Annotated in this window: 50 protein-coding genes and 3 pseudogenes (2 of these 53 cut by a window edge); 21 read left to right on the top strand and 32 right to left on the bottom strand. The window is 70.3% G+C overall.

Translation table 11 applies throughout. The annotated features are described in order from the left end of the window. Positions 1-543, top strand: a pseudogene (gene xoxJ, locus M6G65_RS13765) (rare earth element methanol dehydrogenase accessory protein XoxJ) (it extends 317 nt beyond the left edge of the window). Between the two features lie 6 nt (positions 544-549). On the opposite strand, the gene folK reads toward xoxJ, so the two are convergent. The 16 genes from folK to M6G65_RS13685 all read right to left on the bottom strand — a co-directional run bounded on the left by folK (position 550) and on the right by M6G65_RS13685 (position 14,409). Continuing rightward, positions 550-1,020 (bottom strand): 2-amino-4-hydroxy-6-hydroxymethyldihydropteridine diphosphokinase, encoded by a 471-nt coding sequence (gene folK / locus M6G65_RS13760; RefSeq protein ID WP_238197938.1) that lies wholly within the window; start codon positions 1,018-1,020, stop codon positions 550-552. Further along, the gene (folB, locus tag M6G65_RS13755) at positions 1,017-1,394 is read right to left on the bottom strand and encodes a dihydroneopterin aldolase (RefSeq protein ID WP_238197940.1); all 378 of its coding nucleotides are present in this window, start codon (positions 1,392-1,394) and stop codon (positions 1,017-1,019) included. The genes folK and folB overlap by 4 nt, the downstream gene beginning before the upstream one ends. A 2-nt stretch (positions 1,395-1,396) precedes the next feature. Continuing rightward, on the bottom strand, positions 1,397-2,233 hold the full coding sequence (gene folP / locus M6G65_RS13750) for a dihydropteroate synthase (protein WP_250104061.1): 837 nt from the start codon (positions 2,231-2,233) through the stop codon (positions 1,397-1,399). A gap of 83 nt (positions 2,234-2,316) precedes the next feature. Then, on the bottom strand, positions 2,317-2,679 hold the full coding sequence (locus M6G65_RS13745) for a hypothetical protein (protein ID WP_192710810.1): 363 nt from the start codon (positions 2,677-2,679) through the stop codon (positions 2,317-2,319). Continuing rightward, on the bottom strand, positions 2,660-3,370 hold the full coding sequence (locus tag M6G65_RS13740) for a hypothetical protein (RefSeq protein WP_238197943.1): 711 nt from the start codon (positions 3,368-3,370) through the stop codon (positions 2,660-2,662). Before M6G65_RS13740 ends, M6G65_RS13745 begins: the two co-directional genes overlap by 20 nt. Then, entirely contained in the window at positions 3,367-4,512 is a 1,146-nt protein-coding gene (pqqE, locus tag M6G65_RS13735) for a pyrroloquinoline quinone biosynthesis protein PqqE (RefSeq protein ID WP_250104060.1), read from the bottom strand. Before pqqE ends, M6G65_RS13740 begins: the two co-directional genes overlap by 4 nt. Next, positions 4,509-5,591, bottom strand: coding sequence for a pyrroloquinoline-quinone synthase PqqC (gene pqqC, locus M6G65_RS13730; protein ID WP_238197947.1), 1,083 nt, complete (start codon positions 5,589-5,591; stop codon positions 4,509-4,511). The genes pqqE and pqqC overlap by 4 nt, the downstream gene beginning before the upstream one ends. Before the next feature lie 395 nt (positions 5,592-5,986). After that, positions 5,987-6,886, bottom strand: a complete 900-nt coding sequence (pqqB, locus tag M6G65_RS13725; protein WP_238197949.1) for a pyrroloquinoline quinone biosynthesis protein PqqB — start codon at positions 6,884-6,886, stop codon at positions 5,987-5,989. A gap of 33 nt (positions 6,887-6,919) precedes the next feature. Continuing rightward, positions 6,920-7,009, bottom strand: coding sequence for a pyrroloquinoline quinone precursor peptide PqqA (gene pqqA / locus M6G65_RS13720; protein ID WP_012317526.1), 90 nt, complete (start codon positions 7,007-7,009; stop codon positions 6,920-6,922). A 223-nt stretch (positions 7,010-7,232) separates the two neighbouring features. Continuing rightward, positions 7,233-7,937, bottom strand: a complete 705-nt coding sequence (locus M6G65_RS13715; RefSeq protein ID WP_250104059.1) for a response regulator transcription factor — start codon at positions 7,935-7,937, stop codon at positions 7,233-7,235. Then, positions 7,934-9,568, bottom strand: a complete 1,635-nt coding sequence (locus M6G65_RS13710) for a sensor histidine kinase (RefSeq protein WP_238197953.1) — start codon at positions 9,566-9,568, stop codon at positions 7,934-7,936. The genes M6G65_RS13715 and M6G65_RS13710 overlap by 4 nt, the downstream gene beginning before the upstream one ends. 66 nt (positions 9,569-9,634) lie before the next feature. Beyond that, a complete protein-coding gene (locus M6G65_RS13705) occupies positions 9,635-9,841 on the bottom strand; it encodes a hypothetical protein (protein WP_238197954.1) in 207 nt (68 codons plus the stop codon). Between the two features lie 84 nt (positions 9,842-9,925). Next, a complete protein-coding gene (locus M6G65_RS13700) occupies positions 9,926-10,720 on the bottom strand; it encodes a formylmethanofuran dehydrogenase subunit C (RefSeq protein WP_238197956.1) in 795 nt (264 codons plus the stop codon). Between the two features lie 3 nt (positions 10,721-10,723). Continuing rightward, on the bottom strand, positions 10,724-11,671 hold the full coding sequence (gene fhcD, locus M6G65_RS13695; RefSeq protein WP_250104058.1) for a formylmethanofuran--tetrahydromethanopterin N-formyltransferase: 948 nt from the start codon (positions 11,669-11,671) through the stop codon (positions 10,724-10,726). Between the two features lie 27 nt (positions 11,672-11,698). After that, positions 11,699-13,345 (bottom strand): formylmethanofuran dehydrogenase subunit A, encoded by a 1,647-nt coding sequence (locus M6G65_RS13690; RefSeq protein ID WP_238197960.1) that lies wholly within the window; start codon positions 13,343-13,345, stop codon positions 11,699-11,701. Next, the gene (locus M6G65_RS13685; protein ID WP_238197962.1) at positions 13,339-14,409 is read right to left on the bottom strand and encodes a molybdopterin-binding domain-containing protein; all 1,071 of its coding nucleotides are present in this window, start codon (positions 14,407-14,409) and stop codon (positions 13,339-13,341) included. Before M6G65_RS13685 ends, M6G65_RS13690 begins: the two co-directional genes overlap by 7 nt. 495 nt (positions 14,410-14,904) lie before the next feature. Between M6G65_RS13685 and M6G65_RS13680 the strand changes: the two genes are divergently transcribed. The 7 genes from M6G65_RS13680 (at position 14,905) to fae (ending at position 21,790) form a co-directional block, all read left to right on the top strand. Next, the gene (locus M6G65_RS13680) at positions 14,905-15,882 is read left to right on the top strand and encodes a beta-ribofuranosylaminobenzene 5'-phosphate synthase family protein (RefSeq protein WP_238197964.1); all 978 of its coding nucleotides are present in this window, start codon (positions 14,905-14,907) and stop codon (positions 15,880-15,882) included. Positions 15,883-15,968: 86 nt separating this feature from the next. Then, positions 15,969-16,862, top strand: coding sequence for an NAD(P)-dependent methylenetetrahydromethanopterin dehydrogenase (locus tag M6G65_RS13675; RefSeq protein ID WP_192710797.1), 894 nt, complete (start codon positions 15,969-15,971; stop codon positions 16,860-16,862). Between the two features lie 22 nt (positions 16,863-16,884). After that, positions 16,885-18,036, top strand: a complete 1,152-nt coding sequence (locus M6G65_RS13670) for an ATP-grasp domain-containing protein (RefSeq protein ID WP_238197966.1) — start codon at positions 16,885-16,887, stop codon at positions 18,034-18,036. Next, a complete protein-coding gene (mch, locus tag M6G65_RS13665) occupies positions 18,033-19,007 on the top strand; it encodes a methenyltetrahydromethanopterin cyclohydrolase (RefSeq protein ID WP_250104057.1) in 975 nt (324 codons plus the stop codon). The genes M6G65_RS13670 and mch overlap by 4 nt, the downstream gene beginning before the upstream one ends. 294 nt (positions 19,008-19,301) lie before the next feature. Continuing rightward, positions 19,302-20,210: an ATP-grasp domain-containing protein gene (locus tag M6G65_RS13660; RefSeq protein WP_250104056.1), complete on the top strand. Its 909-nt coding sequence runs from the start codon at positions 19,302-19,304 to the stop codon at positions 20,208-20,210. Next, a complete protein-coding gene (locus M6G65_RS13655; RefSeq protein WP_238197972.1) occupies positions 20,207-21,040 on the top strand; it encodes a triphosphoribosyl-dephospho-CoA synthase in 834 nt (277 codons plus the stop codon). The genes M6G65_RS13660 and M6G65_RS13655 overlap by 4 nt, the downstream gene beginning before the upstream one ends. A 237-nt stretch (positions 21,041-21,277) precedes the next feature. Further along, a complete protein-coding gene (fae, locus tag M6G65_RS13650) occupies positions 21,278-21,790 on the top strand; it encodes a 5,6,7,8-tetrahydromethanopterin hydro-lyase (protein WP_238197974.1) in 513 nt (170 codons plus the stop codon). A 737-nt stretch (positions 21,791-22,527) separates the two neighbouring features. Here the strand turns inward: fae and groL are convergent. Further along, positions 22,528-24,168 carry a chaperonin GroEL gene (gene groL / locus M6G65_RS13645; RefSeq protein ID WP_250104055.1) on the bottom strand — a complete coding sequence of 547 codons (1,641 nt, stop codon included), beginning with the start codon at positions 24,166-24,168 and terminating at the stop codon, positions 22,528-22,530. A gap of 74 nt (positions 24,169-24,242) precedes the next feature. Next, the gene (groES, locus tag M6G65_RS13640; RefSeq protein WP_091779337.1) at positions 24,243-24,533 is read right to left on the bottom strand and encodes a co-chaperone GroES; all 291 of its coding nucleotides are present in this window, start codon (positions 24,531-24,533) and stop codon (positions 24,243-24,245) included. Between the two features lie 212 nt (positions 24,534-24,745). On the opposite strand from groES, the gene M6G65_RS13635 reads away from it, so the two are divergent. Continuing rightward, positions 24,746-25,732: a CorA family divalent cation transporter gene (locus M6G65_RS13635; protein WP_238195361.1), complete on the top strand. Its 987-nt coding sequence runs from the start codon at positions 24,746-24,748 to the stop codon at positions 25,730-25,732. Between the two features lie 199 nt (positions 25,733-25,931). Further along, on the top strand, positions 25,932-27,392 hold the full coding sequence (locus tag M6G65_RS13630; protein WP_250104244.1) for a methyl-accepting chemotaxis protein: 1,461 nt from the start codon (positions 25,932-25,934) through the stop codon (positions 27,390-27,392). A 57-nt stretch (positions 27,393-27,449) separates the two neighbouring features. On the opposite strand, the gene pdeM is transcribed toward M6G65_RS13630, so the two are convergent. From pdeM to M6G65_RS13615, 3 genes and pseudogenes are all read right to left on the bottom strand, one after another. Further along, positions 27,450-28,163: a ligase-associated DNA damage response endonuclease PdeM gene (gene pdeM / locus M6G65_RS13625; protein ID WP_238195363.1), complete on the bottom strand. Its 714-nt coding sequence runs from the start codon at positions 28,161-28,163 to the stop codon at positions 27,450-27,452. Between the two features lie 41 nt (positions 28,164-28,204). Continuing rightward, a pseudogene (locus M6G65_RS13620) lies at positions 28,205-30,836 on the bottom strand (ligase-associated DNA damage response DEXH box helicase). Continuing rightward, positions 30,833-31,788, bottom strand: a pseudogene (locus tag M6G65_RS13615) (alpha/beta hydrolase). Before M6G65_RS13615 ends, M6G65_RS13620 begins: the two co-directional pseudogenes overlap by 4 nt. 281 nt (positions 31,789-32,069) lie before the next feature. On the opposite strand from M6G65_RS13615, the gene M6G65_RS13610 reads away from it, so the two are divergent. After that, positions 32,070-32,426: a DUF6460 domain-containing protein gene (locus tag M6G65_RS13610; protein WP_238195365.1), complete on the top strand. Its 357-nt coding sequence runs from the start codon at positions 32,070-32,072 to the stop codon at positions 32,424-32,426. Between the two features lie 252 nt (positions 32,427-32,678). Next, positions 32,679-34,043 (top strand): MATE family efflux transporter, encoded by a 1,365-nt coding sequence (locus tag M6G65_RS13605; protein ID WP_238195366.1) that lies wholly within the window; start codon positions 32,679-32,681, stop codon positions 34,041-34,043. Positions 34,044-34,055: 12 nt separating this feature from the next. On the opposite strand, the gene M6G65_RS13600 is transcribed toward M6G65_RS13605, so the two are convergent. After that, on the bottom strand, positions 34,056-34,400 hold the full coding sequence (locus M6G65_RS13600; protein WP_238195367.1) for a hypothetical protein: 345 nt from the start codon (positions 34,398-34,400) through the stop codon (positions 34,056-34,058). A 216-nt stretch (positions 34,401-34,616) separates the two neighbouring features. On the opposite strand from M6G65_RS13600, the gene M6G65_RS13595 reads away from it, so the two are divergent. Next, positions 34,617-35,510, top strand: a complete 894-nt coding sequence (locus M6G65_RS13595; protein WP_192709048.1) for an HpcH/HpaI aldolase/citrate lyase family protein — start codon at positions 34,617-34,619, stop codon at positions 35,508-35,510. Positions 35,511-35,531: 21 nt separating this feature from the next. Here M6G65_RS13595 and M6G65_RS13590 read toward each other — a convergent pair whose 3' ends face one another. The 4 genes from M6G65_RS13590 to M6G65_RS13575 form a co-directional block, all read right to left on the bottom strand. Further along, entirely contained in the window at positions 35,532-35,840 is a 309-nt protein-coding gene (locus tag M6G65_RS13590) for a hypothetical protein (RefSeq protein WP_238195368.1), read from the bottom strand. Continuing rightward, on the bottom strand, positions 35,837-38,134 hold the full coding sequence (locus M6G65_RS13585) for an FdhF/YdeP family oxidoreductase (RefSeq protein ID WP_238195369.1): 2,298 nt from the start codon (positions 38,132-38,134) through the stop codon (positions 35,837-35,839). Before M6G65_RS13585 ends, M6G65_RS13590 begins: the two co-directional genes overlap by 4 nt. Before the next feature lie 316 nt (positions 38,135-38,450). Beyond that, positions 38,451-39,527: a quinone-dependent dihydroorotate dehydrogenase gene (locus tag M6G65_RS13580; RefSeq protein WP_250104054.1), complete on the bottom strand. Its 1,077-nt coding sequence runs from the start codon at positions 39,525-39,527 to the stop codon at positions 38,451-38,453. Continuing rightward, entirely contained in the window at positions 39,524-39,874 is a 351-nt protein-coding gene (locus M6G65_RS13575; RefSeq protein WP_238195371.1) for a DUF952 domain-containing protein, read from the bottom strand. The genes M6G65_RS13580 and M6G65_RS13575 overlap by 4 nt, the downstream gene beginning before the upstream one ends. Positions 39,875-40,189: 315 nt before the next feature. Here M6G65_RS13575 and M6G65_RS13570 point away from each other — a divergent pair, with 315 nt between their 5' ends. From M6G65_RS13570 to M6G65_RS13560, 4 genes are all read left to right on the top strand, one after another. After that, positions 40,190-40,822, top strand: a complete 633-nt coding sequence (locus M6G65_RS13570; protein ID WP_192709043.1) for a S24 family peptidase — start codon at positions 40,190-40,192, stop codon at positions 40,820-40,822. Between the two features lie 107 nt (positions 40,823-40,929). Then, positions 40,930-41,223 carry a PAS domain-containing protein gene (locus M6G65_RS33980; protein ID WP_430929562.1) on the top strand — a complete coding sequence of 98 codons (294 nt, stop codon included), beginning with the start codon at positions 40,930-40,932 and terminating at the stop codon, positions 41,221-41,223. 5 nt (positions 41,224-41,228) lie between these two features. Then, positions 41,229-42,026 (top strand): ATP-binding protein, encoded by a 798-nt coding sequence (locus M6G65_RS13565; RefSeq protein WP_430929561.1) that lies wholly within the window; start codon positions 41,229-41,231, stop codon positions 42,024-42,026. Between the two features lie 109 nt (positions 42,027-42,135). After that, a complete protein-coding gene (locus M6G65_RS13560) occupies positions 42,136-43,107 on the top strand; it encodes a TIM44-like domain-containing protein (protein ID WP_250104053.1) in 972 nt (323 codons plus the stop codon). Positions 43,108-43,153: 46 nt separating this feature from the next. On the opposite strand, the gene rsmA is transcribed toward M6G65_RS13560, so the two are convergent. The 5 genes from rsmA to lptF all read right to left on the bottom strand — a co-directional run bounded on the left by rsmA (position 43,154) and on the right by lptF (position 50,221). Continuing rightward, complete coding sequence (rsmA, locus tag M6G65_RS13555; protein WP_250104052.1) at positions 43,154-44,032, bottom strand: 16S rRNA (adenine(1518)-N(6)/adenine(1519)-N(6))-dimethyltransferase RsmA; 879 nt, start codon at positions 44,030-44,032, stop codon at positions 43,154-43,156. A gap of 9 nt (positions 44,033-44,041) precedes the next feature. Next, the gene (pdxA, locus tag M6G65_RS13550) at positions 44,042-45,160 is read right to left on the bottom strand and encodes a 4-hydroxythreonine-4-phosphate dehydrogenase PdxA (RefSeq protein ID WP_238195375.1); all 1,119 of its coding nucleotides are present in this window, start codon (positions 45,158-45,160) and stop codon (positions 44,042-44,044) included. Between the two features lie 147 nt (positions 45,161-45,307). Beyond that, positions 45,308-47,887, bottom strand: coding sequence for an LPS-assembly protein LptD (locus M6G65_RS13545; RefSeq protein ID WP_250104051.1), 2,580 nt, complete (start codon positions 47,885-47,887; stop codon positions 45,308-45,310). A gap of 77 nt (positions 47,888-47,964) precedes the next feature. Further along, positions 47,965-49,053 (bottom strand): LPS export ABC transporter permease LptG, encoded by a 1,089-nt coding sequence (gene lptG, locus M6G65_RS13540; RefSeq protein ID WP_250104243.1) that lies wholly within the window; start codon positions 49,051-49,053, stop codon positions 47,965-47,967. Positions 49,054-49,060: 7 nt separating this feature from the next. Further along, the gene (lptF, locus tag M6G65_RS13535; RefSeq protein ID WP_238195377.1) at positions 49,061-50,221 is read right to left on the bottom strand and encodes an LPS export ABC transporter permease LptF; all 1,161 of its coding nucleotides are present in this window, start codon (positions 50,219-50,221) and stop codon (positions 49,061-49,063) included. A gap of 181 nt (positions 50,222-50,402) precedes the next feature. On the opposite strand from lptF, the gene M6G65_RS13530 reads away from it, so the two are divergent. The 4 genes from M6G65_RS13530 (at position 50,403) to msrP (ending at position 55,702) form a co-directional block, all read left to right on the top strand. Next, positions 50,403-51,914, top strand: coding sequence for a leucyl aminopeptidase (locus M6G65_RS13530; protein ID WP_250104050.1), 1,512 nt, complete (start codon positions 50,403-50,405; stop codon positions 51,912-51,914). Positions 51,915-52,011: 97 nt separating this feature from the next. Beyond that, on the top strand, positions 52,012-52,746 hold the full coding sequence (locus M6G65_RS13525; RefSeq protein ID WP_238195379.1) for a hypothetical protein: 735 nt from the start codon (positions 52,012-52,014) through the stop codon (positions 52,744-52,746). A 100-nt stretch (positions 52,747-52,846) separates the two neighbouring features. Then, positions 52,847-54,601 carry an AMP-binding protein gene (locus M6G65_RS13520; RefSeq protein WP_238195380.1) on the top strand — a complete coding sequence of 585 codons (1,755 nt, stop codon included), beginning with the start codon at positions 52,847-52,849 and terminating at the stop codon, positions 54,599-54,601. A gap of 150 nt (positions 54,602-54,751) precedes the next feature. Continuing rightward, positions 54,752-55,702 (top strand): protein-methionine-sulfoxide reductase catalytic subunit MsrP, encoded by a 951-nt coding sequence (msrP, locus tag M6G65_RS13515; RefSeq protein ID WP_250104049.1) that lies wholly within the window; start codon positions 54,752-54,754, stop codon positions 55,700-55,702. 181 nt (positions 55,703-55,883) lie between these two features. Here the strand turns inward: msrP and M6G65_RS13510 are convergent, their stop codons facing one another. Continuing rightward, a protein-coding gene (locus M6G65_RS13510) for a LysR family transcriptional regulator (protein ID WP_192709032.1) crosses the window boundary here: on the bottom strand, positions 55,884-56,737 show its 3' portion. It continues 37 nt past the right edge of the window; the window shows 854 of its 891 coding nt (coding positions 38-891); the start codon falls outside the window, past its right edge; it ends in the stop codon at positions 55,884-55,886.

Genomic DNA, 56,737 nt, shown 5'->3' with positions numbered 1-56,737 from the left:
GACCTCGTCCAGACCACCAATCCCTATTACCGGTCCGCCTACACGCTGGTCACCCGTGCCGGGGAATTCGACGGCGTGACCGGCCTCGATGACGCGCGCCTGAAGGGCAAGAGCATCGGTGTCATCGCGGGAACCCCGCCGGTGAACCGAATGGGCGAGTTGGGCCTCGTGTCCAGCATGAAGGCCTACGCGCCGTATCAGCTCGACCCCTCCCGCAAGCATCAGACGGTCGCAGCCGAGATCATCGCGGCCCTCGCCGCCAAGGAGATCGACGCCGCCGTGCTCTGGGGACCGGCCGCGGGCTGGCTCGCCAAGCAGTCTGGGACGGCCATGAGCGTGGTGCCGCTGCTCAAGGAGCCCGAGCGGCCGCCGATGGCCTATCGGATCGCCATGGGCGTCCGCCTCGGCGAGAACGATTGGAAGCGCACGCTGAACATGGTCCTGCGCAAGCGCAAGGCGGATATCGATCAGGTGCTGCGCGCGTACGACGTGCCGCTCCTCGGCGAGGAAGACAACAAGCTGGCCGAGCCCGGCGAGCGCTGAGCGGCCTCAGGCCGGCGCGATGCCGCTCCGGTCGAGCTTCGCCAGGGCGTCGACCACCCGCTCACCGCCGATGACGAGATCCGGAGCGATCTCGGCGAGCGGCACCAGCACGAAGGCGCGCTCGCGCACGTAGCGGTGCGGCAGCACGAGGCGCGCATCCTCGACGGCGGCCCCCTCGTAGGCCAGCACATCGATGTCGATGACCCGCGGCCCCCAGCGCTCCTCGCGCACGCGACCGAGATCGTGCTCCACCGACAGGCAGGCATCGAGCAGGCCATGCGGATCGAGGTCCGTGTCGATTGCCACGGCGCCGTTGAGGAACCAGGGCTGATCGGTCTTGCCCCAGGGCGGCGTGCGATAATCGGCCGAGCGCGCGACGATTGCGATGCCCGGCACGGCGGCGAGCCCCGCAACAGCCCGGTCCAGCATCGCGGCCATGTCACCGATATTGCTGCCGATGCCGAGATAGGCCCTCATGCGCGATCTCCGCGCTGGCGTGTGATCTCGATGCTGACGCCATCCAGGATCGCCGGGACCGGTGCGCTCGGCTTGTCGACGCGGACGGTGATCGCGTCGATGCGCGCGAAGCGCTCGAGGATGCTCGCCGCGATGGCCTCCGCCAGGGCTTCGATCAAGTTGAAGCGCTGCTCGGTGCTGATCGCGACGGCGATCTGCGTCAGGTCGGCGTAGCTCACCGTGCCGGCGACCGCGTCGGACCGTCCGGCCTCGCTGAGGTCGACGCGGGCCTCGAGAGAGATGTAGAAGCGTTGACCGAGCACGGCCTCCTCGGGCAACAGCCCGTGGCGCCCGAACACGGCGATGCGGGTGACGCGGATCAGATCGCCGCCCATGCTCACCGCTCCCCCGGCCGCATCACGGCGTCGGCGACGCGCATCGCATCGATATGGGCAGCCACGTCGTGCACGCGGACGATGTCGGCGCCCAGTGTCGCCGCCAGAGCGTGCGCGGCGAGGGAGCCGTACAGCCGATCCGCCGGCCGGGTCTCGCGATCATGCAGGCGTCCGAGGAGAGACTTGCGGGAAACGCCGACCAGAACCGGAAAGCCGAGGGCGCGGATCTCCGGGAGCCGCCGCAAGACCTCGAGATGCTGCGCCCAGGTCTTGCCGAAACCGACACCCGGATCGAGCACGATCTCGGAATCCGCGATGCCCGCACGATGGGCGATGCCGAGCGACCGCTCGAAGAAGGCCTGCATGTCGGCGACGATGTCGATCTCTGGATCGATCGACGCGCGGTTGTGCATGATGATGACCGGCGCGCCGTGCGCGGCCGCCACGGAGGCGATGTCGGGCTCGCGCTGGAGGCCCCAGACGTCGTTCACGATCCGCGCGCCGGCCTCGAGAGCGACGCGCGCCGTCGAAGCCTTGTAGGTGTCGATGGAGATCGGCACGGCCAGCCGCGGAGCAACCGCGCGGATCACCGGCAGGACCCGCGCCTGCTCGTCCTCGGCCGAGACGGGCACATGCCCGGGCCGGGTGGATTCGCCGCCGATGTCCAGGATCGCCGCCCCGTCCGCGACGAGGCGCTCCGCCTGCGCCACGGCCGCGGCGTCTCCGGCGAACAGGCCGCCGTCCGAGAAGGAATCGGGCGTGACGTTCAGGATGCCCATGACCAGCGTGCGCCCTCCGAGATCGGGCAGCAGGTCGGAAAGGCCGGAAGAGGGGGTCACGAAGAGGGTCCCGTCACGAGCGCGCTACGAGACCCCGTGTGCGCGAATCGCGAGGCCGGCGCAACGCCGGCCTCTCCGCACGATCAGCCGCGATAGCAGCGGATCTCGGCCTCGGCCTGGGCGCGCCGGAGTTCCGCGACCTTGTCGTCGAAGATCTTGGTCGACTTGAACTCGTTGGCGCGGTTGCCGATGCCCTGCCGCATCGACAGGACCGTGCTCGCCTGGACGTACTTGTCGTACGGCAGGATGGCGGCGAGCTGATCGAGCGAGCACGAGCACTTCTGCAGGCTTTCGCGGGTCTGGCCGTTGGCCGCCATGCAGCCGAACACGTAATCGACCCGCGCGTCGGTCGGGTAATCGTTCTCCTCGGCCGCGTAGCCGGCGAGGCCCGACAGGGTCAGGGCGAGGACGGCCAGCGCGCCGCGTTCAGCCAGCCTTCTGATCATAGTTCAGCTTCTCCTCAAGCAGCTCGCCGCCGTCCTTGTTCTTCGAGGATGCCTCGATCGAGACGATCTCACCCGGGACGGAGGGGGCGGTGACGAAGGTATAGGTCAGGTCATCGAGGCCGCGCATACGCTGCGTCATCGCATCGCCCTCGAAGGGCTTGGTCACCACGCGCCAGCCATCGACGCTGCGACCGTCGAACTCGACCTTCGTCGGCGTCACCGTCGCCTTCTCGCGCAGGCCCCGGCGGATCGCCAGCTTCAGATAGCGCGGGTTGGCTTCGAGCACCTTGGCCAGCGCCCGGAGGTGGTTCTCGAGAAACAGCGACACCACGGGATTGCCCGCCATGTCCTCGAACGGTCCGGCCGGCACGCGGTTCAGCCCGGAAAACATCGTGACGCGGATATCGCGCGCGTCGGGGCTTTTGCCCGGCTCGATCTTCAGCGCGACCGTGTCCTGGAGCGGGGCCCCGAACGGGCCGCCGGAGATGCCGGAGCGGCGCAGGTAATTGTACGTGATGGTCGATCCCGGCGCCGCGTTCTTCATCTGAGGCTGATCGAACAGCAGGTCGGCGGCCGAGGGCGGGGCGGCGGCGTTGGCCTGGGTGACGGTCGCGGGTTTCGCCGCGTCCTCGGCGAAAGCCGGCAGCGCGGCCAGAACGAGGGCCAGGGCCGTCGTAGCAAGAACTCTCACGAGTGCACTTCCTCCTTGAGCGGCGACCGGACGTTGCTGCCGATCGTCCGATAGACGTAATCCGGCGGGTTCTCGGCCGCCTCCTCCACCGCGAGGGCCCGCACCTTGGCATGGAGCGGGGAGAGCGAGCAGGCCGGATCCGTGGCCGCGGCGTCGCCGGCGAGGGCCAGCGCACGGCAACGGCAGCCGCCCCAATCCTTCTCGCGGCGGTCGCAGGAGCGGCACGGCTCCTTCATCCAGTCCGTCCCGCGATAGGCCGTGAAGGCTGGCGAGTCATGCCAGATCTCGCTGAGCGAATGGTCGGTGACGTTCCAGAATTCCAGCCCCGGAATCGTCTCGGCCGCGTGGCACGGCAAGACCTTGCCCTGGGGCGTCACGTTCATCAGCTTGCGGCCCCAGCCGCCCGCGCAGGCCTTGGGGTACTTCGCGTAATAGTCGGGCACGACGAGATCGATCACGAGCTGCCCCTTCAGGCGCTCGCGGGCCGCCTCGGCGATGCGGATCGACTCGTCCACTTGCGCCTTGTTGGGCATCAGGGCGGCGCGGTTGACGTAGGCCCAGCCGTAATACTGGGTGTGCGCCACTTCGAGGCGCTTGGCGCCCATCTTCACCGCGAGATCGATGAAGCCCGCCACCTCGTGGATGTTGCCGCGGTGGATGACGGAGTTAAGGGTCAGCGGCAGCCCGAGCTCCACGACCTTGGCGGCAAACTCGAATTTTTGCGGCTGGGCGTTCTTCAGGCCGCCGATCTTCTCGGCGTTCTGCGCGTCCACGCCCTGCACCGAGAGCTGCACGTGGTCGAGGCCGACATCGTAGAGCGCCTGGAGCTTCGACAAGGCTCCGCCGACCCCGGAGGTGATCAGGTTCGAGTACAGGCCGAGATCCGCGCAGGTCTTGGTGATATCGGCGATGTCGTTGCGCGCGGTCGGCTCGCCGCCGGACAGGTGCACGTGGAGCACGCCGAGCGCGGACGCCTCTTTGAGCACCCGCTGCCACGTCGCCGTGTCGAGCTCGCCGGAGCGGCGGTCGAGTTCCAGCGGGTTGGAACAATAGGGGCACCGCAGCGGGCAGCGGTGGGTCAGCTCAGCGAGCAGACCGACCGGGGCCGGCGCCGCGGGCCGGTTCGGCGTCAGCGCGTTCATCGCTCAAGAACCCGTTTCTCCGCGAGACCGTCGAGCATCACCAGGATGTCAGCCTCGATTGCACGCGGGTCGGCCGCGTAGGTTTTGCCCAATTCATCCGCGATGTCGGCGACGCTGCGCGTGCCGTCCACGAGCTTGAGCACCGCGACGGCGTTGTCGTCGAGGTCGAAGGTGCGCTCCGGGGCGAGTAGGACGTACTTGCCGCGCGTCTCGTCGTTGCGCAGCCGCACGCCGCGCGGCAGGCGCGGGCGGTCGCCGGGCGCGGTCTTCCTCCCGCCGGCCGCCTGGACCTGCGCCGGCTCGGCAACGAGACCCTCTCCGGCCTGCCAGGCATCCGGAGGGATCAGGCCGGGGGCCACGTAGGCGAAGTACAGGGCGTCGAGCTGCGTCCACAGGACGTTGCACTTGAAGGTCAGCGCAGCCATCGCCCGGCGCTGCAGCTCGGGCGTGGTCGCATGCTGCTTGACGTAATCCAGCGCGAAGTCGGCATCCCGCGGGGCCTGCGTCAGACGCTTGTCGAAATAGGCCAGCGTGTCCTTGGTGATGAAGTCGTAATTCTTCAGCATCCCGGCGACACGCTCCGAGATGATCGTCGGCGAGAACATCTCGGTGAGCGACGAGGCGATCGCCTCCAGCAGAGTCTTCTCGGAGACGAAATGGACGTAGGCCTCGACGGAGAACTTCGTCGCCGAGAGAATGCCGCGGGTCGACAGCACGTAGTCGCGGTCGAAGCCGACGCCCTCCGCCAGCTTGAGCCAGCGCTCGATGCCGCCGTCACCCTCGTGGTCGCCGTCGTGATCGACGATGCGCTGACGCCAGATCCGCCGCAGCGACGCGTCGGTCATCCGGGCGAGCACCGCGGCGTCCTTCACCGGGATCATCGCCTGGTAATAGTAGCGGTTCAGCGCCCAGGCCCGGACCTGATCCTTCGACAGCTTGCCGTCGTGCAGGAGGCGGTGAAACGGATGCAGGTTGTGGTAGCGGCGCGCGCCGATATCGCGCAGGGCCGCTTCCAGCTCGTCGGGAGTCAGGAGACGCTCGCTGTCGGCGGTGTCGGGGGTCGGGAAGACTGCGTTCATGGCGTTTCCGGCGTCCGTTCTCGGGTCGCGTTTCCTGTGCGGTCGTTCCGCCCTCGGCAGCGGGGCGAATATCTGAACTTGGACACGATATAGTGCCGCCGGGCTACGGACCCAACCTCCGGCCCCGTCCAGGTAACCCCGTTCAAGCCGCCAGAGCCTGCGGCACAGGGTACACTCGGATGACCGTCTCGGAGCTCCGCAAACCGCTCCATCACGATCGGGGCTCGTTCCTCAAAGGCGGGGCCGCTCCGCACGCAAATCCTGAGGTGCCGAAGTGCGGCGGCGATCTCAAAGGAGAGCTCGGAGATCCCGGCTCCTTCAAGCATCGCTGACGCGGGCAACTCAGGATGTAGGTGAGAACTGCCAGATCACACGCACTCCAAAGTCGTCGCAGCCTAAAGCGACAGGCTCAGCCCGTCATGGGCTACCGTCCACCCGGCCTTCTCGACATCCGCCCGCTCGGCCGAGTCTTCGACCAGCACCGGGTTGGTGTTGTTGATGTGGACGAAGATGCGGCGTCCGATCTCCACGCCCGCGAGGGCGTCGATCGAGCCGCCGTCGCCGCGCATGGGAACGTGCCCCATGCGCCAGCCGGTCTTCGTCCCGACCCCGGCGCGGATCATGTCGTCGTCATGCAGGACGGTCCCGTCGAAGAGCAGCGCGTCGACGCCGGCGATCCGCTCCCGCAACCCGTCGGTGACGCGGGCGCAACCCGGGATGTAGGCGAGGCGCCGGCCGCCGGCCTCGATCAGCGCGCCGACCGTCGTCTCGGTCTCGGCGCCGATCTCCATCGTCTCGTCCTCCAGCCAGAGCGGCACCTTGCCGGGGACGGGGAACAGGGTCACGGACAGGCCGGGAAGAGGCTCGAAGCGCTGATCCATGCCGATCGGCTGTCGGGCGACCACGCCGTCCGCCATCACGTCGAAAACGCGGTTGGCGTTGACCGAATCGAGAATGCCGCGGGTCGCGTAAAGTGTGTAGGGCTGACCTTCGCGGAGGGTCAGCAGGCCCGCCACGTGGTCGACGTCCCCGTTCGTCAGGAGCACGGCGCGGATCGGCGAATGGCGCAGGCCCTCGCGCGGGTGCATCTGGGGATTGTCGAAGAGCTGTTGCCGGATGTCCGGCGAGGCGTTGATCAGCAGCCAATCCGACCCGTCCGCGGAAACCGCGATGCTCGACTGGGTCCGGGGCCGCACCCGGTCCGGCTCGGACCGTGCCAGCGTGCAGATGGGGCAGCGGCAATTCCACTGAGGAAGGCCGCCGCCGGCCGCGGAACCGAGGATCACGACGCGCATGGTGCGGCTCCCGAGATCCCCGGCCCGTTAAACTCAGTTGAAGGTGTCGATCTCGGCCGACTCGTAGCTCGTCACTTCCATGCCGACGCAGATCTCGGACACGATCGGGGCAGCCCACTTCATGGTGTTTCTCCTTCGCGACATCTACACCGAGCGTCACGCGGTTCCTAAGAGGACCCTAAGACACTGATGGCGCTCTCATTTCCGGCGCGAGAGAGGTATCGGCGATTCAGCTGCGCGCTTCAAGCACTAACTTGCCGGATCCTCCCAAATTTTTCGTGAGAGACTTCCTAACCCTCCGGAAACCATCGAGAAATGCGCGCCCCTGCGACTTAAGTACAGTGGCTCACTGACGGAAGTCGGGTCCGCGCAACTCGAGCATGAACCCTTTGCCGCGCACCGTGACCAGACTTGGCCCGCCATAGCGGACGAAATCGGCCATCTTCGAGCGCAGATAGCCGATATAGACGTCGACCACGTTCAGGGAGAGGCCGCCCTGGCTCGCCCAGAGCCGGTCGAAAATGTCGGCCCGGGAAACCGGCTTGCCGATGCTCTCCATCAGCATGGCGAGGAGGTCGGCCTCGCGGGGTGTGAGGCGCGCGCTGGCCTCACCGCAGCTCGCCTGCCGGGTGTCGAGGTCGAGCATCAGCTTGCCGGCCGTGATGCGCGAGCGCGGCGCCTCCGCCTGTTCACGGCGCATGAGATGCGTGCGGAGCCTTGCCACCAGCTCGTCGAACTCGAACGGCTTGATGATGTAGTCGTCGGCACCGAGGGCCAGCCCCTCGGCCCGGTCGCGGATCTCGTCGCGGGCGGAGAGGAACAGGATCGCTCCGGGGAAGCCGCCCTCGCGCAGGGACCGGCACACGTCGTGGCCGGATCCGTCCGGCAGGTTGATATCGAGGAGCACGGCGCCGGGCGCGGGATCATGCGCGGCCTTGAGCGCCTCGTCCACGCAGGCCGCGGTCCCGACCTCGAACCCTTCGGCCTCCAATCCACGGGCCAGGAGCCCGCGGATGTCGACGTCGTCCTCGGCGATCAGAATCCGCGTCATGCGGCCGACTCCTTCACCTGCGCGCCGCCGGCGGCGTGTCCGGCGGCCTGCGCATCCCATGCCGGATCGAGCGCCGGAAGATCCAGGCTGACGCGAGCTCCGCGCCCGTCCGGCCCGGCGCCGAGCCGGATCGTGCCACCGTGCTGCTCGACGATCCAGCGCGCCAGGGCGAGGCCGATGCCAAAACCGGTCTCGTCCGGGCCGGCGCTCTTCCCCCGGCGGAACCGCTCGAACAGCTCGGCTTCCGAGGCGTCGAAGCCGGGTCCGTCATCCGTCACGGTGATCCGTCCGACCGGCCCGGGTTCTGCCGCCAGCGCGACCTCGACCCGGGACAAACCGGCGGCGTGGCGCAGCGCGTTGTCGATGAGGCTCTCGACGGTCTGGCGGATCCATTCCCGGTCGGCGAGGCACTCGACGTCGCGCGTGCCGGGATCCAGCGTCAGGCCGACCCGGCGGCGCGCGGCCTCGGACGCCATGTTGTCCACCGCCTCCGACAGGACGAGGGCGAGCCCGAGGGGACGCTTGTCGAACGCGATCTCGCCCGATTCCGACCGGGCGACGCGCAGCAGATCCTCGACGCGCAGCTTCAGCCGCTGCGCCCGCTTCTTGATGGTCGCGAAGACCGGTCCCGGGTCGCCCCCGCGGGACGTGCTCCGAAGGGCGAGATCGCACTCACCGAGGATCACCGTCAGGGGCGTGCGCAGCTCGTGGCTGACATCGGCGAAGAAGCGCCGCCGCGACTGATCGACGGCCTCCAGGCGGGCATTGGCGGCGCGCAGGTCGGCAGTACGCGCCGCCACGGTGTCTTCCAGCGCCGCCCGGTCGGCCGCGACCCGGGACTCGCGCCGCGCGAGGCGGGCGGCCATGCGGTTGACGTTGGTCATCAGCAGGCCGAGCTCGTCGCGAGTCGCCACGGACAGCCGCGTGTCGAGGGCGCCGCGGCCGATGGCGCTCGCCGCCCGGCGCACCTCCTCGATGCGCGCGAGCGTCGGACGGGTGACGCCACGGTAGAGAATCGCGAGCAGGACCAGGGCAGCCGCCACCGCCGAGGCCGCCGCGACCCGCAGGCGCTCAGAGAGCGCCCGGGCCTGCTCGGAGCCCAAGGCCATGCTGCGCCGCTCAGCCTCGATCAGGAACGAGAGCGGCTGGCCGGTCATGGCGCCGAACCCGTTGAGCGCCCCCTTGATCGCGTCCTGGCGCCGCTCCGGATCGGTCTGGCGGCTGATCAGCGCCACCTGCCGGTCGAGGACCGCGCGGGCGGCCCGCAGCTGCGCCATGGGGCGCGTGCGCGCCGCGTACTGCATCCGGTCGGCCGGATCATCGCTCGGCGGAAAACTCCTGGCCAGGGCTTCATCGACCGTGGCCAGGGCCCGGTCGGCATTGTCGCGGGCGATCGCCATCGCCTCCGGCTGGTTGTCGGGATTGCCCACGGTCTCCACGGCCGCGAGGCCGAACTGGGTGAGGCGGCCGGACAATTCGGCCAGCAGCTCCAAACGACGCTGCGCCTCGAGGGTCCGGTCGACTGTCCGCTCCGCGGCCCCGATCGCCGCCAATGCCGCAGCCGCGGCCAACACCACCACGATGGCCGTGCCACCGAGCAGCAGCGCGAAGCGGACCTTCAGCGAGCGCATGGTTTCCGTGCCGCACTCAGAGGAGAGGCGAGCATGTCACCGTCCGGCGGGAGAACCAAGGCGCCGTCACAGATCCTTCGGCACGCTGCCCTTGGCAGCGCAGCGCCAGCGCTCGACATGCCATTCGGGATGTGATGCCTGCCAAGTCGCCAGCGCACTCTGCGAATTGCGCAGGCACACGAAGGGGCTCGACTTCTCGAACGACATCTCGATCTGGTCCTCGCGGCAGGTCGAGGGCTGGGCGACGAGGCAGATCGACAGCAGCAGCAGCATGGGCGCGTCCCCGGTTTGCCGGCCTCGGACGGGCCGGCTTGCCGGGAAGCATAGGACGGCGTCACGCCCCTTGCCCAGGCGGCGTCAGGCCGCGACCCAGATCTCGCCCTTGGCGATGGTCGCGAGGTCGCCGGAGTAGCGACGCAGCGGCTTACCCAGGAGGTCGGCGTGCTCGGCGCTGACACCGCGCAGGGCCGTGGCCAGCAGGCGCAGGAACACGAGGTCGTGCGTTCCTGTCTCCACGAAGGTCGCAGCCATCCGCCCATGCGATCCCAGGACGAGCGTCCCGCGGCGCATGCCGAGACCCGGATGGTCGCCGACCGCGAGCGCCGCCAGCGTGCCGGCAATCATGCGCGAGCCCGCGAAGGCGCCGGCGCGCCCGGCCACGATGGTCCCGCGTCGCATCCGGTCGCCGAGATGCGCCCCGGCGCTGCCCCGGATGACCAGCGTGGCCCCGTCGAGCCCCGCCTTGGCGGCGTAGACCGCGCCGCCCGCGTAATCTCCGGCATCGCCCTCGATGGTGATCGTGCCGCCGGTGGCGCCGGAAGCCGCGTAGGGACCTGCGTTCCCGATGACAGTCAGGCTGCCACCGACCATTCCGGCGCCGAGGCGCTGCCCGACATCGCCGACGACGCGGATCGTGCCTTCCGACAGGGATGCGCCGACGCGGTCCAGACGTTCGTGGCCGCCGTCGATGGTCAGCGTTTTGGAGCCGTCGAGGGAGACGGCGAAACAGTCGCCGAGACGCACGCCCGTCCGGCTGGTTCCAACCTCCAGGCGTTCGGCCTCGCTCTGCGAGAGGCCGCTGAGCGCCAGCGGGTTGATGGCGAGGAAATCCAGCCGCTCGGGCGGGGCCGCGCGCAGGGTGAGGGTGCTCACGGCTCAGCCCTCCGGCTTGGCGTCGTCGCGCGCGATGAGGTCGCGCAGGTGGTAATGGTGGCGGCCGAGATTGCCGCCGTAATTGCCGGCCGTGACGGCGATCAGGCCGTGTTTGCCGCCGATCTCGGTGGCGGCGTGCAGGCCGGCGCGCATCGAGTCGGACACACCCTGCGAGGTGAGGGCGTCGATCACGATCTCCAGCACCACGCCGCATTCCGCCGGGAGCGCCGAGCCGGCGCGGCCCTTCAGGGTCGGGCAGTAGGCGTCGTTGGTCGAGGCCATCATGCCCTTGGTCCGGCCGCCGACCTTGGAGCCGGAGCGGACGATGCCGCCCGGGAACGGCAGGATCGCGCCCGGCACCGCCTTGGCGGCCTCCACGGCGATCTCGGCGACCTTCAGCGTCTCGGCGTGGTTCCGGCCGAGGAACAGCAGGTTGCCGCCGCCGACTGCGCCGTCGACGGCCCGAACCGAATCCTCGCAGAGGAACTCGCCGTCCATCACCGGGATGCGCCAGTAGCGCCGGGCCTTGCCGGTGGCGTCGGGCAGGCGCTTGGCCACCGCGAAGCCGTCGCCGAAGTAGCGGATCGCGCCGCCGAGCTTGATCTTTGTCGGCCCGTCCACGCCCGCGTAGCAGGCGGTGCCCGGGCAGGTCAGGATGCACTGGCCGACGCGCTTGATCAGCTGGTCCTTGAGGCCGTTCGGTTCGAAGCCGAAGAGCAGGATGCGCACGCCCGGCCGCCCGTCAGGCGTCTCCTCGGGCGACAGCTCGGCGTCGATCCCGGCCTCGGCGCCGCAGCCGATCACCGAGGTGGCGAAGCCCGTCATCGTGGTCGCGGCGATCATCGCCCACTTGGCGGTGTCGTTCGTGACGATGATGGCCGTACCGGCCACGTCGAACGCCTCCGCGAAGGTGTCGGCGACCGGGATGCCGTTGAGGGAGAGGTCAGACATCGTTGTTCCCGCGGCTCGCCCCGCTGATCACACCCGGCATGGCACCGCCTCGAAATTCTCCGTCCCCTCGCCGAAGGCCGCGTCGGGCACGGCGAAGCTGTCGAGACCCTCGCCGAAGCGTTCCGTGAGGTAGGTGTCGGCGCGCTTCGCCATGGCCTTGTCGGACTCCACGGTCAGCGACAGCGTGCGGCCCGCGCGCCACTCCACGACCTCGCCGTCCTCGACGATCGGCACGCCGTCCTTCAGGACGAGCTTGGCGGCGGTGAACATCGCGGTGCGGTTCGCGTCGTCGCGGTAGACGGCGACGTCGGCCCGGGCGCCGGCCCGCAGGTGGCCGCGGTCGGCGAGGCCGAGGAGCTTCGCGGGTCCGGACCGGGTCAGCTGCGCGATCTCCGAGAGCGTGTACTCGCGCTCCAGCCCCGGAAGGCTCGAGCGTTCGCCGACCACGCCCGGCAACGTCGCGATCTCGCGGTCGCGCTCCGACTTGTCCATCAGCAGGTGGATGATGCGCGGGTACTGGGTGAACGGGCCGCCGTTCGGGTGATCGGTGGTCAGGATCGTCCGCTCCGGATCGGTGGAGAGCAGCATGATCTCCAGGCCGATCGCCCATTGCAGCGAGCTGGTCGGACCCCGGGGCCGGTACAGGAACGGCACCACGCCGCCGCCCTCGGCGTCGCCCGCGTTCAGGACCCACTTCTTCGGCTTGGCGCCCTTCCGGCCGGCGAACTGGCGGAGGATGTCGAGCGACACGGTCACGGTCTGGCCGAACACGACCTGCCCGATATCGAGGGTGGCGTTCGGGTTGTCGGTGATCGCCTGCGCGATCCGCTCGGCGGCCGAGCGGAAGCCGCCGGTGCCGGGATTGGCCGGGTCGACCGCGCCGTAGGCGTAGAACTGCGCGTGGGCGAAGTGGATGCGCCGCCCCTCCGCCGCGTCCAGCGTCGCCATGAAGCTGTCGTCGGCCCCGGGCAGGCCGAGGTTGTTGCAGTGGACGTGCAGCGGGTGCGGAACGCCGATCTCCTCGACCGCGTCGAGGAGCGAGCCCATGATCTGCCGGGTCGAGAGCCCGTAACAGGGGATCTCGTCGTCGAGGGACAGGCGCAGGGCCCCGTCCTTGAAGGCGGAGGCGCCGCCGGCATTGATGCACTTCACCCCGAGCCCGCGCGACTGGGCGACCGACAGGGCGACGAGGTCGCGCACGGCGTTGCCGCCCTGGCGCTCGCGTAGCAGCTGCAGGAGTTGGTCGTCGTTGCCCATCACGGTCAGCGCGCCGCGGTCGAGCAGCGGGATGTCGGCGAGCTCGAGCTGGGTGCCCAGCGCGTGGGTCGGCGGCATCGCCGGCTCGACGGCCGTGGTGTAGCCCATCCGCGCGTAGGTCGAGCCGATCCAGGCCGCCGCCCCGCCCGCGTGGGCGAAGGGGTGGCCGTCGGGCGCCGCCTCACTGACGTAGAGGTCGGGCAGGAGCAGCCGCGAGGTGATCACGTTGCCGCCGGCGATGTGCGAGTGCACCTCGACGCCGCCCGCCATGACCACGCAGCCCGCGGCGTCGATCACCGCGTCGGGCTCGCGGCCCGGCGGATCGATGACGCGGCCGTCCTCGATCCAGACGTCGCCCATGGAATCGCGGGACGCGGTCGGATCGACGACGCGCCCGCCCCGGATCACGCTCAGCATGCGGGTTCACTCCTCGACGCGGCCGGGCCCGTGACCAGGCGCTCCTTGAGGGCGCCCAGCACCGACGCGGCCGACGGCAGATCCGACGGCGCTGAGGCCGGCCAGAAGGTCAGCGCGGCGCGCTGCTCGTTCCACAACACGCCGCCATGGTCGCGGCCGGGCTGGCCGACGGCGATCACCACCTCGGCGACCTGCGCCTCGCCGTCGGCGACCAGCGCGACGGCCGGGACGTTCGACAGCCAGTCCGGGCGCGAAACCGGGACGGCGCCGATCCAGAGGACGGCATCGACCTCGCCGGCGGCGACTTGGCGGGCGGCGTCGAAGCGCCAGGGATCATGCTCGGGCACGCGGCGCCCGAAGCCGCTGCGCGGCGCCTGCCCGGTGAGCCAGGCCGAGACCGGTACCACCGCGCGGTCCTGACCGGTGCCGCCGACCGCGAGGGTGAAGCAGCGCGTGGTCTCGCTGAGCTCCATGGCGAGGCCCTGCAGCATCTCGATGCCGGCCTCGCCGAGCTCGGCGGCGTCGTAGAGGAGGACGCCGTACTGGGCGGCGGCGAGCCGGGCGGCGATCTGGGCGGGGAGGTCATCACCGGCGAGGTGGCCGCGGGCGTGGGCGCGCAGCACGCCGACCGCCTCGGTCAGCCCGCCCTCGGCCGGCCAGGACAGCGACGCGGTGGCGTTGGCGCCGACGGCCAGCAGGGCGCGCTCCGATCCGGCGGCGCGACCGCGGCTGGGCTTGTCGTCGATCAAGCGCTTCAGGAGCGGCGCCTGCCAGGGGGCCGCGCCCACCACCAGCACCACGTCGGCGCGCCCGACTGCCTCGGCGGGCGTCGAGGTCAGCGCCCCGACCCGGCTCAGCGCTCCGAGTTCCGCGTAGGTGCCAGCCGAGCCGGCGGTGTCGACGGAGGCGCCGATGCGCCCCGCGAGATCGTAGGCCGCGCGGATCGCGGCCACGTCGGCGCTGAGGCCGGCGATCACCGGCGCGCGCGCTTTGGCGAGCAGGGATGCGGCCGCCTCGATGGCGGTGCCCGCGTCCGTCGCGCCGCCCTTCACCCAGGCTGCCATGCTCCCTCTCGCAACGTTCTTGCTTGGTTTCGGAGCGGGCGACGGCCGTAAGACCGGACGAAGCGGGTGCCCCTCAACCCCGAGGGTTCCCCACCGAATCGGAATGGCTCATCCGCCCGGCACATCCGGGCAGGCGGCAAACTCGGCACGCCGTCGCGGGCCTAGGTTTGCCTTCATCCGCGCACCGCGGCAAGGGGGTCTGGCGGCGATGCGCGTCGGGAAGTGGATTGCGCGGACCGGTTCGCCGCCTTGCGACCGTGTGTGGTGGATCCCGGATCGCACGCCACCAGTGCTGCATGCGGCTGGGGCCGAGATGGTTTTCACGTCACGGTCTTTTCAGGACCGACGCGGCGGCGGGGAGGACCAACCGGGCCCGCGGCCGGGAATTGCCGTGGCAGCGGCGCGATCCGCGCGTATCCACGTTGCCCGACCCGGAGCCACGTGTGAAAAGCGCCCCGCGCATGCGCCGGGCCTGCGGGATTCGAGGAACGTGTGTTGGGCGAGGTCCCCGAACGGAACGAGATGACGGCGGACGGCGCCGTGCGGGTCGAGGCGCCGGCACGGCTGCATTTCGGGTTCCTGGACCTGCATGGTGGGCTTGGCCGCCGCTTCGGCAGCATCGGCCTCGCCATCGACGCGCCGTCCCTGGCCCTGACTGCCCGCCGGGCGGCTCGGCCCACCGTCACGGGCCCCGAGGCTGACCGCGTGCGCGGCTACGTCGAGGCCGCAGCCGCCCATCTCGGGCGCGGCGGGGACATCGCCATCAATGTCGAGCGGGTGATCCCGGCCCATGCCGGGTTCGGCTCGGGCACGCAGCTCGCCCTCGCGGTGGCGGCCGCGATGGCGCGCCTGAACGGCGAGCCCTTCGCGGCGGATGCCTTCGCGGCGACTTTGGACCGGGGCAACCGCTCCGGTGTCGGCCTCTGCGCCTTCACGGAGGGCGGCCTGATCGTCGATGGCGGCCGCGGCGCGGATGGCGGCCCGCCGCCGGTCATCGCGCGCCTGCCCTATCCCGAAGCCTGGCGAGTCGTCCTGATCCTCGATCCGAGAATGGCCGGCGTGCACGGGACGCGCGAGGTCGAGGCGTTCCGCGACCTGCCGCGCTTCCCCGAGACGCAGGCGGCCGAGATCTGCCGGATCGCGCTGATGCAGATCCTGCCCGCCGTCGCCCTAGCGGAGCCGCAGGGCTTCGGCGCCGGCATCACCCGGATCCAGACGCTGATCGGCGACCATTTCGCGCCACATCAGGGCGGCCGCTACGCCAGCGCCGCGGTCGCGGAGGCGCTGGCCACCGTCGCGGCGCAGGGCATCGCGGGCTACGGCCAGTCCTCCTGGGGTCCGACCGGCTTCGCGCTGGTGCCCTCCGAGGCCGAGGCCCGCGCCCTGGTGGCCAGCCTCGACCGGGGCGGCCCCCTCCGGTTCGTCATCGCCCGTGGCCGCAACAATGGCGCTTCGGTAACCGGTCCGGCGTGAGCCGGTCGCCCCGGGCTTGACCCGGGGCGCCGCTCCGGGTTTGGACGGAGGGAAGGCGCCTCTGTCGCGCGCCGCACGAGGATTCCATGGCCCGCTCGATCCTCCACATGCTGACGCCGCTCCGGCACATGAGCCCGTTCGACGTGAACATGGCCGTGGATGCCGGCTTCGAGACGGTGGTGACCTACACCGAGGTCAGCCTCGCCGACGTGGTCTCGCTGACCCAGGATTCGATCTTCTCGCGGTCGCCGGCCGACGGGACGCGGACGGGCATCTTCATCGGCGGCAAGAACGCCGAGGACGCCCTCGACATGGTCGACCGCGCCAAGAAGGCCTTCGTGCCGCCCTTCGTGAACCACGTCTTCGCCGACCCGGCGGGCTCGTTCACCACCGGCGCCGCCATGGTGGCGCAGGTCTCCCGTGCCCTGCGGCAGAAGTTCAACACCGACCTCACGGGCAAGCGCATCGTGATCTTCGGCGGCGCAGGCGTCGTCGCCTACGTGGCCGCGGTGATCGGCGCCCTGCAGGGTGCCACCACTGTGCTGGTCGGCCATGATGGCGAGGAGCGCGTCTCGAAGATCGCCTTCACGATGAAGTGGCGCTTCGGCATCGAGGTCGGCGCCGTCGACGGCACGACGCCGGACGATCGCCGCGCCGCCATCCGCGACGCCGACGTCATCCTCTCCGCCGGGCCGGCGGGCATCCCGATCCTCACCGCGGCGGATCTGGAATCGGCGCCGAAACTCCTCGTCGCCTCGGACGTCAACGCCGTGCCGCCCGCCGGCATCGCGGGGATCGACGTCAATGCGGTCGACGTGGCCTTGCCGACCGGAAAGGGCGTCGGCATCGGCGCGCTGGCGGTCGGCAACGTGAAGTACCAGACGCAGCGGCGCCTGTTCGACCGGATGCTCGCCTCCGACACGCCGCTATGCCTCGACTTCCGCGACGCCTACGAACTCGCCGTGGAGATCGCCGGCTAGGCCGCTCCGGCACCGGCCTCCCATGGCGGATGCGGTCCTGATCGCCGCACAGGCCGGGCGCGCCCTGGCCGAGGCGGCGCGGCGCGCGGAACTGCGCCCCTACGTCGCCGACCTGTTCGGCGATTCCGACACCCGCATGCTGGCCGAGGCCTACCGGCCGCTGCCGGGCCGGTTCGGCACCGCCCCCGCCGCCGACGCCACTCTGGCGGCCCTCGACGACCTCGCCGCGCGGGCCGGGAATCCGGTCGGCCTGATCCTGGGCAGTGGCTTCGAGGACGCGCCCGAGCTGATCGCGCGCCTCGCCGCGCGGCACCGGCTGATCGGCGCCTCGGCCGAGACCGTCGCCGCCCTCAAGGATCCCCTGGCTTTCGCGGCCCTGTGCGCGCGGCTCGGCGTGCCGCATCCGGCCGTGGCGACGGAGCCGCCGCCGGATCCCGCGGCGTGGCTACTCAAGCGGACAGGAGGGTCCGGCGGCAGCCACATCCGGCCGGCCACCCGGTCGCCCGCACCGGCGGGCCACTATTTCCAGGCGCGCGTGACGGGGCGGCCGCACGCTCTGAACATCCTCGCCGACGGACGCACGATCCGCATCCTCGCGGTCACCGAGCAGTGGTGCGCGCCGTCGCCGATCCGCCCGTTCCGCTATGCCGGGGCGCTCGTCCGCGGCGCCGGAGAAGCCCCGGCGCTTCCCGCTTCGGTCGTTGAGGCCGTCGCCGCCAGCATCGAGCGGATCGTCGCCGCAACCAGTCTGTGCGGCCTCGCCAGCGCCGACCTGCTGGTCGACGGGACCGAGTGGTGGCTCACCGAGATCAACCCGAGGCCCGGCGCGACCCTCGACATCCTCGACCGGCGCGGGACGCCGCTGCTCGCGGCCCACATTGCCGCCTGCCTCGGCACGATGCCGGATCCCGGACCGCATCCGGCGGGTGCGGCGGCCGCGCAGATCTGTTACGCGGACCGTGAGCTTGCGCCTGTGCCGGCCCTCGACTGGCCGGACTGCGTGCGCGACCGACCGTGCTCCGGCTCGGTGGTCCGCCGCGACGCGCCGCTCTGCACGGTGCTGGCCGAAGGCGCGGACCGGGCGGAGGTGCTCGCCCTGTTGGAAACGCGGACGGCACACCTGCGGGCCGTCTGCGCGGCGAAGAAAACACACCCCGAGGAAGCCCCGTCATGAGTGCCAGCCAATCCTATCCCAGCATCAACGCGCTCTCAGGCCCCCTGGTCGAGCGGCTCGTGGCCGACGCCGGGACCCTGCGGCTGTCCGTGTCGCAGGCCGCCGGCGGCGCCCGCATGGTCGATGCCGGCGCGCAGGCGCGGGGCTCGATCGAGGCCGGGCGGCGCATCGCCGAGATCTGCCTCGGCGGCCTCGGCACCGTCACCATCGCGCCGAGCGGGCCGATCGCGTCCTGGCCCTACTCGGTGACGGTCCATTCCGCCGACCCGGTGCTCGCCTGCCTGGGCAGCCAGTACGCGGGCTGGAGCCTCGCGGACGAGACCGGTGATTCCGGCTTCTTCGCCCTCGGCTCGGGCCCGGGCCGCGCGGTGGCGGCAGTCGAGGATCTGTACCAGGAGCTCGGTTTCCGCGATTCCGCCACTAAGACCGCGCTCGTGCTGGAAGCGGCGGGCGGCCCGCCCGAGAGCGTCGTCGCGAAGGTCGCCGAGGCCTCCGGCCTCAAGCCCGAGGACCTGACCTTCATCTTCGCGCCGACCCAGAGCCTCGCCGGCTCCACCCAGGTGGTGGCCCGCGTCCTCGAGGTCGCCCTTCACAAGGCCCACACGGTCGGCTTCGACCTGCACGCCATCGTGGACGGGATCGGCTCGGCGCCGCTGTCACCGCCGCACCCGGACTTCATCAAGGCGATGGGCCGCACCAACGACGCGATCATCTACGGCGGGCGGGTCCAGCTCTTCGTGGATGCCGACGACGCGGACGCCAAGCAGCTCGCCGAGCAGCTGCCTTCGGCGACCTCGAGCGACCACGGCGCGCCCTTCGCCGAGATCTTCGCGCGGGTGAACGGCGACTTCTACAAGATCGACGGCGCCCTGTTCTCGCCGGCCGAGGCGATCGTCACGTCGGTGCGCTCCGGCGCCACCTATCGCGGCGGCCGCCTGGAGCCGACGCTGGTCGACGCGTCCTTCGTCTGAGGGGCGACGCACCGGCACCTCCCCGTCATCCCGGGGCCGCGCAGCGGAACTCGGGATCCAGACACGCCGAGGTGCCAAGCTCTGGCGCTGTTGGCAGTTCTGGGTTCCGGGCTCGCCAGCGGCGCCCCGGAAGGACGGCGCGGCTGGTCGCCCGAGAAGCGGCTCGCTCGCGCAAGACAAGGCTTCCCATCCGTGGACCTCGAGCGGGCGGGAGACCGACCCCGCCTCGGGCTTGCTCCCGGCCCTCGGGCCCTGCCGTGAAGGCGGCTCTCTTCCGTGACGATCAGGACCCCCATGCGCATCGGGCTCGCGGCCGATAACGGCACCTGGCACAAGAACCGCCTGCTTGCGGCCCTGCGCGCGAGCGGCGTCGAGCCGGTGCTGTTCTCGCTGGCCGACGTGGCCGTGGTGACCGGCGGCAACGAGCCCCTGCGCGTGCCGGGCTTCCCCGACGCCCTGCCGGACGGCGTCCTGATGCGGACCATCGCGGGCGGCACCTTTGAGGCGACGACGATGCGGCTCGGCGTGCTGCACGCCCTGGTCGCGGCGGGTGTCACGGTCTGGAACGCGCCGACCGCGATCGAGCGCTCGGTCGACAAGGCGGCGACCTCGCTGCTGATCGACCGGGCCGGCCTGCCCACGCCGGCAACCTGGGTGTTCTCGAAGCGCGACGCGGCCGCCGACTTGGTCGCCGCCGAGGCGCGACCGGGCGCGCCGCTGGTCCTGAAGCCGCTGTTCGGCTCGCAAGGGGAGGGGCTCGCCCTGATCGAGCGCCCGGAGGACCTGCCCGACGAGGAGGCCGTGGCGCGGGTCTACTACCTCCAGCGCTACGTGCCGCGCCGGGACGGCTTGTGGCGCGACTACCGGGTGTTCGTCTGCGATGGCCGGGCGATCGCCGGCATGATCCGCGAGGGCGATGGCTGGATCACCAACGTCCACCGAGGCGGCCGGCCGCTACCCTGGGCGATGCCGCGCGCCGCCGCCGAACTGGCCGAAGCGGCCGCCGCCGCGGTCGGAGTCGATTATTCCGGCGTCGATCTCGCCGAGGACGGGGAGGGCGGGTTCTCGGTCCTCGAGGTCAACTCCATGCCGGCCTGGTCGGGGCTCCAGACCGTGTGCGAGACCGACATCGCCGCCGCGGTGGTGCGCGGCTTCCTCGCCGCGACCCGCGGCGCCAGCCGCCCCCGGCTCGTGGTGGCATGACCGGGCTCGACCCAGCGCTGATCGGCACGCTCTACCGGGCCGCCTGCCTCGCCGAGCTCGACGCCCTCAAGCCCGGCAACGTCCACGCCTACGCGGCCGGCCACCGCATGGAGGTGGCGGATTTCGTCACGAGCGCCGACGTCTCAGCGGGCGCCCTTGCCGAACAGGGCGCGCATGTCGGCGCCCGGATCCGCGGCGGCGTCGCCGCCACGATGGCGGCGGTGGGCCAGAACACCAATCTCGGCATTCTCCTCCTCTGCGCCCCGCTGGCCGCCGCCGCCGAGCGGGGCCAGACCGTCGCGTCGGTGCTCGGCAACCTCGACCGCGCGGATTCGGAGGCGGTCTTCGCGGCGATCCGCCTCGCCAATCCCGGCGGGCTCGGCCGCGCCGGCCGGCACGACGTCTCCGCCGCGGCGCCCGGCTCGCTCCTGGACGCGATGGCGGAGGCCGCCGACCGGGACCGCATCGCCCGGGCCTACGTGACCGGCTTCGCGGACGTGCCGGCGATCGGCCTCGCGGCCCTGGCCGCGGCCCGCGCCGAGGGCCTCGATCCCGCCTGGTGCACGACCGCCATCCACCTGGCTTACCTTTGCGCGGTGCCCGACAGCCATATCGCCCGCAAGCACGGCCCGGCCTCGGCCGAGGGCGTCCGCCGGGAGGCCGAGGCGGCCCTCGCCGGGCTCGATCTCGCCGGGCGGCCGGTCGACGCGCTGCTCGCCCTTGATGCCTCGTTGAAGGCGCGCGGTCTCAACCCGGGCACGAGCGCCGATTTCACGGTGGCGACGCTGTTCTGGGACGCGCTCGCGGCCGCCGGTGCGGCTCTGGCCTGAACCGCGCGCACGATCCGGTGTTTCCCGAATGGACGACTTAGAAATTCCTTCATGTCAGGGCCTTGCGCGGGTTGTGAGCCGCAGGGCCCCGCTGTAGGGTCCGCCGCGCTGTCCGGCCCAACCGGCTCGGCCCATCCGGCTCGGCCGGCATGGTCGGGCGCCGATAACAAGGATGGCTTCCCGGCCGCGGCACCGCCCGGCGCGCGGCTTTTTTCGGAATCCAGGGAGAGACACCGAATGGCGAAGATCACCAAGGTTCAGGTCGGCGAAGCGCTCGTCGGCGAAGGCAACGAGGTCGCCCACATCGACCTGATCATCGGACCGCGCGGTTCGCCGGCCGAGTCGGCCTTCTGCAACGGCCTCGTGAACAACAAGCACGGCTTCACCAGCCTGCTCGCGGTCATCGCGCCGAACCTGCCGTGCAAGCCGAACACCCTGATGTTCAACAAGGTCACCATCAACGACGCCCGTCAGGCCGTCCAGATGTTCGGCCCGGCCCAGCACGGTGTTGCCAAGGCCGTGCAGGACGCGGTGGCCGAGGGCATCATCCCGGCGGACGAGGCCGACGACCTGTACATCCTGGTCGGCGTGTTCATCCACTGGGAGGCGGCCGACGACGCCAAGATCCAGAAGTACAACTACGAGGCGACCAAGCTGTCGATCCAGCGCGCCGTCAACGGCGAGCCGAAGGCTTCGACGGTCACCGAGCAGCGCAACTCCGCGCAGCACCCCTTCGCCGCCAACGCTTAGATCGGGGACGGTCCTGGGCAGAGCGCGCCTCCGCCCGCACCGCGGGGCCTGATCCAGCGACTGGCTTCGATCTTTCTTGGCCGATAGGTAGGTCCTTGAACGGGACGGCGCGAGCCGTCCCGTTTTTTTGTGCGTCGCGTTCCGGCCATCGCGCGGTGCAGGACGTCATTGCAGGCGCACGGCATTCCTGGCCTTCTGAATTCCGGGTCGCTTCGCTGCGCGCCGCGACAGGTCATCCAGCCCCCGATTCACGTCGACACGTGTCTTCGACCCGCCCCGTTATTCCGGGGCCGCGCAGCGGAACCCGGGATCCAGACACGCCGCCGCGGCAAGGTTGGGCACCGCCAGCGGGTCTGGATTCCGGGCTCGCCTTCGGCGCCGCGGAATGACGGCGCGGGGTACCGCAGCGCCGCGAGCCGCGGACACTGCCTCGCCTAAGCGCTATCGGCCCTACGTGCGGATCGCGCCGCCGGCATGGCCCCAACGCAACCTCAGTGACCACGCGCGACGTTGACGTCCTGTGTGACGTCGCCGGACGCGGACGCCTCCTGCTTGGATTGGATCACGCCAATCACGTTCCCGTACTGATGCCGCGGACCGCCGCGGCAGACGTCATGCGGGCCGGCCACAACGTCGTCTTGACCATCGCCCTGCCGCGGCGGCGGGGAGCAGAATCCAACAGAAAAGGGGCCGCCTTTCGGCGACCCCCTTCCTTCGTCTCGACGGGTGACGTGGACTTAGAAGTCCATGCCGCCCATGCCGCCGCCCGGCATCGCCGGAGCAGGGCTGTCCTTCTTCGGCGCGTCGGCGACCATCGCCTCGGTGGTCACCAGCAGGCCGGCCACGGAAGCCGCATCCTGCAGGGCGGTGCGCACGACCTTGGCCGGGTCGGCGATGCCGGCCTGGATCATGTCGACGTACTCCTCGGTCTGGGCGTTGAAGCCGAAGGTCTCCGAGCCCGTGTTGTCGGTGATCTTGCCGACCACGATCGAGCCTTCCACGCCCGCGTTCTGGGCGATCTGGCGCAGCGGGGCCTCAAGGGCCTTCAGCACGATCTTGATGCCGGCCTGGACGTCCGGGATCTCGGACTTCAGAGCGGCGACCGCCTTCTTGGCGCGCAGCAGCGCGGTGCCGCCGCCCGGGACGATGCCTTCCTCGACCGCCGCGCGGGTGGCGTTGAGGGCGTCGTCGACGCGGTCCTTCTTCTCCTTGACCTCGACCTCGGTCGCGCCGCCGACGCGGATCACCGCGACGCCGCCCGCGAGCTTGGCCAGACGCTCCTGCAGCTTCTCACGGTCGTAGTCCGAGGTGGTCTCCTCGATCTGCGCCTTGATCTGCGCGATGCGGCCCTCGATGTCGGACTTCTCGCCGACGCCGTCGATGATCGTGGTGTTCTCCTTCTCGATGCGCACGCGCTTGGCGCGGCCGAGCATGGGGAGCGTCACGTTCTCGAGCTTGATGCCGAGATCCTCGGCGATCATCTGGCCCTTGGTCAGGATCGCGATGTCCTCGAGCATCGCCTTGCGGCGGTCACCGAAGCCCGGCGCCTTGACGGCCGCGACCTTCAGGCCGCCGCGGAGCTTGTTGACGACCAGCGTGGCCAGGGCCTCGCCCTCGATGTCCTCGGCGATGATCAGGAGCGGCTTGCCGGTCTGAACAACGGCCTCGAGCACCGGCAGCATGGCCTGGAGCGAGGAGAGCTTCTTCTCGTGGATGAGGATGTAGGGATCCTCGAGCTCGGCGACCATCTTCTCCGCGTTCGTGATGAAGTACGGGGAGAGGTAGCCGCGGTCGAACTGCATGCCCTCGGCGACGTCGAGCTCGGTCTCGGCCGTCTTGGCCTCCTCGACCGTGATGACGCCCTCGTTGCCCACCTTCTGCATGGCGTGGGCGATCATCTCGCCGATCTCCTTGTCGCCGTTGGCGGAGATCGTGCCGACCTGGGCGACCTCGTCGGAGGTCGAGACCTTCTTGGCTCGCGAGGTGATGTCCTTCACGGCGGCCTGCGTGGCGAGGTCGATGCCGCGCTTCAGGTCCATCGGGTTGATGCCGGCGGCGACGTACTTGGCGCCCTCGCGGACGATGGCCTGGGCCAGCACGGTCGCGGTGGTCGTGCCGTCACCCGCGATGTCGTTGGTCTTCGAGGCCACTTCGCGCACCATCTGGGCGCCCATGTTCTCGAACTTGTCGGCGAGCTCGATCTCCTTGGCGACCGTCACACCGTCCTTGGTGATGCGCGGGGCGCCGAAGCTCTTCTCGATCACGACGTTGCGGCCCTTCGGGCCCAGCGTCACCTTCACCGCGTCGGCGAGGATGTCGACGCCGCGCAGCATCTTATCGCGGGCGTCGGCGGAGAAACGAACGTCTTTCGCTGCCATGGTTTGCCTCTTGTCTGGTTGGGTTCTGCCCCAAGGCCTCAGGCGGCCTCAAAGGGCGGGGACGGGTGATCCGATCAGGCGGCGACGACGCCCATGATGTCGGATTCCTTCATGATCAGGAGGTCCTGACCGTCGATCTTGACCTCGGTGCCGGACCACTTGCCGAACAGGACGCGGTCGCCGGCCTTGACGTCGAGCGCGTTGACACGGCCGGACTCGTCGCGGGCGCCGGGACCGACGGCGACGACCTCGCCCTCCTGCGGCTTCTCCTTGGCGGTGTCCGGGATGATGATGCCGCCCTTGGTCTTCTCTTCGCCTTCGATGCGACGGACGACCACGCGGTCGTGCAGCGGACGGAACTTCATGAGCTGCCCTCTTGCTTCAGGTCTGGAGTTGGCGTTGATGCGGCCGGCGGGACCGCTTGCGAACTCGACTGTTAGCACTCTGTCTCGGCGAGTGCCAAAGACGGCCGCGAGATAGGCCCGGCCCGGTTCCGAGTCAAGGCTGTCGCACCCCCGCGCGAAGGTGCGATGACGCGCCGGCGGCTCTCATCCTTCCACATGGATAATGCGCTCTCATGCTGAGCCTGCACGGACCCGAAGGCCCGGTGGCGCTGCAACCCGGCAGCCCGATCGCGCGCAACACCGTGTGGCTCGACCTGAACGACCCGACGCCAGAGGAAGCCAAGGCCGTCGAGACCGCGACCGGCCTGCGCGTTCCGTCCCGGGCAGCGCTCTCGGAGGTCGAGACGTCGAGCCGCCTACGGAGGGTGAAGGGCGGGCTCTCGCTGTCGACGCCGATGATCACCTTCGAGCAGAGCGCGTCGCAGCTGAAGCCGCTGGGTTTCCTGCTGACCAAGGACCATCTCGTCACGATCCGTTTCCACGACCTGCGCGCCTTCGATTCCTCCGCGAAGCGCATCGCGGACGGCGACGGCAGCACGACCCCGAGCGAGATCTTCCTCGTCGTCCTGGAGGAGCTGGTCGACAGCCTCGCGGACGCCCTTGAGGACATGGCGTCGGAACTCGATTCCCTCTCGACCCGGATCTTCGACTTCGACGTCCGCGGCGCAGACCGCCGCCGGCTGGAGAGCCCGCCGCCCCGCCGCCGCGACCTTGCCCTGCGCCGGATCCTGCGCGGCATCAGCAACCGCGGGAAGGTGCTGGGCAAGATCCGCGCGAGCCTCCTCGGGCTGGAGCGGATCGTCCCGTTCGTGTCGGCCGCCTGCGATGGGCTCGGCCTGCCCGAGGATGGGCGCTTCGATACGATCCGACGAGACATCGAGTCCCTGGACGAGTTCGAGACCCGGCTCGCCGAGAACGTGCAATTCCTTCTCGACGCGGCTTTGGGCCTGATCAACATCGAGCAGAACAACGTCTTCCGGGTGCTGACGGTCGTCTCGGTGGTCGGTGTCCCGCCGACGCTGATCGCCTCGATGTACGGCATGAACTTCAAGCACATGCCGGAGCTGGAATGGACCTACGGCTATCCCTACGCGCTCGGCCTGATCCTGCTCAGCGCGATCGCGCCGGTGATTTATTTCCGTCTCCGCGGCTGGTTCTGATATTGGCAAATTAATTATAGTTGATATCGGATATTTATATATCATAGTTCCGTTTTAAATCCGATGAATTCCTGAAGCCATTTCATTGGATCGTATCGTTCGAAGCATTCAGCGATGGCGATATCGCATTTGGACATCGATTAGCGCATTTTTAACCGAGCGGAAGCTATAGAGCCGTCCGGAGGAACCGATTGTGACCATGTTCAAGCGAGCAACGTACAGCGAGGCTCAGGCCAAGATCGAGGCGCTCGACCGGTCCTTGGCCATCATCGAGTTCGCGCTGGACGGCCGCGTGCTGCATGCGAACGAAAACTTCCTGAAGGTGATGAAGTACGCGCTCGATGATGTCGTCGGCAAGCATCACCGCATCTTCGTTGATGACGCCTATGCCGCAACGGCCGAATACGCGGCGTTCTGGGACAGGCTGAAGGCCGGCCACTACGTGACCGGGGAATTTCCCCGGATCGACAAGGACGGTACCACGATCTGGCTCGAGGCGACCTACAACCCGATCCTCGACGCGAAGGGCCAGCCGGTGAAGGTGGTCAAGTTCGCCTCCGACATCTCGGCGAAGAAGAAGGAGATCACCCGGCTCCTGACGATGATCGACAATGTGCCGGTCGCGGTCATGACCGCCGACATGACCGACGATTTCAAGATCGATTACCTGAACGCCACGTCGCGCAAGACCCTGTCGGCGATCGAGCAGCACCTGCCCATCAAGGTCGACGCGATGCTCGGCAGTTCGTTCGACGTCTTCCACAAGAACCCGCACCACCAGCGCACCATGCTGGCCGATGCCAGCCGGCTGCCGCACACCACCAAGATCAAGGTCGGGCCGGAGACGCTCAACCTGCAGGTCACGGCGGTGAACGACGAGAAGGGCCGCTACCTCGGGCCGATGCTGACCTGGGCCGTCGTCACCGCGCAGGTGAACATGGAGACCGAGGTCAAGCGGGTCGCCGAGGCGGTCGGATCCGCGATCCAAGAGATGCAGAGTTCCGCCGAGGGGCTGATGCAATCGGCCGAATCCGCACGGCACAAGGCGTCGTCGGTGGCCGCCAATTCCGAGCAGATGAACGGCGCGATTCAGGAGATCTCCGGGCAGGTCGGCCGGGTCTCGGAGCGCGCGCAACAGATCGCCGTCCAGGCCGAGACCACCGACGCGACGATGCGGCAGCTCGCCGACAACGCCCGCAAGGTCGACGCCGTCGTCGGCATGATCAAGTCGATCGCCGACCAGACCAACCTGCTGGCGCTCAACGCCACGATCGAGGCAGCCCGCGCCGGAGCGGCGGGCCGGGGCTTCGCGGTGGTGGCCTCGGAGGTGAAGGCGCTGGCCGAGCAGACCGCCAAGGCCACCGGCGAGATCACCCAGCAGGTCTCGGCGATCCAGAGCGCCACGGGCGAGGCGGTCGGCGCCATCGAGATGATCACCGCGGCCGTGGGCGAGCTCTCGAAGCTCACGCTGTCGATGGCGAGCGCCGTGGAGGAGCAGGCGGTCTCGACCCACGAGATGGCCGGAAATATCGGCGGCGTCTCCGAGGCCGCCAACGCCACCGGTCAGCTCGCGCAATCGGTCCAGGGCATCGCCGAGAGCCTCGCCGGCCATTCGGCGAGCCTGTCGGAGAGCGTGATCCGGTTCATGAGGACGGCGTGAGCCGACCCGAGCGCGTCCCACGCGGGGCGCGCCGTAGCCATCCAGCGCGACGTCCGCTCAGTCCCGAGCGAGCTGCGCCCGACCGATCGCGAAGACCCGCCCGTCGCCGAGGAGGTGGGCGGTAAAACCCTTCGGGAACAGCCCTTCGATCGCCTTGTCGCGGACGTTCAGGCCGCCGGCATAGGCCCCGAAGGCCGGCATCACGAGGCGCGACCCGTCGGTGACGAAACAGCGGCGGCGCACCGCCCGACCGCGCATGGCGACCTTGCCGCAGGGATGCAGATGGCCGGCGATCTCACCGGTCACGGGCTCCGGGCTCGGCTCGTGGCGCAGGACGAGGCCGCCGATCGTCAGCGCGTCGGCGTAGCGACCGCCAACGCCCTCGCTGACCGCCGCGTCGTGGTTTCCGGCGATCCAGACCCAGTCGCGGCCTTCCTGCAGCGCCGCCACCATGGCACGGTCGCCCGGCTCCATCCGCTCGGGCCCGCGGGCATCGTGGAAGGAATCGCCGAGCGCCACCACGCGGGCGGGGTCGTGGCGCACCACGGCCTCGTGCAGGCAGGCCAGGGTCTCGCGGGTGTCGTAGGGCGGCAGGAACTGACCCGAGCGCGCCGCGTAGGACGAGCCCTTCTCCAAGTGGAGGTCGGACACGATCAGCGTCCGATGCTCCGGCAGCCAGAGGCCGCCGCAGAGATCGAGCACCAGGGTCTCGCCTGCCAACTGCAGGGTGGGGTGCTTATGAGTCTTCTCGAGTCTCAGGCCGGCCGCCAAGATCGCATCCTCGGAATCGTCGGGGGAGGGCGGATCGACGGTCAGGACAGAGCCTCTTGGAGAAGCTCCGCCTCGGCCTCGGCCAGGATCTCGTCGGCCCCCTCGCCGTAGATCCGCTCGCGCCCGATCTCGAGCATCACGGATACGGAGAGCGGCGAGACCCGGTCGAGAGACCTGTGGATGATTCGCCCCTGGATGCGCTCTAGCATCATGCCGAGGCGCCTCACGTCGAGGAGTCCGGTTGCCGCATCCTGCCGCGCGGCCCGCAGCAGGAGGTGGTCGGGCTGGTGCTTGCGCAGCACCTCGTAGATCAGGTCGGTCGAGATCGTGACCTGCCGGCCGGATTTCTTCTGGCCCGGATGGTGGCGCTCGATCAGCCCGGCGATGACGGCGCATTGCCGGAAGGTGCGCTTCATCATGGCCGATTCATCGAGCCACGCCTCGAGGTCGTCGCCGAGCATGTCGACCGCGAACAGGTCGCCGATGAAGTCCGGGTCGAGGGCGGCGCGTTCGGAGACGTCGCGAGTCGTCCAGATCGCGATGCCGTAATCGTTGGCCGCGAAGCCCAGTGGCCGAAGGCCGTCGCGCTCCAGCCGGCGGGTGAGCAGCATCCCGAGCGTCTGGTGCGCGAGACGCCCCTCGAACGGGAAGGCGGTGAGATAGTAGCGCTTGCCGCGCGGAAAAGTCTCGACCAGCAGGTCGCGCTCGCCCGGCAGGACCGAGCGGCGGCGCTGCTGCAGCAGGTACTCGCCGATCTGCTTCGGCAGGCGATCCCACGCGAACGGGTCGGCGATCAGCGCCCGGACCCGCTCGGCCAGGAAGGTCGAAAGCGGGAACTTCGCGCCTGCGTAAGACGGGATTGCCGGGTCGGTCCCGGCCGGTGCGCGCGTCACGAGGCACTCGTCCTCGGCGAGCCCCTCGAAGCGCAGCGTTTCCCCGGCGAACAGGAACGTGTCGCCGACCGTCAGCGTCTCGGCGAACTCGTCTTCGATCTCGCCGAGCACTCGGCCGGTCTTCGGCAGGACGGTACCGGGCTTGCCGCGCAGGGTCCGGCCGAGCCGCACCCGCACCCGCGCCGCCTCGACGATGGTGCCGACATTCATCCGGTAGGCCTGGGCGGTGCGGGCGTCGCGCACGCGCCAGAGCCCATCCGGCCCGCGCAGGATCTTGGCAAAGCGCTCGTAGGCGCGCAGCGCGTAGCCGCCGGTGGCGACGTAGTCGACCACCTGCTCGAACGATTCCCAGGTCAGCCCGGCATAGGGCACCGCCGAGACGATCTCGTCGTAGAGATCGACCGGGTCGAAGGCGTCGGCGCAGGCCATGCCGAGCACGTGCTGGGCGAGCACGTCGAGGGCGCCCTGGCGGGCGTCGGGGGTATCCTGCGCGGCCTCCTCGACGGCGTCGAGCGCCGCCTCGGCACTCCAACATCTCGAAGCGGTTGCCCGGGACCAGATAGGCCTTCGAGGGCTCGTCCATCCGGTGGTTGGCCCGGCCGATCCGCTGCATGATCCGGCTTGCACCCTTCGGCGCGCCGACATTGATGACGAGGTCGACGTCGCCCCAGTCGATCCCGAGATCGAGGGTCGCGGTGCAGACAATCGCCCGCAGCTGGCCCGCCGCCATGGCGGCCTCGACCCGGCGGCGCTGCTGCGCGTCCAGCGAGCCGTGATGGATCGCGATCGGCAGCGCGTCCTCGTTGAGCCGCCACAGCTCCTGGAAGGTGTACTCGGCCTGGAGACGCGTGTTCACGAAGACCAGCGTGGTCCGGTGCTCCTTGATCAGCTCGTAGATCGCCGGCATCGAGTGCCAGGCGGTGTGGCCGGAGATCGGCAGGGCCCGGCCGAGGTCGAGCATGCGCAGATCCGCCTTCGCGCCGCCGGCGACGGTGACGAGATCGGCCATGGGCGGCGCGGTTTTCCCTCCCCCTTGTGGGGAGGGGTAGGGGTGGGGGTCGTGCAGGATTGAGCGTTCCGGTGCCTCCTGCACGACCCCCACCTCCAGCTCCTCCCCACAAGGGGGAGGAGAGAGGTGTGCGCTCGCAATTCGCTGCGGCACCAGGTACTTCCGCAACTCATCCGGCTCGCGGACCGTCGCCGACAGCCCGATCGCCGCGAGTCCCGGGCTCAGCCGGTGCAGCCGTGCCAGCGCCAGCGACAGCAGATCGCCGCGCTTCGAGGTCACCAGCGCGTGCAGTTCGTCGAGCACCACGCAGCGCAATCCCGAAAAGAACGCCTCCGCCTCGCGATGGGCGATCAGCAGCGCCAGCTGCTCGGGCGTGGTCAGCAGGATGTCGGGCGGCCGGCTGATCTGGCGGGTGCGCTTGTGGGCCGGCGTGTCGCCCGTGCGGGTCTCGACCCGCACGGGCAGAGCCATCTCGGCGATGGGCGCGTCGAGGTTGCGGGCGATGTCGACCGCCAGCGCCTTCAGCGGCGAGACGTAGAGGGTGTGGAGCCCGGTCGGCTTCAGCTTCTGCGGCCCACGCTCCGCGAGGGCGACGAGGCTCGGCAGGAAGCCCGCGAGCGTCTTGCCGGCGCCCGTCGGCGCCACCAGCAGGGCCGAGCGACCCGCCCCGGCGATCCGCAGGAGGTCGAGCTGGTGCGGCCGGGGCGCCCAGCCGCGCGCCGCGAACCAGGCCCGGAACGTCTCCGGCAGGATCTCGGACGGAACGCTCAGGCGAGCGCCATCAGGAAGCGGTCGATCAGCTCCAGGGCCCGCTCGCTCATCGGGCTCGGATAGCGGGCGAAGACGTGGCAGCCTCCGGGATAGATCGCCGTGTGGCCGCCATTGCCCGCCGCGGCCCAGCGCGCCGACATGTACAGCGTGTCGTCGAGGAGCGGATCGGCGGTGCCGATGGTGAACAGGGCAGGGGCAGGCCCTTCAGGTCGGCGTAGATCGGCGACACGTCCGGCCGGCGGCGGTCGATTCCCTCCCGGACGTAGCCGTCGGCGAATTTGGTGAGGTCGCGGGTGTTCACGACCAGACGCTCCTCGCCCCAGTTCCGTACCGACGGGGTCAGGCCCAGGTCGAAGAAGCCCGCGTTGAGGTTGGCGCCGCGGAAGGCCCGCGGCAGGTTGTGCTTGTCGCGCAGCCGCAGAAGCACCATCACGGCGAGGTGGGCGCCGACCGATTCGCCGCCGATCGTCAGGGCGTGGATGCCGAACTCGGCCTTGCCGGGGCCGGCGAGCCAGAGCGCCGCGGCCTCGCAGTCAAGCAGGGCCGCAGGGTAGGGGTGCTCGGGGGCGAGGCGGTAATCCACCGACAGGGCGACGAAGCCGCAGGCATCGGCGATCCGCTCCAGCCACGGATCCTGCTCGTCGGCCGAGCCCCAGACCCAGCCGCCGCGATGAATGTGCAGATAGGCGCCGCGCAGCTTCGTGCCCGGCTTCGGGTGGACCACGCGGAGCCGGAGCGGGCCGCCCGGACCGTCGATGGTCAGCCATTCCGCCCGGGCGCTGTGCGGCATCGCCGGCGCCGCCTTGGTGCCGGCGCGGCGGCGCTCGCGCACCTCGGCGATCGGCAGCGACCAGGGATCCGGCAGGGCGGCATGCGCCGCGACGATCTCGGCATTGATCCGGATCGTCTCGGGATCGATCGTCGCCGGGTCGAACAGGGCGTGGTCGATCATCGTGCGTTTGGTCCCGTCGGTGCTCGGAGCCTCTCACGAAACTCCCGAGCCTGGGGAGCGCTCTCCTGAGCCAACGCGGCGCAGCGAAAGTTTCGCGAGGTGCCTCATCCATCGCCTGTCCCGACATCTTGGCGGGACAGGCGCCGCTTGCCATCTGGGGTTCGCGGGAGAAACCCGCCAACGCTCGATCCGCGCTCGGGTTTCGCCGCGGTGTGGTGTGCCGGTCACGGTTCTGCCGGCTTCGTCGCCGATCCGGACGGCTCAAGGTTCACGAGGACGCAATGCTCGTCGATCACAACCGACGCCCGCAGGGCTTCGAGCAGGGTGCCCCGGGTCCGGACGGCGCCTACGGGGCAGCGCCCTATCGGACGCGCGAATCGGGGCTGCGCCGCTTCCTCGGCGGCTCGCCCGTCGGGGTGTTCGTGCGACTCCTGTTCCTGTCGGTGCTGGTCGGCGCCTTCATGTCGATGCTCGGCCTGACGCCCGGGCGCCTGTTCTGGCACCTGTACGATTCCGCCCGGGCGCTGATCGATATCGGGCTCGCCTCGCTGCACGATTTCGGCGGCTGGATCGTCGCCGGGGCGATCGTGGTCGTGCCGCTGTGGCTGATCGCACGGCTGTTCGCGGTCTCGCGCTGAGGCCGTGCCCGCGATCGCGCGAGCCGACGATGATCCGGAGCCGTTCAGACCGGCCCTCAGCCCGTCATTCCGGGGCCGCGCAGCGGAGCCCGGAATCCAGAGCCGCCGTCTTGGCCAGCCCCGGCATGCCGGTGTGTCTGGATTGCCCGCCGCCCGGCGTGCCCCTCCAGGTCCGAACTCGCCTGCCGAGCCCCGACATGTCGGCGCATAGCTGAGGGTGTTCGATCGCGCCGCGGTTGCTAAGCTTGCGGTATGACACATGCCCTGGTCAGTCCCGGCCGGCCGACGCACCGCCGCGTGCTGGCTCTGGCGCTCCCGATGACGCTGGCCAACGTCACGACGCCGATGCTCGGCTTCGTCGGCGCGGCGGTGATCGGCCGGCTCGGCGACGCGGCGCTCCTCGGCGCCGTGGCCCTCGGCGCCGTCATCTTCGACGCGATCTTCTGGTCCTTCGGCACCCTGCGCATGGCGACCGCGGGCCTGACCGCGCAGGCGGTGGGGGCCCGCGACAGCGCGGAGGTCGACCGCATCCTCGCCCGGACGCTGGCGGCGGGCGGTCTGATCGGGCTTGTCCTGGTGGCGCTGCAATGGCCGCTGGCGGCGGTCGCCTTCGCGATCAGCGGCGCGAGCGAGACCGTCGTCGCCGGCTTGGCGGTCTATTTCCACACCCGCATCCTCTCCGCCCCCTTCGTGCTGGCGAATTACGGCGTGCTCGGATCGGTGCTGGGCCGCGGGCGCACGGATCTCGGCCTGCTGCTGCAGGTGGTGATCAACCTGGCCAATATCGGGCTGACCCTGGTTCTCGTTCTAGGCCTCGGCCTCGGGCTGATGGGGGCGGCGTTGGCGACCGTCTGCGCCGAGGCGACCGGGCTCGGCCTCGGGCTGATCGTGCTGGCGCGCCTCGGGTCGCGGCCATTCCGGGTGCCGCTGCGCGACCTGCGCGATGCCGCAGCGCTCCGCCGGACCCTAAACGTCAACATCGACGTGATTCTGCGGACGCTGGCGCTGATCACCGGCATCGTGCTGTTCTCGGCCCTCGGGGCCCGGCAGGGCGACGTGGTGCTCGCCGCCAACTCGGTCCTGTGGAATCTCTTCCTGATCGGCGGCTTCTTCCTCGACGGCTTCGCCACGGCGGCCGAGACGCTCTGCGGTCAGGCGGTCGGCGCCCGGGATGCGGCGGCCTTCCGCGGCGCGGCGTCCCTGTGCCTGCGCTGGTGCCTCGGTTTCGGGCTCGCGGTCAGCCTGCTGTCGCTCGCGGGCGGCCACGGCTTCATCGATTTCGTCACCACCAGCGGGCCGGTGCGCGAGACCGCGCGGGCCTACCTGCTGTTCGCCGCGCTGGCCCCCCTCGCCGCCGCAGCGCCCTTTGCCTTCGACGGGATCTATATCGGCGCGACCTGGACGCGGGCGATGCGCAACCTGATGCTGTGCGCGCTCGCTGCCTACGGCGCGATCCTGGCGGTCGTCCAGGTTCTGGGCCTCGGCAATACCGGGCTCTGGCTCGCCTTCGTGGCGTTCCTCGGTGCCCGGGGCCTGGGCCAGGCGATTGCCTTTCCGGCCCTCGCGCGCAGGACCTTCGCGGAGAGAACCGTGCCGCCCCTCGAACGGGCAGCCTGAGCCGCGCGGGTCCTAGTGCGGATCCTTCCAGCCCGTGCGCGTCGGCGCGGGCGGTGCGGCGCGCGCGACGGCGCCTGTCGGGCGCGGCACCTCGGCTTCCGCGCGGCGCGGGTAGGACCGCCGCGCGCCCGCGTAGCCGTACCGGCGGCCGCGCCGGACATGACGGCGCCCCCGCTCCGTCGAATTGCCCACGAAGCCGCCGACCACCGCGCCCGCGACCGCGCCGATCGGCCCGCCGACAAGGGCGCCCGCGACGGCGCCCGAGCCGACGCCCATCGTGGTCCGGCTCTGCGCCCACGCCATGCCCGGCGTGGCGAGAGCGCCGACCAGTGCAAAGACAACCAAGGTCTTGTTCATGCCTGTAAGTCCGATGTCTCAGAACTGACTTTGGTCGGCCTTTAAACGTCGGAACGTGACCAAACCGCGGCTTCGTTCCGCGATGACCGGCACCGGTATCAAACCGTGTGCGAACTCACCGGTCCCGACCAATGGGGTGTGGAATGGCCGCGCGCGTGCTTTAGGGTGCACCGCAACGACGGCCGGCCGCCGGGCGGCCGCATGAGGGAGAAGCCCATGGCAACGACGACCGACCTGCGCCTGCGCCGGAGCGTGCTGTACATGCCCGGCTCCAACCAGCGGGCTCTCGACAAGGCGAAGTCGCTCCCAGTCGACAGCATCATCCTCGACCTTGAGGACGCGGTCGGTCCGGAGGAGAAGGAGATCGCCCGCGAGCAGGTCTGTGCCGCCGTCAAGAGCGGGGCCTATGGCAGCCGCGAGTTGGTCATCCGCGTCAACGCCCCCCAGACGCCCTGGGGCGAGGCCGATCTGCACGCGGCGATCGAGGCCAAGCCGGACGCGATCCTGATGCCGAAGGTGTCGTCCCCGGCCGTGCTGGAGAGCATCGCCGACCGGCTCGAGTCCCTCGACGCGCCGGAGGGCATCGCGATCTGGGCGATGATCGAGACCCCGGCCTCGATCCTGAACATCCAGGAGATCGCCCGCGCCAAACGCGATCCGCGCAATCGCCTGACCTGCCTCGTCCTCGGCACCAACGACCTCGCCAAGGACACCTGGGCGAAGATCGTCCCCGGCCGCGTGCCGATGCTGCCCTGGATGATGATGGCGCTGGCCGCGGCCCGGGCCGAGGGGTTGGCCATCCTCGACGGCGTCTACAACGACATCGCCGACACGGAGGGTTGCCGCGAGGAGTGCCGGCAGGCGCGCGATCTCGGCTTCGACGGCAAGACCCTGATCCACCCGACGCAGTTGGAGCCGGCCAACACCTCCTTCGCGCCGACCGAGGAGGAAGTGCGCCGGGCCAAGCTGGTGATCGAGGCGTTCGAGCGGCCGGAATACGCCAAGCGCGGCGCGATCAAGCTGGAGGGCCGGCTCTACGAGCGCCAGCATCTCGGCGTGAACCGCCGGGCGGTGACCTGGGCCGAGGCGATCAAGGCGAAGGGATTCTGAGTGCAGCTCCGGGTCTCTTCGCTACGCGCTTGATGACGGCGGAGCCGGCGGCACCGAAGGTCCCGGATCGGAGGTCGTGTAGCGCGTCCGCTGCGTGCGCCCGTCGCGCGCCGTGACGGCGACCAGCCCGGCCTCCTCAAGCCCGGCCACAGCTCGCAGCACGAGGGCGTGCTCCACCCCGAAGGTGCGGGCGAAGGCGCGGCTGTCGCCGGGCAGGCCGAGGTCGAGCGCGGCCAGGAGACCCGCCTCCAGGGACGACAGCCCGGGATGCGCGGCCGACATCCGGTCGAGGGCGGCGACGAACGCCGCCTCATCGGGCGTGTCGCTCACGCCGCCGCGCGCGCCTGTAGGGTGACCAGCACCGACTTGGAGGTCGGCGTGTCGCTCTTCTCGCCGAAGGTCGAGAGCGGCACCAGCACGTTGAGCTCCGGGTAATAGCCGGCCAGCGATCCCCGCGGCATGTCGAACGGCACGAGGCGGAAATCCTCGGCCCGCCGGGTGATGCCGTCATCGTGCGTGCCGACGATGTCGACCCGGTCGCCGAGCCGCCCGCGGATCTCCGCGAGATCGTCCGGATGGGCGAAGACGACACGGCGCTCGCCATAGACGCCCCGGTAACGATCATCCAGGCCGTAGATCGTGGTGTTGTACTGGTCGTGGCTGCGGAAGGTCTGCAGCACGTAGGTGTCGCGGGTCTTCTGGGCGGCTTGGTGCTCGGTCTCCGCCGGAAGGGCGTCCGCCGAGAAATTGGCTCGGCCCGTGGCGGTCTCGAACACCCGCTCGGCGGCGAGGTTGCGCAGCATGAAGCCGCGCGGCTTGCGCACCCGGGCGTTATAGCCGGTGAAGCCCGGTATTGTGGCGGCGATTGCCTCGCGGATCCGGTCGTAATCGGCGGCGAATCCCGCCCAATCGATGGATGACGACCCGACCGTCGCCTGGGCCATGCCGGCGATGATGGCGATCTCCGAGCGCAGCTCCTTCGAGGCCGGCTTGTTGATGCCGCCCGACCCGTGGACCATGCTCATCGAATCCTCGACGGTCACGATCTGGATCTTGCCCTGGTCGTTGCGGTCGATCTCCGTCCGGCCGAGGCAGGGCAGAAGGTAGCCGACCGCCCCGGGTACCAGATGGGCGTGGTTGAGCTTCGTGGCGATGTGCACCGTGAGCCGGCAGGAGGCGAGCGCCTGAGCCACCACCGGGGTGTCGGGCGTCGCCCGCAGGAAGTTGCCGCCGAGCCCGATGAAGGCCTTCGACGTGCCGTCCCGCATGGCGCGGATCGCCGCCAGCACGTTGTGGCCGTGCTGGCGCGGCATGGCGAGGCCGAAATGCTGCTCCAGGGACTCCAGGAAGGCGGCGGCCGGGCGCTCGTTGATGCCGACGGTCCGGTCGCCCTGGACGTTGGAATGGCCGCGCACCGGGCAGAGACCCGCGCCGGGCCGGCCGATATGGCCGCGCAGGAACAGGAGGTTGGCGATCTCCCGGATCGTCGCCACCGAGTGACGATGCTGGGTCACGCCCATGGCCCAGGTCGCGATGACCCGCTGCGCCCCGAGATAGACGTCCGCCATCGCGGCGATCTCGTCCATGGTCAGGCCGGACTGGTCGAGGATCGCGTCCCAGGAGGTCGCGTCGACCGCGGCCCGGTAGGCCTCGAAACCCGCGGTGTGGTGCTCTACAAACGCGCGATCCAGGAGCGAGGGCCGGCCGGCCGCCACGGCCTCGGCGTCGCGGGCGAACACCACCTTGGCGATGCCCCGGAAGGCCGCCATGTCGCCGCCCGAGCGCGGCTGGAGATAGTGGCTGGCGATTGGGCGGCTCGCACCGCGCAGCATCTCGACGGTGTTCTGCGGGTCGGCGAAGCGCTCGAGGCCGCGCTCGCGCACCGGGTTGAGCACCACGACCTTGGCGCCGCGCTCGGCCGCCCGGCGCAGGTCGCCGAGCATGCGCGGATGGTTGGTGCCGGGGTTCTGGCCGACGCAGAAGATCGCGTCCGCCTTCTCGAAATCCTCCAGCAGCACCGTGCCCTTGCCGATGCCGATCGCCTCGATCAGCGCGACGCCGCTGGCCTCGTGGCACATGTTCGAGCAGTCGGGGAAGTTGTTGGTCCCGTAGGCGCGGGCGAAGAGCTGGTACAGGTAGGCGGCCTCGTTCGAGGCGCGGCCCGAGGTGTAGAACTCGGCCTGATCCGGGTGATCGAGCCCGCGCAGGGTCGCGCCGATCTCCGCGAAGGCCTCGTCCCAGCTCACCGGCAGGTAGCGGTCGCTGGCCGCGTCGTAGCGCATCGGATGCGTGAGGCGGCCCTGGCCCTCGAGCGCGTAATCGCTCCAGCCCCGCAGTTCGGTCAGCGTGTGCTTGGCGAAGAAGGACGGCTTCGTGCGCTTGTCGGTGGCCTCCCAGGAGACCGCCTTCACGCCGTTCTCGCAGAATTCGAAGGACGAGCCGTGCTCCGGGTCGCCCCAGGCGCAGCCGGGGCAGTCGAACCCGTCGGGCTGATTGGCCTTGAGCAGGGCGCGGGCCCCGGTGAGCGGCGCGCGGCTGCCGAGCAGGTGCTTGCCGCAGCTCTTCAGAGCGCCCCAGCCGCCGGCAGCGGATGAGCGCTTGGAAGACCCTTCAGACTGGGCCATGAACCGTCCTGGATTGGGTGACGCGAGGTGTCTCGCAGACGCGAGATAAGCGTCTCCGCGCGGCCCTCACAATGGCGTGCGCGCGCAGGCCCCTCATGCACGGGACACAGGCTAAGCTCCCGCTCCGCAAAGCGTTTCTAAACTGTGCGGCGAAGCTGGGTCGCTAAGGTCGTGAGGTGTTCAGGTCCGAGGGCCCGCGCCGTCATCGCGAGCGCAGCGAAGCGACCCAGGGTGGCGAGTCACCGGCAGATGTGGCGCTGCTGGATTGCTTCGCTCCGCTCGCAAAGACGGCCGCGCTCTGCGACCGGGATCCGGATCACGCGCCGCGCGCGAGATCCGCGGCGTCGCGCCCGACGACCTGCCGGAGCGCGGTGATGCCTTCCTCGTCCATGCGCCGCACCAGCCCTGCCTTGATGCGTCCGACCAGCCCCGGTCCCTCGTAGACCAAAGCCGAGTAGAGCTGCACGAGGCTGGCGCCGGCGAGGATCTTGGTCCAGGCGGCCTCCGCGGAATCGACGCCGCCGACCCCCACCAGGGGCAGGCTGTCTCCGACCCGCAGGCGGGTCTGCGCCAGCATCCGGGTCGCCGGCCCGAACAGGGGGCGGCCGGACAGCCCTCCGGTCTCCCGGGCGAGGGCCTGCTCGACCAGGCCCGCGGGTCGCGCGACCGTCGTGTTCGAGACGACGAGGGCCTGCACGCCGCGCCTGAGCGCTGTCGCGCAGACCGCGTCGAGTGCGTCCAGCGCCATGTCGGGCGCGATCTTCAGGAGGATCGCCGCCGAGGCGCCGGCCGCTTCGCGGGCCGCGACGGTCCGGGCGAGCAGCTCGTCCAGGAAGGCCTCGCCCTGGAGGTCGCGCAGGCCCGGCGTGTTGGGCGAGGAGACATTCACGGTGACGAAATCGGCGAGCGGGGCCAGCACCGCCGTGCAGGCCGCGTAGTCGGCGAGGCGGTCGACCGAATCCTTGTTGGCGCCGATGTTGACGCCGACGATGCCCGGCCGTCCTGTCCGGGCGCGCAACCGGGCCGCCACGATATCGAGCCCTTCGCTGTTGAGGCCGTAGCGGTTGATCACCGCGCGGTCCGCCGCCAGGCGAAAGACCCGCGGCTGCGGGTTGCCCGGCTGCGGCCGCGGCACGACCCCGCCGACCTCGGCGAAGCCGAAGCCGAGGCCGAGCAGCGCGTCGGGCACACGGGCGCCCTTGTCGAAGCCGGCTGCGAGGCCGACCGGATTGGGAAAGCGGCGGCCGAGCAGATCGACCGCGAGGCGGGGATCGTCTTCGCGCCTCCGGCCGGACGGCAACAGGGCGAGCGCCCGCAGTGTCAGGTCATGGGCGCGCTCGGCATCGAGGCCGTGGAGCAGCGGCCGGACAAGGGGAAAGGCGACGTCGATCATGCCGGCAGAAGCCCGGCCGGAAAGACGTGGCGCCCATCCGCGCCGAGGGGGAGCGCATCGACCGATCGCACCGCCGTAAGCGGCAGCGCGCCGTAGAGATGCGGGAACAGATCGCCGCCGCGGGAAGGCTCGTAGCGCAGGTCATTCCCGAGTGCCCCAGGCTCGACGGCGACGAGGAGCAGATCATCCTGTCCGGCGAAGTGGCGGGCGGCGGTCTCGGCGACCTGGGCGGCCGTGGAAAAGTGGATGAAGCCGTCCTGCCGATCGACCGGTGCGCCGGTGAAACGGCCTGCGGCCTCCGCCTCGCGCCACAGCGCGCGCGGACAGATCTTGTAGATGAGCGGCATCGAAGCTCCCCGAAAACCGACGCGTCGATAGAGGCGCCGCGCATCCTCGGCAACTCCGGGGCTCCCGTCTGATTCGAGGAGCGATTGCATTCTGCTGGCCGTAGTTCTACTTTCCTACGACTAGGCTGACCGTCACAAAGCCGTGTCCGCGGCGGGAGACCCGTACCGGACCGAGAAATGTCTAGTATTTCGGCGCGTACCCGGCGGGTGCTGAGCGTACCTGGCGGAAAGATCGTCCCTTTGCCTCCGAGGCAGCCGAATCCCGGCTGCGAGACGGGGGCGCCAGCCCGCTCACGGTGAGCCTCCGAGCCCGCTATGCTGTCGCACGAGCAGATCTGGAACGCCATCGACAGGCTCGCCGAGCGGCACGGCTTCTCGGCCTCCGGGCTGGCCCGGCGGGCGGGCCTCGATGCCACGAGCTTCAACCGCTCGAAACGCGTGGGCGCCGACGGACGCAAGCGCTGGCCGTCGACCGAGTCGGTGTCGAAGGTGCTCGCCGCGACCGGATCCAGCCTGGACGAGTTCCTGCGGCTCATCGAGGCCCGGGAGATCCCGGCGCGCACGATGGTCCCCCTGATCGGCCTGACCCAGGCCGGCGCCGGCCGCCTCTTCACCGACGAGGGCATGCCCACCGGAGGCGCCGGCTGGGAGGAGATCGAGTTTCCGGATCTCGGTGAGGAACGGGCCTTCGCCCTGGAGATCCAGGGCGATTCCATGCTGCCGCTGTTCCGCGACGGGGACGTGCTGATCGTCTCGCCCACCGCGAGCGTGCGCAAGGGCGATCGCGTCGTGGTTCGCCTGCATGGCGGCGAGGTGCTCGCCAAGGAGTTGAAGCGGCGCACGGCCCGGACGGTGGAGCTGGCCTCGCTCAATCCGGAGCACGAGGATCGGCTGCTGAACCTCGGTGAGGTCGCCTGGATGGCCCGGGTGATGTGGGTGCGCCAGTAGCGGGCCGGTTCCGTGACCGGTCGCGCGCCGCGGCTTGGCCACGACACGGTTCGCCGCTATCGGTTGCCCGTCGCGGATCTTCCGCATCCGCTCAGCGCGAAGTGAGCATGGCGCAGCCGGGTACGGGTCATGGAGCAGGTCCGGGCGCACCGCTCACGGATGAGGCCCGCAGGCTGCTCGACGCCCTGCCGACGGCGAGCCTCCTCTTCGATGCGGAGGGCCGGATCCTTCACGTCAACCCGTCCGCAGAACGCCTGACCGGCTTCCCGGCGGCCGACCTCATCGCGCGCGGCCTCGACCTGATCCTGGCGCCGCGGGAAGCGCACCCGATCCGCTTCAGGACGGCGATCAGGAGTTTCCCGCCACCGGCGCGGACGGAACGAGCTTCTGGGCCTGCCTGACGACGGTGCCGCTGCCCGGCTCGGCCTGCCGCGTCGGGCAGATCCTGAACGTCACGGGCCGCCGCGAGGCGGAGGGCGCGCTCGCGCTGTCGCGCCAGCGCGAGGCGCTCGGCCTGCTGACCAACAGCGTGGCGCACGAGTTCAACAACTTCCTGCAGATTCTGATCGGCTACATCGACGGCCTGAAGCGCCGCCTCGGCGACCGCCAGGAGCCGTTCATCCAGCGGGCGATCTCCCGCTCCGCCGATGCGACCGAGCGGGCCGCGATCCTCACGCGCCAGCTGCTGGCCTATTCGCGACGCATCGCCCCGGAGGTGCGCGCGGTCGATCTCGACGCGATCGTGGCGGAACTCGCCGGGCGCCTCGCGCCCGACCTGCCGCCCGGGATCCGCCTCGTCGTGTCGGCGACGCCGGGCCTGCCGCGGGCAATCAGCAACCCGACGCAGATCGAGTTCGCGCTGCGGCATCTGGTCGCCAATGCCTGCGAGGCGATGCCGTCCGGCGGCACCCTGACCCTCTCGACCTTCCGGGTCGATCCCGGCGACCGGGCGATGCAGCAGCCCGACGAGGGCATCGTCGGGATCGCCGTTGCCGATACCGGCCAGGGGATGTCGCCGGAAATGCTCGCCCGGGCCCTGGCGCCGTTCCAGACGAGCCGCGAGGCCGGGCGCGGGGCGGGCCTCGCGATCGTGCACGGCCTGATGAAGCGCCAGAACGGGACCATCACCCTCGACAGCCGGCCGGCCGAGGGCACGCAGGTCCGGCTGTCGTTCCCGGCAGCGCCCGATCGCACGCTGCATTAAGCACGCTGCGCGCCGGAATCATCGCGCAGGACTAAAACCCGCGCTGAGCCGTTCCCATATCGTCACTGGCGCTCTGCGCCGTTCGGTTCTCGTCCCTAGAGGCGTGTACATGCTTACCCAGATTTCGCGCCGCCGGCGTGTGGCCGCCCTTCTGGCGCTGGCCACGGCGCTGACCGTCGCGGCGCCGGTCGCCGAAGCCCGTCCGGGCGGCGGCGGCTCATTCGGCTCCCGCGGCTCGCGCACCTACACGGCGCCGTCGGCGACGCCGACCGCGCCCGGCGGCGGCATGACGATGCAGCGCTCGCAGACCGCGCCGTCCCCCGGCATGGGCAGCCCCGGCATGCAGGCTCCGGCCGCGACCGGACGCCGATTCGGCGGCGGCTTCTTCGCGGGCCTGCTCGGCGCCGGCCTGATCGGCGCCCTGCTCGGCGGCGGCTTCTTCGGCGGCCTCGGCGGCCTGGCCTCGATGATCGGCCTGCTGTTCCAGGTCGGGCTCGTGGTGCTCGTCGTGATGATGGCCCTGCGGTTCTTCCGCCGCCGGAACGAGCCCGCCGGCGCCGGTGCGCCCTATGCCCGCTCGTCGCTCGACGATCAGCCGGGGGCCCGCGGGCCGATGGGCGGTGCTCAGGGCGGCCCCGCTTCCGGCATGTTCGGAGGCGGCCAGCGCCCGCCGCAGACACGCCCGGTGCAGATCGGCCCGGCCGATTACCAGGCGTTCGAGCGTCTGCTCGGCGACATCCAGGATGCCTATTCCCGCGAGGATCGCGTCACCCTCGGCAACCTCTCGACGCCCGAGATGGTGAGCTACTTCGACGAGGAGCTGCGCAACAACGCGGCCCGCGGCGTGGTGAACAAGATCTCGGACGTGAAGCTGCTCCAGGGCGACCTGGCGGAGGCCTGGGGCGAGGATCGCACCGACTACGCCACGGTGGCGATGCGCTACGCCCTCAAGGACGTGATGATCGAGCGGAACAGCGGCCGCGTCGTCCAGACCGACTCCTCCGAGGCGACGGAGCTCTGGACCTTCCTGCGCCAGCCCGGCCGCGGCTGGGTGCTCTCGGCGATCCAGCAGACGCGCTGAGCGCGACCGCGCTCCGGCCTCCGGGCCGGAGCCGCAACCGTCTCTTTCACGCCGGCGCCGTCACCGCGGTGCCGGCGTTTCTGTGTGCGTCCCACAGATTGGCGAGATCCACGAAGCCCGCGACCGGGACCTCCTCGGCCCGCGCCGTTTCGGACAGCCGGGCCGCGGCCAGCAGGGCGCCGGCATCGGGGGTCAGCGCCTTGAGGCTCTGGCGCAGCATCTTGCGGCGCTGGCCGAACGCTGCCCGGGTGACGGCTTCCAGCGCCTTGGCCCGGCAGGGCAGGGGCTGCGCACGCGGCACCAGCCGCACCACGCTCGACGTCACCTTCGGCGGCGGCACGAACGCCGAAGGGCTGACGTCGAACAGGATGTCGGCCTCGGTGCGCCAGCCGCAGAGGACGCCGAGCCGGCCGTAATCGGCCCGGGTCTCGGGCCCGGCGACGATGCGCTCGGCGACCTCGCGCTGGAACATCAGCACCGCCTGATCCCACCAGGGCGGCCAGACCTCGCCGTCGAGCCAGCCCGTGAGCAGCGCGGTGCCGACATTGTACGGCAGGTTGGCGACGATCCGGGCCGGACCCGAGCCCACGAGCTGCCGCGGATCGAAGGCCAGCGCGTCGGCATCGGCGACGTGAAGCCGGCCCGGATAATGGGCGGCGATCTCGGCGAGCGCCGGCAGGGCCCGCGGGTCGCGCTCGATCGCCACCACGCGCGCGGCGCCCTCGGCCAGGAGCGCGCGGGTCAGGCCGCCCGGCCCGGGGCCGACCTCCACCACCGTGACGCCCTCCAGCGGCCCGGCGGCCCGGGCGATCCGGCCGGTGAGGTTCAGATCGTAGAGGAAGTTCTGGCCGAGGGCCTTCTTGGGCTCCAGCCCGTGCCGGGCGACGACGTCGCGGAGCGGCGGCAGGCCGTCACTGGCGGTCACGGCGCGCGCTCACAGCTCATCCTCGGGGTCGAAGTGCCGGGCGCCGGCCGGCGCTGGTCGGCCGGCATAGACGCTGAACGGGATGACCTCGGCCCCGCCGGGCGTCGCCTCGGCGCGGCAGGCCTCGGTCGCCGCGAGCCTGTTGGCGAGACGCAGGGCCGCGATCAGGCTGTCGGGCCGCGCGACGCCCGTGCCGGCGATGTCGAACGCGGTGCCGTGATCCGGCGAGGTGCGCACGAACGGCAGCCCGAGGGTGACGTTCACGCCGTCGTCGAACGCGATGGTCTTGATCGGGATCAGGGCCTGATCGTGGGTCGGCGCCAGGGCGACGTCGTAGGTTTCCCGGGCGCGGGCGTGGAACAGCGTGTCGGCGGGCAGGGGCCCGCGGATGTCGATCCCCAGCGCCCGCAGCCTCGCCACCGCGGGGGCGAGCACGTCGCGATCCTCGTGGCCGATCGTGCCGGCCTCGCCGGCATGCGGGTTCAGACCCGCGAGCACGAGGCGCGGCTCGGGCAGGCCGAAGCGGTCCCGCAGATCCCGGGCCACGATGGTCGCGGTCTCCTCGACGAGTTCCTGCGTCAGGAGGCCCGGCACGTCCTTGAGCGGGACGTGGATCGTCACCGGCACCACGGAGAGCCCCGCGCTCCAGATCATCATCACCGGCCGGGGCGGCGTGCGGCCCGCGGGCACCGACAGGGCGGCCAGGAACTCGGTGTGGCCCGGATGGGCGAAACCGGTCCGGGTCAGCACGAACTTGGCGATCGGGTTGGTCACCACGGCGCTAGCGCGGCCGGCCTTCACGAAGCCCACCGCGGCCGTGATCGACTCGATGGTGGCGCCGGCGTTGACGGGATCCGGAACGCCGGGCGCGGCGGTCACGCTCGCGCCGCTCGGCAGCGGCACCACGGGAAAGGCGCGGGGAAACACCTCGGCCGCCGTCTCGGGATCGACCTCGGCCACGGGGACCGGCCGATCCAGACGGTGGGCGAGGCGCTCGATGAAGGCCGGATCCCCCACGAGGAAGAACGGCGGCAGCGGCGCGGCGCCGCCGCGCCCGAGCCAGGCGCTTAGCGCCAGTTCCGGACCGATCCCGGCGGGGTCTCCGAGGGTGAGGGCGAGGGGCGGCATGGACGGTCTATAGCGCCCGGGCGGCGCGGACGCATCCTCGGCGCGGGCAGTTCGTAAGGCACACGCGCGGTCGGTGCGCTGTCCTCCCGTCATCCCGGGCGCCGGCGTGGATTCAAGAAACCGGTCGCCGCAGCTTGCGGCGGGACCTCACCGCACCGAGGCGATACCGTCCGCCGTGGTGGCGGTGCCGACGTTCTGGCGCAGATCCGCCTCGCCCAGCGTCTTCAGCTCGACCCGCAGCAGCACGGTCTGGTTGCGCTCGCGCACGCCGGTGGCGGTGGCGATCGGCGAGTTGATGTAGTTCAGCGAGACGGTGGTGCACTCGTCCTGATAGCCGCCGCCGAAGCTCGCGCCCGACAGGTAGAACCGGCCCGGGTTCTGGTAGAGCGGCACGGTGCCGATCGGGTTCGCCAGGTAGGACGTCAGCGCGTCCGTGTAGGTGTTGCGCACGTCGAGGTAGTGCGTCAGGTCGACGAGCAGGGAGCCCGAGAGGAACCAGTTCGGCGTGATGTTGTAGGTCGCGGTGGCGGTGATGCCCTCGCGGTAGTGGCTGTAGCCGAGCAGCGGCTGCGCCTCGTAGTACGAGTAGAAGGCAGACACGGTCAGGGGCAGGAACGGGGCGAACCGCGCCGTGGCGCCGGTCTCGAACCGCGCGACGTGGAAGTCGGCCTGGTTGAACCGCGCCCGGGTGATGAACGTGATGTTCTGGTTCGGCGAGACCTGGAACCGGCCGACGAAGTCCGACCGCTGCGTCTCGAGGCCGGAATCGAGGCCGACATTGGCGATGTCGCCGCGCCGGAACGAGTTGACGCCAGCGAGCTGGATCGACTCGCCGAACAGCACGTTCGCGTACCAGCCGGATGGGGTCACGACGGAGTACTGGCCGCCGAGGTTGGTGCGCACGCCGCCTTCGACCCGGTCGTAGCCCGAGAACTTGTCCCACTCGAACAGCGACGTGTCGTCGAAGACGAGGCTCTGGGCATCCTCGTTCGGCAGGCGGCCGATCCGGGTCTCGGAGGGACGCGCGATGATCTGGCCGATCGGCTCCAGGGTGTGGACGCCCAGCGCCCCGAAATTGGCGACGAACGGATAGCGATAGTCGAGGCCGACCGCCGGCATGACCCGGCCGGCGAAGCCGTCGCCGATCTTGGCCACCTGCGGCGCGAGGTCGTTCTGGTAGCCCGAGAAGCTGGGATTGGTGAAGAACGCGTCGGTGCGCAGATACGCGAACGGCGTGAACTTCTGGCCGAGATCGTCGATGAAGCTCCGGCGCCAGGACAGTTCCGCGGAGGCGCGGGTGTTGGTGCCGGCGAGGCCCTGGATCGAGCAAAGCCCGCGCTGGAAGACCGTGCAGGTCTGGTAGAGCGGGAAGCTGACGCCGTTCACGCTCGGCGAGAACAGGTAGCTCGAGGTCCGCGGCAGGCCCTGGAACTGCGTGGTCTCGCGGGTCAGGCTGGTGATGTTGGATTGGAAGCGGACCTCGCCGCCGATCTCGGCGGGGCCGTTGACGCGCTTGTCGTAGTCGATGACCGGCGCGACGATCGGCTGCTGCTTCTGCCAGTCGAAGCTCGACAGGCCCTTAAAGTAGTAGCCCCGCGCCTCGAACCACGAGCGGTCGCCCTGGCCGATCAGGAAGGCGGTCGAGGTCGCCTCGCGGAAATAGTCCGTGGTGATGTTCTGGTTGCGGATCCGGTAATTGTCGAGGAACCACTTGTCGGTGACGCCGACGAGGTCCCAGCCTGTGCGCCAGCGCGGGTTGATGTAGAACCGGCCCTGCGATTCCACCGAGCCGCGGAAGTCGCGCTCGCCGGCACCCAGCGGGCTCGGCAGGAAGGCCGAGGGCGTCGTCTGCGAGATGCCGGACAGGCGGATGTTGTAGAAGCCGTTGTCGATCCGCTGGCGGAACTCGCCCTGGGCGAGCAGGCCCTGGCGACTGAGCAGGGTCGGCGTCAGCGTCAGGTCGTAGTTCGGCGCGAGGTTGATGAAGTACGGGAGCGACACGCCGCTGCCGAGGGCGGTTGTCGAAATGAAGCGCGGCGTCAGGAAGCCGGTCTTGCGCTTCACGGTCGGATCCGGCGCCTCGAAATACGGCAGGTAGGCGACCGGGATCCCGGCGAGTTCCAGGGTGGACTCGTCGAAGTAGACCGTGTGGGTCTCGTTGTCGTGGATGATCTTCTTCGCCTTGATCTGCCAGAGCGGCGGCGTCTCGGGGTTATCCTTGCAGGGCTCGCACGCGGTGTAGCTGCCGGACTCGAAGCTCGTCTGCTCGCCGTTCAGCCGCTCGGCCCGCGGCGCGGAGAACCGGGTGCGCACGGTCTCGAACTTGCGCTGGACAGTCTGCTGGCCGCGGAACGCGTCGACGAAGCCGGTCTTGAAGTCGTCGGTGAGCTCCATGCGCTCGCCGGTCACGACCCCGCCGTCGGCCTCCGTGAGGCGGACATTGCCCTCGGCGAAGACGCGGCCGGTGTTGCGGTCGTAGCGGACGCGGTCGGCCTGGAGCGTGCGCGGACCGTAATGCAGCTCGGCATTGCCGCGGGCCGTCACGGTGCTGCGGTCGTTGTCGTAGATCAGCTCGTCGGCCTCGGCGAGGAGCTTGTCGCCGGGCTTGCCGGCCTTCACGGCGGGCAGACCTTGGGCATGCGCGGACACTCCGCCGGCCAGGGGCACGGCGAGCGCCAGCGCGGCCAGGAGCCCGGCCTTCCGCAGGATGTCGGCGACCTTACGCAACGCGTGTCCCAACCCCTGTGACGTCCACCGCCACGAACCTCAACACCCGTCTCCCTGCCCGCGAAGGATCGCGGATGTCAGCCGTCTTCCTGGTACAGAAGCGTGAGCGTACCGAGAAGACTGCCTACCACGGCGGGGAACCAGGCCGCCACCGGTGCGGCGACGAGTCCGGACGCGCCCAGCCCCTCCATGACCTGTCGGATCACGTAGAGTGCGAAGCCGGCCGCGACGCCACCGAGGACGAGTTTGCCGACACCACCAAAGCGGAAGAACCGTAAGGAAACGGTTGCCGCGACGATAACCATGGCGACGAACAGCACCGGCCTTGCCCACAGGACATCGTACTGGAGGCGGTACCGGGTGGCGTCCAAACCGGCCCGCTCGGTGCGCGCGATGGTTGTGGGAAGTTGCCAGAAAGGCACAGATTCCGGCGGGGTGAAGCGCTGGCGCACCTGCCCGGGGTCCAGGTTCGAGGCGATCAGGTAGGTGTCGAACGACTCGGGCGGTGCGTCCGGTGTGAGAACGCGCACATCGGAGAGCTCCCAGTAGCCGTCGTGGAGCGTCGCGCGGGCCGCCACGAGCTGCTCGGCGAACTTCCCGGCCTCGCCGAAGGTGAAGACCGAGACGCCCGCGAGGGTCGTGCTGCCCTCGATCGCCGTCTCGGCGCGCAGGATCGCCTCGCCGTCCGATCCCCGCTGCCGGATCCACAGGTCCTTGCCCGAGCCGGCCTTGGTGGCCTTGGCGAAGATCTTCGCTTCGATCTCGGTCGAGCGCTGCTTCAGCATCGCGGAGACCGGGTTGTAGACCCCGACCGCCAGGGCGCCGAGCGCCAGCGCCACGAAGACGCCCGGCTGCAGGAACTGCCACGCGGAGATCCCGGCGGCCCGGGCGACCACCAGCTCCAGCTTGCGCGAGAGCTGCAGCAGGGCCGCCATCGACCCGAACAGGACCGCGAAGGGCAGCACGCCCTCGGCCACCGCGGGGGTCCGGTAGAGTGAGAGCTGCGCCATCAGCCCCGTGGAGGCGCCCTGGGTCTCGCCGGCCCGGCGCAGCAGCTCGACGAAATCCAGCGTGTAGACCAGCGCGAAGACGGTGACGAAGACGCCGAGCACCGTGCGGGCGAAGCGGGCGGCGAAGTACCGCCCGAGGGTCGGACCGATCAGCATCATCGGATCAGGCCGCCGGCGCGAGGCGCTGTCCGCGCATAAGGCCCCGGGTTCCCCGGACCAGGGCGGCGTTGAACGCGCGCACCCGCGGGCCGAAGAAGATCAGAAGGCAGGAGAGCGCGATGGCGAGCAGCGGCGCGCCGTAGACGGCCGCCACCGCAGCCGGGCTGCGCGCGGCGGCGCTCACCGCCGCGAAACCCGCGATGCGCAGGCCGACCACCGCGAGGATCGCTCCGGCGACCGCGAGCCCGCGCCCTTGGCGGGTCGTGCGGGGATCGCCCAGAGCCGCGAAGGCGATGAAGACGAGCGCCAGCGGGTACAGGCAGGCCGAGAGCCGGTCGTGCAGCTCGGCCCGGAAGCGGCCCTTCTGGAGCTTGTAGTAACCCTCGGTCGTATCGGGGAACAGGAGCTGCGCCGTCGAGCGCTCGCGCGGCTTGTAGATCGTGTCGGAATCGGGCGGCGCGAACGCCGCGAGATCGATCGTGTAGCGCTCGAAGGTCAGGATCGAGGAATCGCGCGAGTCCTTCTGCTGCTGGTGGACGCTGCCGTTCTCCAGGATCAGATAGCTCTGGCCGTCGATATCGACCGCGTTGCCCCGGTCGGCGAGGTAGACCTTGGTCTTCCCGGCCTCGCGCCGGTCCTGGATGAACAACCCCTTGAGGGTGCCGCCCGGCCCGCGCTCGCGGAAATGGAAGGTGATGCCGTTGTCGAGCTGGGTGAACTGCCCTTCCTTGACGACGTTGGCGATGAAGTCGCCGCGCACCCGGGTGATCACGTCGCGCAGCTCCTGGAAGCTCGCCGGCATGACGACCACCACGAGGAAGCCCGTCACGAAGCTGACGATCAGCGCCAGGGTCAGGAACGGCCGCAGCAGCGAGCGCGGCGGCATCCCGGCCGCCGACATGACGATCAGCTCGGAATCGCCGTTGAGCTTGTTCAGCGCGTAGATCGTGCCGATGAACAGGGCCACCGGGGCGATCACCACGAGCAGCGTCGGCAGCGACAGGCCCGTGACGAACAGGAAGACCAGCAGGGTCTGGCCCTTGGCGGTCACGAGGTCGAGCTCGCGCAGCGCCTGCGTCAGCCAGATCGTCCCGGTCAGCCCGACCAGGCAGGCGAGGGTGGCGCCCAGGGCGATCCGAAAGATGTAGCGTTCGATCTGCCTCATCGGCCCGGCAGCCCCGCTCGTCCTCTCGCGCCCTCGGGGCCGCAGGGACCCGACAAAAGGGGCGATTCCAGGGCTGTCGCGCCGCGTTGCGTTCTCCGCCTCAGCGGCTACACAGGGCGGATGACCTGTGCGGCGCGCAGGTGCGTAGTGCAGCTCCGGGATAACGGTCAGGGCGACGGGCATGGCGGACGGTATCGAGATCGGTTTCGGCCCCCTGGAGCAGAGCGGCCAGGGTCCCGGCGGATCGGGCGATCTCGTGGTTTTCGTCGGCGACGACCTCGTCCTCGGAGCGGCGGCCCGCGACGCCCTGGGCGCTTCCGGAGCCGATCTCGTCGCCCGCGCCGCGTCCTCCGAGAAGTTCAAGGGCCGCTCGCTGACGGCGCTCAGCCTCCCGGCCCCGGCGGGCGTCAAGGCCGACCGCCTCGTGGTCGTCGGCCTCGGCTCCGACAAGGACCGCGCCAAGACCGACTGGCCGGCGCTCGGCGGCTTCACCGCCAGCAAGGTGGCGGGACGGACCGCCCGGGTGGTGCTCGACTGGCCGGGCACGACGGTGACGGCGGCGCAGGCCGGCGAGTTCGCCCTCGGCGCGCGGCTGCGCAACTACACCTTCGACCGCTACAAGACCAAGAAGAAGCCAGATGCCGACGACAAGTCCAGCACGGCGCTGACTCTGCTGCTCGCCGACCAGAGCGCGGCGGCACGCGAGGGCGAGAACGCCCGGACGCTGTCGGACAGCGTGATCCTGGCGCGCGACCTCGTGAACGAGCCGCCGAACGTGCTCTTCCCGGAGGAGTTCGCCCGGCGCGCCTCGGACCTGTCGAAGCTCGGCGTCGAGATCGAGGTGCTGGAGCCCGCGCGGATGCGCGAGCTCGGCATGGGCGCGCTGCTGGCCGTGGCGCAGGGCTCCGTCCGCGAGCCGCGGCTCGTGATCATGCGCTGGAACGGGGGTCCCGCCGGCGAGGCGCCCGTGGCGCTGATCGGCAAGGGCGTGATCTTCGATTCCGGCGGCATCTCCATCAAGCCCGGCGGCGGCATGGAGGACATGAAGGGCGATATGGGCGGCGCGGCCGCCGTCGTGGGCGCGCTCCGCGCGCTCGCCGCCCGCAAGGCGCGCTGCAACGTGGTCGGCGCCATCGGCATCGCCGAGAACATGCCGGACGGCGGCTCGTACCGGCCCTCCGACATCGTGACCTCAATGTCGGGCCAGACCATCGAGGTGATCAACACCGACGCCGAGGGCCGCCTCGTGCTGGCCGACGTGATCACCCACATCGTCCGCAGCGCCAAGCCCAAGGCGATCGTCGACCTCGCGACGCTGACCGGCGCCATCATCGTGGCGCTCGGCCAGGACATCGCCGGGATGTTCTCGAACGACGACACGCTGGCGAGCAACATCAACGCCGCCGGCGAGGCGACGGGCGAGAAGGTCTGGCGGATGCCGCTGATCCCCGCCTACGACAAGGCGATCGATTCCAAGTTCGCCGACATGAAGAACACCGGGGGCCGTCACGGCGGCGCCGCCACCGCGGCCTCGTTCATCAAGCGCTACGTCGAGGACGTGCCGTGGGCGCATCTCGACATCGCCGGCGTGGCGATGTCGCCGAACGCGAGCGAGATCAACCGCAGCTGGGGCGCCGGCTGGGGCGTCCGCCTGCTCGACCGGCTGATCCGGGATCACTACGAGGCCCGGTAGGATCGCGCGGGCCGTCCGCGGGCGGACCGCCATTGGGCCCGCTCACGGAGCGGGCCGACCCCGCGTTTCGGACGCCGCGCCCGGCTCGGGACCCTGCATGATGCCTGCGCCCTCGCACGCCGCCTTCCAGCCGACCGCGACAGGCCTCGCGGCAGGCCAGCACCGGGGCGGCAAGCTCCTGCAGGCCTCGATCCCGATCCTGGCCATGCTGGTGGCCCTGGCGCTCGTGGCAGGGACCGGATTCAGCCAGCGCTCGGCAGTCCCGGAGGTCGCCGAGCCGTGGGTCTTCGGGTACTTCGCCGGGCGCTATCCGCTCTTCGCCTTCGCGCTGGTCTACGGCCTCGTGCACCTCGCGATGGCGGCGGCGGAGCCCGGTCCGGCCTCCGTCCCGCGCCGGGTCCTGTTCGGCCTCGCCGGCGCGGCATTCCTGCTGCTCGCCGGCCTCTACCCGACCTTCGGGGGTCTCGTCCTGCGCGCCGGCTTCGCGACGGGCGGGATGGCGTTCCTCACGCACCAGCCCCTCTGGCTGGCTTACGCGCTCGGCGCGGGCGTGGCGGCGGCGGTGTTCGGCGGCGTGCTCGGCCTCTTCGTAATCGCGGCGAACCGCGCCCTGAGGCCGCGGCTCCGCCGGATCGGCTCCGGCCTCCTGGCCTTCCTGGCCCTCTGGTTCGGCGCGGCCGTGATCGGTCTCGGCGGCAGCCTGGGTCTCGGCCCCTGGCCGCACCGCGCGCTGCGGCCCGACGAGGCCGGTCTGGCCGCGCTCCTCTTGGTCGCCGCCGCCCTGCCGCATGCCGCGCTGGCGACAGTGAGCCGGCATCGACGCGGCGCCTGAGGCCCGCGCCTTGCGGGCCGGCCTCCGTTCCCGCAGAGTTGCCGGGTTCTGCGTTGGGGGGACTCGGCCGTCCAGAGCCGTGCCCACGGGAGGCATCGCGATGCATGAGGCGAACGTGATCGTGCACGGCGCTGAAACGCCCAGGTCCGTACGGAGGCCGGCCCCGCCGGCCGATCTGGCGTCGGATCGCCCCTGGCTGGCCTCGTACCCGGCCGGTGTCCCGGCCGAGATCGACGTCGCGGGCCTCGGGACGCTCGTCGGCCTGTTCGAGACCAGCGTCGCCGCCTTCGCCGATCGGCCCGCGATGCTGTGCTTCGGCTCGACCATGACCTACGCCACCCTCGGGCAGCAGGCGCGCGACCTCGCGGCCTGGCTGCAGGGGCAGGGACTGGCGAAGGGCGACCGCGTCGCGATCATGCTGCCGAACGTGCCGGCCTACGCGGTGGCGATCTTCGGCGTCCTCCTCGCCGGCGGCACGGTGGTCAACACCAACCCGCTCTACACGCCCCGCGAATTCGCCCAGCAGATCAACGATTCGGGCGCACGGATCCTGATCGTGCTGGAAAATTTCGGCGCCACGGTCGCGGCGGCGCTGCCGGACGTGAAACTCGACCGGGTTGCCCTGGTCGGCCCGGGTGACGGGCTCGGGCTCAAGGGTCAGGTGATCAACCTCGCCAGCCGCCACGTGCGCAAGGCGGTGCCGCCGTTCCAGCTGCCGGAAGGTCTGGCCGTGCCGTTCACCAGCGTCCTGCGCCGGGGCCGCAGCCTGCCGCGGGCCTCGGCGCGGGTCGAGCCGGAGGATCTGGCGTTCCTGCAATATACCGGCGGCACCACCGGCATCGCCAAGGCGGCGATGCTCAGCCACCGCAACATCATGGCCAATGTCGAGCAGTCGCAGCTCTGGTTCAACTCGAAGGATCCGAGCATCCGGCGCTGCGCGGTGACGGCCCTGCCGCTCTACCACATCTTCGCGCTGACCGCGTGCTTCTTCCAGTTCATGCGCAACGGCGGATCGTGCCTGCTGATCCCGAACCCGCGCGACTGCGACGGCATGGTGAAGACGCTGAGCCGCACCCGCTTCACCCACCTGATGGGCGTGAACACGCTGTTCAACGTGCTGATCAACCATCCGAAGATCGGCACGATCGATTTCTCGCATCTCGACTTCGTGGTCGGCGGCGGCACGGCCGTGCAGCGGGCGGTGGCCGAGCGCTGGAAGGCGCTGACCGGCAACACGATCATCGAGGGCTACGGCCTGTCGGAGACCTCGCCGGTGGTCTGCGTCAACCCACGCGGGATGCGCGACTTCTCCGGCACGATCGGCTTCCCGCTTCCCTCAACCGAGGTCTCGATCCGCGACTTATCCGGACAGGTCGTGTCCGTCGGGCAGCCGGGGGAGATCTGCGTCCGCGGCCCGCAGGTGATGCGCGGCTACTGGAACCGCCCCGAGGAGACGGCCCGTGCGATGACCGCGGACGGGTTCTTCCGCACGGGCGACGTCGCGGTGATGCAGGCCGACGGCCAGTTCCGCATCGTCGACCGGATGAAGGACATGATCCTCGTCTCGGGCTTCAACGTCTATCCGAACGAGGTCGAGGACGTCCTCGCCGCCCACCCGGCCGTGCTCGAATGCGCCGTGGTCGGCGCACCGAGCGAGGAGACCGGCGAGATGGTCGTCGCCCACATCGTCCTGAAGGATTCTTCGGTCTCGACCGACGCCATCCGCGCCCACGCGCGCACCCAGCTCACCGGCTACAAGGTCCCCCGGCGGGTAATCCTGCACGACACGCTGCCCAAGACCAATGTCGGCAAGGTGCTGCGCCGGATGCTGCGCGACGAGACGCCCCCGGCCTGATCGCAGGATAACGGCCTGCGTCGCGACGCCGCCCTCGCGGCGCGTAACCGCAACGCGCACGGCGCCGAAAGGTGAGGCTGCGGCGCTTGCCCACCTGTCGGCCCGGGCCGATCTGTGGGTTGTGCGCATAGGACATCCGAGGAGGCGGCCATGTTGATCAAGCGCAAGCGCGGTTGGGAGATTCCGGAGCATCTGGTCACGCCGGAGGCCGTCTTCCTGAACCGGCGCGCGCTGATCGGCGGTGCGGCCGGACTTGCGGCCGGATCGCTCCTGGGTGGCCGATCTGTCCTCGCAGCGGGCGATCAGCCGCTCTACCCGGCGCAGCAGAACCCCGCCTATACCCTCGACCGGCCGCTGACGCCGGAGCGCTTCAGCGCCGACTACAACAATTTCTACGAGTTCGGCACGTCGAAGACCGTGCTGCCGGCCGCGAACGCGCTCAAGACCCAGCCCTGGACGCTGAAGATCGACGGGCTCGTGGAGAAGCCCTTCGAGATCGGCGTCGGCGACCTGATCCGGAAGGTCGGCCTCGAGGAGCGGCTCTACCGCCACCGCTGCGTCGAGGCGTGGTCCATGGCGGTGCCGTGGACGGGCTTCCCGCTCTCCAAGCTTGTGGCGCTCGCCAAGCCGACCTCGGGGGCGAAGTACATCCGCTTCGAGACCTTCATGGACAAGGCGATGGCGCCCGGCCAGCGCGCCTTCTTCTATCCCTGGCCCTACACGGAAGGCCTGACGCTCGCGGAGGCTGGGAACGACCTCGCCTTCATGGTCACCGGGATCTACGGCAAGCCGCTGCCCAACCAGTTCGGCGCGCCGATCCGGGTCGCGGTGCCGTGGAAGTATGGCTTCAAGTCGGCGAAGTCGCTGGTGAAGGTGTCGTTCACGGCCGACAGGCCGAAGACCTTCTGGGAAGGGCTCCAAGCGTCGGAATACGGGTTCTGGGCCAACGTGAACCCGGCCGTCCCGCATCCGCGCTGGAGCCAGGCCACCGAGCGCGTGCTCGGGACCGACCAGCGCGTGCCGACGCTGATCTACAACGGCTACGGCGAGCAGGTCGCGGGCCTCTACAAGGGGCTGGAGGGCGAGCGGCTGTTTGTTTGATGCGGCTTCCGCTCGACCGCTTCGGTGGATGCGTTCCTCGCCATCATCATGCGCAAGGCGAAGCGACCCTTGGCAGCGGAACGTCGGAAGGCGTCGCGCTGCCGGGATTGCTTAGCTCCGCTCGCAAGGACGGCGGGGCTGATGTGAGCCGACGGAAGCGGATATGAACCGCGCGCAGCGCTCAGTAGGTCCAGCGCTGCGCCTTCGACACCAGGAAATCGCGGAACGCCTGAACGCGGGCCACGGAGCGCATCTCCTCGGCATAAACGAGGTAGCTCTCGAGGCTCGGCATCTCGGTGTCGCGCAGCACCTGCACCAGCTGCTGGTCGCCGTCGACGGCGTAATCCGGCAGGATGCCGATCCCGGCGCCCGCCTCCATGGCGCGCTGCAGGGCACCGATGTTGTTCACGGTGAGGTGCACGTGGCGCCGCTCCCGCCCGTCGCGGCCGGCATCGGCCAGCCAGTGCGCGGCGAGGAGGTATGACGGCTCGTTGCCGCCGAACGACACGAGGCGGTGGTCGTCGAGATCCTCGATCGTCTTCGGCTCGCCGAAGCGCTTGACGTAATCCTGGCTCGCGAAGGCGTGGTAGTGGACGGTGAACAGTCGCCGCTGGATCAGGTCCGGCTGGGCCGGGCGTCGCATGCGGATGGCCACATCCGCCTCACGCATGGCGAGATCGAGCTCCTCGTTGGTGAGGATCAGCTCGATCCGCACGTCCGGGTAGAGGTCGAGGAACTCGCCCACACGCTGCGACAGCCACGACGTGCCGAGGCCGACGGTCGTGGTGACCTTGAGGTCGCCGGTCGGACGCTCGGAGGTCTCGACGAGCCGCGCCCGCGTGTTCTCCAGGCGGAGCTTCATGTCGCGCGCGGCGCGGAACAGAAGATCGCCCTGCTCGGTGAGGAGCAGGCCCCGTGCATGCCGGTGGAACAGCGGCGCCTTCAGCTCGCGCTCCAGGGCACTGATTTGCCGGCTGACGGCCGACTGGCTGAGCCCGATATCGTCGCCCGCCTTGGTGAAGCTGCCCGCCTCCG

The organism is Methylobacterium tardum, assembly GCF_023546765.1.
Taxonomy (GTDB): Bacteria; Pseudomonadota; Alphaproteobacteria; order Rhizobiales; family Beijerinckiaceae; genus Methylobacterium; species Methylobacterium tardum.
The sequence above is the reverse complement of the archived record's forward strand: the minus strand, read 5'-3'. Positions and strand labels throughout refer to the sequence as shown.

Coding starts and splice junctions, on each gene's coding strand:
- folK (WP_238197938.1), bottom strand. CDS start 1,020: ATGAGGGCCTATCTCGGCATCGGCAGCAATATCGGTGACATGGCCGCG.
- folB (WP_238197940.1), bottom strand. CDS start 1,394: ATGGGCGGCGATCTGATCCGCGTCACCCGCATCGCCGTGTTCGGGCGC.
- M6G65_RS13745 (WP_192710810.1), bottom strand. CDS start 2,679: ATGATCAGAAGGCTGGCTGAACGCGGCGCGCTGGCCGTCCTCGCCCTG.
- pqqE (WP_250104060.1), bottom strand. CDS start 4,512: ATGAACGCGCTGACGCCGAACCGGCCCGCGGCGCCGGCCCCGGTCGGT.
- pqqC (WP_238197947.1), bottom strand. CDS start 5,591: ATGAACGCAGTCTTCCCGACCCCCGACACCGCCGACAGCGAGCGTCTC.
- pqqB (WP_238197949.1), bottom strand. CDS start 6,886: ATGCGCGTCGTGATCCTCGGTTCCGCGGCCGGCGGCGGCCTTCCTCAG.
- pqqA (WP_012317526.1), bottom strand. CDS start 7,009: ATGAAGTGGGCTGCCCCGATCGTGTCCGAGATCTGCGTCGGCATGGAA.
- M6G65_RS13715 (WP_250104059.1), bottom strand. CDS start 7,937: ATGACGCGGATTCTGATCGCCGAGGACGACGTCGACATCCGCGGGCTC.
- M6G65_RS13710 (WP_238197953.1), bottom strand. CDS start 9,568: ATGCGCTCGCTGAAGGTCCGCTTCGCGCTGCTGCTCGGTGGCACGGCC.
- M6G65_RS13705 (WP_238197954.1), bottom strand. CDS start 9,841: ATGCTGCTGCTGCTGTCGATCTGCCTCGTCGCCCAGCCCTCGACCTGC.
- fhcD (WP_250104058.1), bottom strand. CDS start 11,671: ATGTCTGACCTCTCCCTCAACGGCATCCCGGTCGCCGACACCTTCGCG.
- M6G65_RS13690 (WP_238197960.1), bottom strand. CDS start 13,345: ATGCTGAGCGTGATCCGGGGCGGGCGCGTCGTCGATCCGACCGCGTCC.
- M6G65_RS13685 (WP_238197962.1), bottom strand. CDS start 14,409: ATGGCAGCCTGGGTGAAGGGCGGCGCGACGGACGCGGGCACCGCCATC.
- M6G65_RS13675 (WP_192710797.1), top strand. CDS start 15,969: ATGGCCCGCTCGATCCTCCACATGCTGACGCCGCTCCGGCACATGAGC.
- M6G65_RS13670 (WP_238197966.1), top strand. CDS start 16,885: ATGGCGGATGCGGTCCTGATCGCCGCACAGGCCGGGCGCGCCCTGGCC.
- mch (WP_250104057.1), top strand. CDS start 18,033: ATGAGTGCCAGCCAATCCTATCCCAGCATCAACGCGCTCTCAGGCCCC.
- M6G65_RS13660 (WP_250104056.1), top strand. CDS start 19,302: ATGCGCATCGGGCTCGCGGCCGATAACGGCACCTGGCACAAGAACCGC.
- M6G65_RS13655 (WP_238197972.1), top strand. CDS start 20,207: ATGACCGGGCTCGACCCAGCGCTGATCGGCACGCTCTACCGGGCCGCC.
- fae (WP_238197974.1), top strand. CDS start 21,278: ATGGCGAAGATCACCAAGGTTCAGGTCGGCGAAGCGCTCGTCGGCGAA.
- groL (WP_250104055.1), bottom strand. CDS start 24,168: ATGGCAGCGAAAGACGTTCGTTTCTCCGCCGACGCCCGCGATAAGATG.
- groES (WP_091779337.1), bottom strand. CDS start 24,533: ATGAAGTTCCGTCCGCTGCACGACCGCGTGGTCGTCCGTCGCATCGAA.
- M6G65_RS13635 (WP_238195361.1), top strand. CDS start 24,746: ATGCTGAGCCTGCACGGACCCGAAGGCCCGGTGGCGCTGCAACCCGGC.
- M6G65_RS13630 (WP_250104244.1), top strand. CDS start 25,932: ATGTTCAAGCGAGCAACGTACAGCGAGGCTCAGGCCAAGATCGAGGCG.
- M6G65_RS13610 (WP_238195365.1), top strand. CDS start 32,070: ATGCTCGTCGATCACAACCGACGCCCGCAGGGCTTCGAGCAGGGTGCC.
- M6G65_RS13605 (WP_238195366.1), top strand. CDS start 32,679: ATGACACATGCCCTGGTCAGTCCCGGCCGGCCGACGCACCGCCGCGTG.
- M6G65_RS13600 (WP_238195367.1), bottom strand. CDS start 34,400: ATGAACAAGACCTTGGTTGTCTTTGCACTGGTCGGCGCTCTCGCCACG.
- M6G65_RS13595 (WP_192709048.1), top strand. CDS start 34,617: ATGGCAACGACGACCGACCTGCGCCTGCGCCGGAGCGTGCTGTACATG.
- M6G65_RS13585 (WP_238195369.1), bottom strand. CDS start 38,134: ATGGCCCAGTCTGAAGGGTCTTCCAAGCGCTCATCCGCTGCCGGCGGC.
- M6G65_RS13580 (WP_250104054.1), bottom strand. CDS start 39,527: ATGATCGACGTCGCCTTTCCCCTTGTCCGGCCGCTGCTCCACGGCCTC.
- M6G65_RS13575 (WP_238195371.1), bottom strand. CDS start 39,874: ATGCCGCTCATCTACAAGATCTGTCCGCGCGCGCTGTGGCGCGAGGCG.
- M6G65_RS13570 (WP_192709043.1), top strand. CDS start 40,190: ATGCTGTCGCACGAGCAGATCTGGAACGCCATCGACAGGCTCGCCGAG.
- M6G65_RS33980 (WP_430929562.1), top strand. CDS start 40,930: ATGGCGCAGCCGGGTACGGGTCATGGAGCAGGTCCGGGCGCACCGCTC.
- M6G65_RS13560 (WP_250104053.1), top strand. CDS start 42,136: ATGCTTACCCAGATTTCGCGCCGCCGGCGTGTGGCCGCCCTTCTGGCG.
- pdxA (WP_238195375.1), bottom strand. CDS start 45,160: ATGCCGCCCCTCGCCCTCACCCTCGGAGACCCCGCCGGGATCGGTCCG.
- lptG (WP_250104243.1), bottom strand. CDS start 49,053: ATGCTGATCGGTCCGACCCTCGGGCGGTACTTCGCCGCCCGCTTCGCC.
- lptF (WP_238195377.1), bottom strand. CDS start 50,221: ATGAGGCAGATCGAACGCTACATCTTTCGGATCGCCCTGGGCGCCACC.
- M6G65_RS13530 (WP_250104050.1), top strand. CDS start 50,403: ATGGCGGACGGTATCGAGATCGGTTTCGGCCCCCTGGAGCAGAGCGGC.
- M6G65_RS13525 (WP_238195379.1), top strand. CDS start 52,012: ATGATGCCTGCGCCCTCGCACGCCGCCTTCCAGCCGACCGCGACAGGC.
- M6G65_RS13520 (WP_238195380.1), top strand. CDS start 52,847: ATGCATGAGGCGAACGTGATCGTGCACGGCGCTGAAACGCCCAGGTCC.
- msrP (WP_250104049.1), top strand. CDS start 54,752: ATGTTGATCAAGCGCAAGCGCGGTTGGGAGATTCCGGAGCATCTGGTC.